This window comes from Streptomyces sp. NPDC048352, assembly GCF_040651895.1.
Taxonomy (GTDB): Bacteria; Actinomycetota; Actinomycetes; order Streptomycetales; family Streptomycetaceae; genus Streptomyces.
Genome location: NZ_JBEZKZ010000043.1, coordinates 1 through 57,019 on the forward strand (window position 1 = coordinate 1; position 57,019 = coordinate 57,019).

Here is a 57,019-nt window from a genome sequence, read left to right on the forward strand (position 1 = left end):
CTGCGCGGCGCGGGTCGGAGGCCGGCGTCCCGTCTCGCGGCGCCGGGTCAGGAATGCGCGCCGCGTCCCGCGTCGGGGGGAGCGCCGGGCTGCGGGTGCGGCCCCGGGCCCTCCGGGCGCTTGTAGCCCGATTCGCGCTCGGCCCGGACCTCCTCCGCATGGCTGGAGGTGGTGGAGCCGAAGTTCCCGTAGCCCTGCATCTCGTGCGGCCTGAGCCCGCCGTCGGGGAACTCCACCGGGTCCCGCTCCTCGCGGACCTCGTGGACCGCTCCACCGGCGGGCAGGTGCGGCTGGCTCTCGGGCTCGGGCGGCGGGGGCTCCTGCGCCCGCACCCGCTGGCCCAGCTTGAAGCCGGCGAGCACGAAGCCGGCGATGACGATGCCGACGAGGAAGAACCACGCGATGTCGGTCAGGATCGCGTCCACGCTCAGGATCATGTCCATAGGTCCCATTTTCCCGCTTTAGCTGCCTTTTCACGCCGCGCAGCGGAAAGAATCCGCACGAATCGCCGCCCTCCGCCCCCACCCCACAGCCCCCTCCACCCCGCGCACCCCGCGCACCACCCCTACGCCGAACGAATGAGCGCCCTGCTGCCGCCGCCTCCCCCGGCGGGAGCGGGCGGTGGGGCGCCCGCTCCGCTTCCCCGCCGGGGGCGGTGGGCCCCGGCGGGACCGGACCGTTGCCCGCCGGGTCCCTCAGCGCAGCGGACCGTCGGAGTCCCGCAGTCCCCGGGCGTCCCGGCCGCCGAGCACCCCGAGGATCTCCGCGCAGATGGCCAGCGCCGTCTCCGCCGGGGTCTTCGCGCCCAGGTCCAGCCCGATCGGCCCGTGCACCCGCGCCAGCCGGCTCTCTCCCACCCCGGCGGCCACCAGGCCCTCACGGCGCCGCGCCGTGGTCCGCCGCGAGCCGAGCGCGCCGACGTACGGGATCTCCAGGGACAGGGCGCTGCGCAGGGTCGGCACGTCGAAGTCCGGCTCGTGGCTCAGCATCACCAGGCAGGCGGCGTCCCTGTGCGCGGTCAGTTCCTTCTCGGCCTGCGCCGCGGTCTCCACCGTGACCGACTCCCAGCCGAGCAGCGCCGACTGCGCGCCGATCACCCCGGCCAGCTCCCCGGCCCCGCCGATCACCACGTACGGGGCCGACGGGTACGCCTCGACGAGCACCAGCCCGGAGCCCCCGTACAGGGCGTCCCGCCCGGGCCGGCGGGTCCCCAGCAGCTCCCCGGCCCGCCGCCGGGCGTCGTCGGACGGCTCGTCCCCGGCCCGTACGACCTCGCTGACGGCGCCGTCCGCGCCCTCGCTGAGCCGGGTCACGAGCGCCACTCCGGCGCCGGTGGCGAGCAGCTCCCACCACGCGGCCGGAACCGTCGCGAGGGGCTGGAGCAGCACCTCGGCCTGCCCGCCGCAGGTCAGCTTCGCGTCCACGGCCTCGCCGGCCCCGACCGACACCTCGCACACCCGCGCGGTCTCCCCGGCCCCCAGGGCGGCGGCCTCCGCGACCAGCTCGGCGTCGAACACCCCGCGGTACAGGGCCCCCACGCACTCCCCGCGGGCGTCCACGAGCACCGCCCCGGCCGGGTCCCGCGGCCCGAACCCCTGCTCGGTCACCGGCCGGGCCAGGTACGCCACCCGTCCCTCGGCCGCCCACTGCCGCGCCGTCTCCGCAAGCTCACGCATCCTCGTCGCCCCATCCTCTTGCGCTCCCTCGCCGCAAAGCGCCTGGTCAACGGCACGAAGCGGCCTCGGCAACCACCCTACGCACGCCCCCGACCCGCCACCCACCCCCCGAACCCACCAACCCCGGCCGGTCCCCCTCGTACGGACCACCGGAACCGCTCCACGAGTGGCCGGTCCGGCGGTGCCAAGGAGAATCGAGGGAACGGGGTGAAGGGAAACGACCGACCGTGCACACCCTGAAACGCACCTTCGACTCCCTCTCCGTGCGCAACTTCCGGCTGTTCTTCCTCGGCCAGCTCCTCTCGGTGACCTGCACCTGGATGATGGTGATCGCGCAGGACTGGCTGGTGCTGGAGCTGTCCGGGAACTCGGGCACGGCCCTGGGCGTCGTGACGGCCCTCCAGTTCACGCCGGTGCTCCTGCTCACCCTGTACGGGGGCAGGCTGGCCGACCGCCACAGCAAGCGCCGCATCCTGGTGCTCGCCAACCTGGCGTCGGGGGTCCTCGCCCTCGTACTGGGACTGTGGGTGCTCCTCGGCGAGGTCCGCCTGGGGCACATCTGGCTCTTCGCCTTCGCCCTCGGCGTGGTCAACTCCGTGGAGGCGCCCACCCGCATCGCCTTCGTGGGGGAGATGGTGGGCAGCGAGCTGCTGCCCAACGCGTCGGCGCTGAGCGGGGCGTACTTCAACGCGGCGCGGGTCGCGGGCCCCGCGGCCGCCGGCCTCCTCATCGCCCGCCTCGGCGTCGGGCCGGTGATCCTGATCAACGCGTGCAGCTACCTGGGCGCGGTGGCGGGCCTCGCGCTGATGCGGCCGGCGGAACTCCACGGCCCGCCCTCCCGTCCGGCGAACCCCCGCATCGCGGACGGCATCCGCTACGTCACCCGGCGCCCGGACCTGGTCCTGCCCCTGGCCCTGATCGGCGTACTGGGCCTGGCCGGCTTCAACTTCCAGCTGACGCTGCCCCTCCTGGCGAAGACCGAGTTCCACACCGGCTCCGCCGCCTTCGGAGTGCTGAGCAGCTCCCTGGCGGCGGGCTCCCTGCTGGCGGCGTTCGCCACCTCGTCCCGCCGCGCCCGTCCCACGACCGCCGTCGTCACGGGCTCCGCCCTTGCCTTCGGCGCCACGGAAACCCTCACGGGCCTGGCCCCGACCCTGCCGACGGCCTGCCTGCTCCTGACCCTGACGGGCTTCGCGATGATGTACTTCGCCCAGGCGGCCAACCACCGCATCCAGCTCGGCTCGGACCCCGCCTACCGGGGCCGGGTGATGGCCCTCTACATGCTGATCTTCCAGGGCACGACCCCCCTGGGCGCCCTCCTGACGGGCTGGCTGGCCGAACACTGGGGCCCCCGCTGGTCCCTCACCACAGGCGGCCTCATCTCCCTCACGGCCACAGCCCTCACCCTGACGACAACCCCCCGCACCAGGACCCCCCACCCCTGACCCCGGGAACTTCTCCGGCCTCTGCGTTCTCGGCGTGCTCCTGTGGGTCATGTACGGGTTGCAGCAGCCCGCCATGGGCAGAGCCGAAGGGCGGACGTGCTGCTGGGAGGAGAACGCCACCCCCGAATGGACCGCGGGCGTGCTGGGTCTGCGGGTACCGGAACCGGCCACCGACCGGCGGGCCGGGCTCCACTCGAACGCGCAGTACGACGCCGTGCTGCTGGCCTTCACCGTGACGACGCCGGAGGCGGACCGCTTCCTGCGGCCGCTTCGGCGTGAGGGCACTCAGATGGTTGCGAACCGGCACCCCGAAGCCCCGGGCCACACCCGCAGCGACGGCTTCACCCACCTCGGCCTTCCCGTACGTCTGGGCCGGCAGCGACGCGCCCATCGACAAGCCCCCGGCCTGACCGGCCGCGGTCGCCCGGCTGCCCCGCTGGACGTCCGATCAGTCCCAGTCGGACGGCGGCTGCTTGACCCTGCCGCCTGTGTGCCGAACGGCAGGGCGGACACGCAAGCTGCCGAACAGGCTCGCCGCCGCCGCACGGCAGTTGGCTGCGCATACGCGAAGACCCCGTCTCAGCTGAGGCGCTGATGGCGGGGTCTTTGGGCACTTCCTGCGAAGTGCCCCCGGCAGGATTCGAACCTGCGCACACGGCTCCGGAGGCCGTTGCTCTATCCCCTGAGCTACGGGGGCGTGTCGTTCGCGTTGCGGCGACGGGTTGAACACTACCAGCTCCCGCGGGGTGATCAGGAACGGATTTGGGCGGGAGGGGGAGGTCGGTCGCCCGGAGGGGGTGGAAGTGGCAAAAACCCGGACGCGGGGGCTTAGGGCGACCTACTCTCGAGTTGTGCCAGGCGCCTCGGGCCGGGTGCTTGTTGTCGACGACAACAAGGTCATCCGGCAGCTGATCAAGGTCAATCTCGAGCTGGAGGGCTTCGAGGTCGTGACCGCGAGCGATGGTGCCGAGTGTCTGGACGTCGTGCACCGCGTGTCTCCCGATGCCATCACCCTTGATGTGGTCATGCCCCGGCTGGACGGGTTCGGGGCTGCCGCGCGGTTGCGGGCCGATCCGCGGACGCGGCACGTGCCCGTCGCCATCGTCAGCGCCTGCACGCAGCACGAGGTCGAGACGGCGATCGCCGCCGGCGTGGACGCGTTCGTCGCCAAGCCGTTCGAGCCCACCGAGCTGGTCCGCGTCGTACGCCGCCTCGTCGAGTGCAAGGGCGCCCCCGCAGGACGGGCCGGGAGGGCCGGGAGGGGGGCCTGAGCGCCTCCCTGTTCACATGGCGAAACCCGATGCATGGGGAAGGGGCTTCTCCCCTAGGCTGGGTTCCGTGATCCCCGCCGACCTCTCTCACGCCGTCGTACGTGCCGTGCGCCGCGCCGTCGAGGACGGGGAGCTGGCCGGGGACGTGCCCGAGCGGGTGGTGGTCGAGCGGACCCGCCCCGGGGGAGCGGGGGAGTACGCCAGCCCCGTCGCCCTCCAGGTGGCGAAGAGCGCCCGGCGGGAGCCCCGTGAGGTCGCCCGGGTGCTCGCGGGCCGGCTGCTCGCCGACGAGTCCGGGATCGAGAGCGTGGAGATCACCGGCCCCGGGTTCCTGAACTTCACCCTCGCTCCCGTCTCCGCCGCCGCGCTCGTACGCCAGATCCGGGCGCGGGGCGACAGGTACGGGTACGCACCCGGCGCCGACCTCCGCGGGAGCGTCGTCCGGCCGGCCGTGCGCAGGATCGAGGAGAGCCAGGGGATCGCGGGTGCACCCGCGCCGCGCGTCGCGCCCGTCGCCCGCCGCGACGGCGACGTCGTCGCGGCGTACGGGGCGGACGCCGCCGCCTGGGCCATGCTCTGCGTACCCGCCCGCGAGACCCCCTCCTTCACGCCCGGCCTGCTCGTCCAGGACGAGTCCAGCGAGTTCTTCCGGGTGCGGTACGCCCACGCCCGCGCCCGGGCCCTGAGGACCAACGCCGCCGGGCTCGGGTTCCGGGCCGAGCCCGGGGACGCCGCGGACGGGCGCGCCCTGCTGCGCGTGCTCGCCGAGTACCCCCTCGTCCTGGAGGCCGCCGCGCACCACCAGGCGCCCGAGCGGCTCACCCGGCACCTCGTCGCCGTCGCCGACGCGCTCCTCGACTTCCAGCACCTGGTCCTGCCCCAGGGAGACGAGAAACCCTCGGCCGCCCACCGCGCCCGGCTGGCCCTCGCCGAAGCCGCCGGAACGGTGCTGGCAGGCGGCCTGGCCCTGCTCGGCATGGACGCCCCCGACTTCCTGTGACTGAGACCCCCGAAGAGAGATTCCGATGAGCCGTTCCGCGCACCCCGCCGGGCCCCGCCACGCCGACGTCCTGCCCGAGGGCCACTACGCCCCGCCGCCCGCCGACCTGAACGCGCTCGACGAGAAGGTGTGGTCCCGGACCGTCACGCGCGACGACGACGGTGTGGTGTGCGTCGGCGGCATCGAAGTGACGCGGCTCGCCGAGGAGTTCGGGACCCCCGCCTACTTCCTCGACGAAGCGGACTTCCGGGCCCGCTGCCGCGCCTGGGCGCACGCCTTCGGCAAGGACGCCGACGTGTTCTACGCGGGGAAGGCGTTCCTCTCCAAGGCCGTCGTGAAGTGGCTGAAGGAAGAAGGGCTGAATCTCGACGTCTGCTCCGGCGGGGAGCTGGCGACCGCCCTCGCCGCCGGGATGCCCCCCGCGCGGATCGCCTTCCACGGCAACAACAAGTCCGAGGCCGAGATCCGCCGCGCCGTCCAGGCGGGTGTGGGCCGCATCGTGCTCGACTCCTACCAGGAGATCGCCCGCGTCGCGCACATCGCCCGTGAGCTGGGCGTGCGCCAGCCCGTGCAGATCCGCGTGACGGTGGGCGTCGAGGCGCACACCCACGAGTTCATCGCCACGGCGCACGAGGACCAGAAGTTCGGGATCGCGGTCGCCGACGGCTCCGCCGCCGAGGCCGTGCGGCGGGCGCTCGGGCACGACAGCCTGGAGCTGCTCGGCGTCCACTCCCACATCGGCTCCCAGATCTTCGACATGGCCGGCTTCGAGGTGTCCGCCAAGCGGGTGGTCCGGCTGCTGGCCGCCGTGCGCGACGAGCACGGCGTCGAGCTCCCCGAGATCGACCTCGGCGGCGGGCTCGGCATCGCCTACACCTCGTCCGACGACCCGCGCGAGCCCCACGAGATCGCCAAGGCGCTCACCGAGATCGTGGCGCGGGAGTGCGAGAGCGCGGGCCTGCGCCCGCCGCGGATCTCCGTCGAGCCCGGCCGGGCCATCGTCGGCCCGACGGCCTTCACCCTCTACGAGGTCGGCACCATCAAGCCGCTGGAGGGGCTGCGGACGTACGTCTCCGTCGACGGCGGCATGTCCGACAACATCCGGACGGCCCTGTACGACGCCGAGTACTCCGTCACGCTGGTCTCCCGCGTCTCCGACGCCGAGCCGATGCTCGTCCGCGTCGTCGGCAAGCACTGCGAGAGCGGTGACATCGTCGTGAAGGACGCCTTCCTGCCCGCCGACCTGGCGCCGGGCGACCTCCTCGCCGTGCCGGCCACGGGCGCGTACTGCCGCTCCATGGCCAGCAACTACAACCACGCCCTGCGCCCGCCCGTCGTCGCCGTGCGCGACGGGCAGGCACGGGTGATCGTCCGGCGCGAGACGGAAGAAGATCTCCTGTCCCTCGACCTCGGATGATCCCCATGTTTCTGGGGAAGGCCCCCGGGCCCCCAAAATAGACGTCTCAGTGCACGTCTCACTCAATGGACCGAGGATGGAAACTTCTGTCCATTGAGTGAGACTGGGTCATACCTGACGCGCAAACCGCGCGCCGGGGAGCGAAGAAAGATCGAAAGGCGTAGGTCGAATGATGCGTACGCGTCCGCTGAAGGTGGCGCTGCTGGGCTGTGGAGTGGTCGGCTCAGAGGTGGCGCGCATCATGACGACGCACGCCGACGATCTGGCAGCCAGGATCGGCGCGCCCGTCGAACTCGCCGGCGTGGCCGTGCGCCGTCCCTCCAAGGTGCGCGAGGGCATCGACCCCTCGCTGGTCACCACGGACGCGACCGCCCTCCTCAAACGGGGCGACATCGACGTGGCCATCGAGGTCATCGGCGGGATCGAGCCCGCCCGCACCCTGATCACCACCGCCTTCGAGCACGGCATCTCCGTCGTCTCCGCCAACAAGGCGCTGGTCGCGCAGGACGGCGCCGCCCTGCACGCCGCGGCGGAGCAGCACGGGCTGGACCTGTACTACGAGGCCGCCGTCGCCGGCGCCATCCCGCTGGTCCGCCCGATGCGCGAGTCCCTCGCGGGCGACAAGATCAACCGGGTGATGGGCATCGTCAACGGCACCACGAACTTCATCCTCGACAAGATGGACTCGACCGGCGCCGGCTACCAGGAGGCGCTCGACGAGGCCACCGCCCTCGGGTACGCGGAAGCCGACCCCACCGCCGACGTCGAGGGCTACGACGCCGCCGCCAAGGCCGCGATCCTGGCCGGCATCGCCTTCCACACCCGGGTCCGCTTCGACGACGTCTACCGCGAGGGCATGACCGAGGTCAGCGCCGCGGACTTCGCCTCCGCCAAGCGCATGGGCTGCACCATCAAGCTCCTGGCGATCCTGGAGCGCGCGGCGGACGGCGAGTCCGTCACCGCCCGCGTGCACCCGGCGATGATCCCGCTCAGCCACCCGCTCGCCTCCGTACGCGAGGCGTACAACGCCGTCTTCGTGGAAGCCGAGGCCGCCGGGCGGCTGATGTTCTACGGGCCCGGCGCGGGCGGCTCTCCGACCGCCTCCGCGGTCCTCGGCGACCTCGTCGCCGTCTGCCGCAACAAGCTCGCCGAGGCAACGGGGCCCGGCGAGTCGGCGTACACCCAGCTGCCGGTCAGCCCCATGGGGGACGTCGTCACGCGCTACCACATCAGCCTCGATGTGGCGGACAAGCCGGGTGTCCTCGCCCAGGTGGCGACGACCTTCGCGGAGCACGGGGTCTCCATCGACACCGTCCGCCAGCAAGGACACCAGGACGGGGCCGGCAATGGGGCCTCCCTCGTCGTCGTCACCCACCGCGCACCCGACGCCGCCCTCTCCGGGACCGTCGAGGCGCTGCGGAAGCTGGACACCGTCCGCGGTGTGGCCAGCATCATGCGTGTTGAAGGGGAGTAAGGACCCATGAGCAGCAATCGCACCCACCAGTGGCGCGGCATCATCGAGGAGTACCGCGACCGGCTTCCGGTGACGGACACCACGCCGGTCGTCACGCTCCGCGAGGGCGGCACTCCCCTCGTCCCCGCCCAGGTGCTCTCCGAGCGCACCGGCTGCGAGGTGCACCTGAAGGTCGAGGGCGCGAACCCCACCGGCTCCTTCAAGGACCGGGGCATGACCATGGCCATCACCAAGGCCAAGGAGGAGGGCGCCAAGGCCGTCATCTGCGCCTCCACCGGCAACACCTCGGCCTCCGCCGCCGCCTACGCGGTGCGCGCCGGCATGGTGTCCGCCGTCCTCGTGCCGCGGGGCAAGATCGCGCTCGGCAAGATGGGCCAGGCCCTCGTGCACGGCGCCAAGATCCTCCAGGTCGACGGCAACTTCGACGACTGCCTGGACCTGGCCCGCGCGCTGTCCGACAACTACCCGGTGGCCCTGGTCAATTCGGTCAACCCGGTACGCATCGAGGGCCAGAAGACGGCCGCGTTCGAGATCGTCGATGCGCTCGGCGACGCCCCCGACATCCACGTGCTGCCCGTCGGCAACGCCGGCAACATCACCGCGTACTGGAAGGGCTTCAAGGAGTACAAGGCCGACGGCCTGGCCTCCCGTACGCCGCGGGTGTGGGGTTTCCAGGCTTCCGGCGCCGCGCCGATCGTGCGCGGCGAGGTCGTCAAGGAGCCGCACACCATCGCCACCGCGATCCGCATCGGCAACCCGGCCTCCTGGGACTACGCGCTCGCCGCGCGCGACGAGTCGGGCGGCCTGATCGACGAGGTGACGGACCGCCAGATCCTGGCCGCCTACCGCCTGTTGGCGGCGCAGGAGGGCGTGTTCGTCGAGCCCGCCTCGGCCGCGTCGGTCGCCGGTCTGCTGAAGGCCGCGGACGCCGGCCTGGTCGACCCGGGCCAGACGATCGTGTGCACCGTCACGGGCAACGGCCTCAAGGACCCGGACTGGGCCGTCGCCGGCGCTCCGCAGCCGGTCACCGTCCCGGTGGACGCCGAGGCCGCGGCCGTCCGCCTCGGCCTGGTCTGACCCCAGGGCCCCAGGGCCCCAGGGCCTCAGGGGCCTCTGGGCCACGCAGCCCCAGGGCCTCAGGACCCCCGGGCCCCGGCCCGGGGCCCCCGCCCCGTTGCCGGATTCCGCAGGTATCCGGAATCCGGCAACCGGGCCGTACGGCACCGGAAGGCCCGCGATCCGGGCGACGGACGCGACACGCGTCGTGCGCCTCCTGTGCGCCCTATGTCGCGGGAGAACCTTCCTTCGATACGCTGTACTTACATCCGCCACCGCGCATATGACCGCGGTGCTGCCCCAAGGGCCTTCGGGTGTCGTACGTTCTCCAGTACATTCGCAGCGAAGATCCCGCACAGCAGCCGGATCCCGCACAGTCACAAGGAGTGTCATCGACCGATGGCAGGTCCAGCGTTCCGCGCCGCCGCCGTACGGGTGCGCGTCCCCGCCAGCAGCGCCAACCTCGGCCCCGGCTTCGACGCCCTCGGCCTGGCCCTGGGGCTCTACGACGACGTCGTCGTCCGCGTAGCCGACTCCGGCCTGGACATCGACATCGCGGGCGAGGGCGCCGACACCCTGCCGCGGGACGAGAGCCACCTCCTCGTACGCTCCATGCGCACCGCCTTCGACCTGCTGGGCGGGCAGCCGCGCGGCCTCGAGGTCGTCTGCGCCAACCGCATCCCGCACGGCCGGGGCCTCGGCTCCTCCTCCGCCGCGATCTGCGCGGGCATCGTCGCCGCCCGCGCCGTGACCATAGGCGGTGAGGCCAAGCTCGACGACTCGGCGCTGCTGGAGCTCGCCACCGAGATCGAGGGCCACCCCGACAACGTCGCCGCCTGCCTGCTCGGCGGCTTCACCCTGGCCTGGATGGAGGGGGGCAGCGCCAAGGCGATCCGGATGGACCCGGCGGATTCCATCGTTCCGGTGGTCTTCGTCCCCTCGAAGCCGGTCCTGACCGAGACCGCCCGGGGGCTGCTGCCGCGCACCGTCCCGCACGTGGACGCGGCCGTGAACGCGGGCCGCGCTGGCCTGCTCGTGGAGGCCCTGACCAGGCGTCCCGAGTTCCTGCTGCCCGCCACCGAGGACCGGCTGCACCAGGAGTACCGGGCCCCGGCGATGCCGGAGAGCGTGGCACTCGTCAACCGACTGCGGGCGGACGGCTTCCCCGCGGTCATCTCCGGCGCGGGCCCCACGGTCCTCGCGCTGGTCGACAACGGCGCGGCCGACAAGGTCGCGCAGCTCGCGGGCGAGGGATGGGCGGCCAACCGGCTCGCCCTCGACGCCGCGGGCGCGAGCGTCCTTCCGCTGGGCGCCCAGGGCGGTCAGCCCGTGTCCTAGCGACACGGCCCCTCCGGGACGGGCGGCCGGGCAGGCCGTCCGCCCCGGGCGGGGCGATTGCCGGTGATTGAGAGGGGGAATGTCTGTTGGATCCGGTAGTGTTAATCTCAAGTGCGCATCCGAAGCCGCCATGGCTCGGTGCTCAGTGTCCCCATTCGGGACCACATTTCTTCCGGGAGCCTCCCCGACTGCTTTGATCACTGGCAGCAGTTTCGGGCACGCTCCGGAATCGGCGTGACATTCCCACGCTTCCAGCTCGGGGGCTTCTCGCCGGAACCATGCACGTTTCTCTCCGCCGTATCTCTACCGGCGGACCACCGCCCCGGCACGGTCCACACCTAGGGCCGTTGTCGGACAGCACAACCGGTCGCCGAGCCAGACAGGCCGACGTCCGCTCCAGGGAAGGACCCTTCGTGAGCGACACCACCGATCTGATGGGCGCTGCCGACACCAACGTCGACACCAGTGCCCCCGCCGCGGGCGCCGCCCCCAAGCGCCGCCGCTCCGGTACCGGCCTCGAGGGCATGGTCCTGGCCGAGCTGCAGCAGGTCGCGTCGGGCCTCGGAATCAGGGGCACCGCGCGGATGCGCAAGAGCCAGCTGATCGAGGTCATCAAGGAGGCGCAGGGCGGCAGCGCCCCCAAGGCCGCCGCCGCGGCCCCCGCCGCCGACGCCGCCGAGGCCAAGCCGAAGCGCCGCGCCACCAGCAAGGCCCGCACGGGTGAGGCCGCCGCCGCGGCGCCCGCGGAGAAGCCCGCCGTGCAGGCGCAGATCGAGATCCCGGGCCAGCCGGCCAGCGATGACGCCCCGATCGGCGAGCGCCGCCGCCGCCGGGCCACCGCCCCCACCGGCAGCCCCGAGTCCTCGGCCACCGCCGCCGTGCAGGTCGAGCAGAAGACCGAGACCGCCCCGGCCGCGCAGCCCGAGGCCAAGGCCGAGGCCGCCACCGCCGTCTCCGCACAGCCCCAGGGCCAGGTGCAGGAGGCCGAGGGCCGTACCCGCCGCGACCGCCGTGACCGCGGCGAGCGCGGCGAGCGCGGTGACCGTCAGCAGGGCCGTCGCGACCGCGGCGCCAAGGCCGATGAGCAGGGCCAGCAGCAGGGCGGCCAGGGCGGCCAGGGTCAGCAGCAGGGCGGCGGCCGCCAGGACCGCGCCGACCGCCAGGACCGCGCCGACCGCCAGCAGCAGGGCGGCCGTGGCCAGGGCCGTCAGGATCGTCAGGACAACGGCCCGCAGGACGACTTCGACGGCGAGGACGGCCGTCGCGGCCGTCGCGGCCGCTACCGCGACCGCCGCGGCCGTCGCGGCCGTGACGAGTTCGCGCCGAACGAGCCGCAGGTCGCCGACGACGACGTGCTGATCCCCGTCGCGGGCATCCTCGACATCCTCGACAACTACGCGTTCATCCGGACCTCCGGCTACCTGCCCGGCCCGAACGACGTGTACGTCTCCCTCGCCCAGGTCCGCAAGGCCGGCCTGCGCAAGGGCGACCACACCACCGGTGCGGTCCGCCAGCCCAAGGACGGCGAGCGCCGCGAGAAGTTCAACGCGCTCGTGCGCCTGGACTCCGTCAACGGCATGGCGCCCGAATCCGGCCGCGGCCGCCCGGAGTTCCAGAAGCTGACCCCGCTCTACCCGCAGGACCGGCTCCGTCTGGAGACCGACCCGGGCGTGCTGACCACCCGCATCATCGACCTCGTGTCGCCGATCGGAAAGGGTCAGCGAGGCCTGATCGTGGCCCCGCCGAAGACCGGCAAGACCATGATCATGCAGGCGATCGCCAACGCGATCACCACCAACAACCCCGAGTGCCACCTGATGGTCGTCCTGGTCGACGAGCGTCCGGAAGAGGTCACCGACATGCAGCGGTCGGTCAAGGGCGAGGTCATCTCCTCGACCTTCGACCGCCCGGCCGAGGACCACACCACCGTCGCCGAGCTGGCCATCGAGCGCGCCAAGCGCCTCGTCGAGCTGGGTCACGACGTGGTCGTCCTGCTGGACTCCATTACCCGTCTGGGACGCGCGTACAACCTCGCCGCCCCCGCCTCCGGCCGCATCCTGTCCGGTGGTGTCGACTCGACCGCGCTGTACCCGCCGAAGCGCTTCTTCGGTGCCGCGCGCAACATCGAGGACGGCGGATCGCTGACCATCCTGGCCACCGCGCTGGTCGACACCGGCTCGCGCATGGACGAGGTGATCTTCGAGGAGTTCAAGGGCACCGGCAACATGGAGCTCAAGCTCGACCGCAAGCTCGCCGACAAGCGCATCTTCCCGGCCGTCGACGTCGACCCGTCGGGCACCCGCAAGGAGGAGATCCTCCTCAACAGCGAGGAGCTCGCCATCGTCTGGAAGCTGCGCCGGGTGCTGCACGCGCTCGACTCGCAGCAGGCGATCGAGCTGCTGCTCGACAAGATGAAGCAGACGAAGTCGAACGCCGAGTTCCTGATGCAGATCGCCAAGACGACCCCGGCCGGCAAGAACGACGACTGACCGGGTCGCCTGACGCAGCCGCCCCCGCCGCATCCGCGGCGGGGGCGGCTTCGTTGTGCGGCCGTGTGGTGCGACCTTCGCCACACTCCCGCCACCCGCACCCCTCCCTACGCGGCTCCGGTTCCGGCTCTCGAACCCCAGGCCCACCAGGGGTCGCACCGCTTCCACGCCACCCGGGCCGGTCCACCCCCGGCGTACGAGCGGCACCGGGGGGCGTGGAACCCTGGAACGCGCTCGTCCGTCTGAGTGAGGGAAGACGGGCAACGGAGCCAGGACTGAGGAGAGCATGAGCGAGGACAGCAGGGGCCGCGGCCGACGTGCCGCGGGCAGGCGCCGACGGAAACCCCGCCAGCGCCGCAAGGCCCTCACCCTTGCCGCGTGGACCGCCGCCGGCGTGGTCCTGCTGGGCGGAGGCGGCCTCGGCTGGTTCTACTTCAAGCTCAACGGCAACCTGCACAGCGTCGACATCGACCAGGCCCTCGGCAAGGACCGCCCGGCCGACGTCGACAACGGCTCCATGGACATCCTCGTCCTCGGCTCCGACTCCCGCGACGGCGCCAACAGCGAGTACGGCCAGGACGACGGCGGCTCGGCCCGCTCCGACACCGCGATGATCGTGCACCTCTACGAGGGCCACCAGAAGGCTGCCATCGTCTCGATCCCGCGCGACGCGATGGTCCCGCGGCCCGCCTGCGCCACCGGCAAGGGCAAGACCGACCCCGGCCGGCGGAAGGCGCAGTTCAACGAGGCCTTCACGGTCGGCGGCCCCGCCTGCGCGGTCAAGACCGTGGAGCAGCTGGCGGGGATCCGCATGGACCACTACATCGAGGTCGACTTCACCGGCTTCAAGAAGATCGTCGACAACCTCGGCGGGGTCCAGCTCACGACCACCAAGCCGATCAAGGACGACGGCAGCCACCTGGACCTGCCGGCCGGCCCGCACAAGCTGAACGGCGAGCAGTCCCTGGGCCTCGTCCGCACCCGCAAGAGCGTCGGCGACGGCGGCGACCTGGGCCGGATCCAGCTCCAGCAGGCCTTCATCAAGGCGCTGATCAAGCAGGTCAAGGGGATCGGGGTGTTCGACAACCCGAAGAAGCTGTTCGGCCTCGCCGACTCGGCCACCAAGGCGATCACCACCGACAAGGCGCTCGGCGACGTGAAGTCCCTGATGGGCTTCGCCCAGGGCCTCCAGGGGATCAGCGCCGAGAACATGCACATGATCACCCTGCCCGTGGGGCCGGACCCGGAGGACAAGGACCGGGTGGTCCCGCTGGCCAACGGGTCGAAGCTGGTCTGGGACTCCCTGCTGGCCGACCGGCCGATCCCGGCCGAGGCCACCGAGAAGTCGGCCGGTGACAAGAGCAGCGCGGGCTCCATCGTCCAGTGACCCGGCCGCCCGGGCCGGGCGGGACCCCGCAGGAATAGACGGGCGCCCCCCTCCGTTGAGGGGAGCGTTCCCGGAATTTTGACAGGCGGCCCGGTCCTGGCAGACTGGTCTGTCGGCCCCGGTTCACGCAGTGCGCAATTCGGCCCCTGCGACCCGGCGCCCTCCCGAAACTAGGAGACACCTTGAAGCGCGATGTTCACCCCGAGTACGTCGAGACCCAGGTCAGCTGCACCTGTGGCGCGTCGTTCACCACCCGCAGCACCCTGACCGAGGGCACCATCCGTGCCGAGGTCTGCTCCGAGTGCCACCCGTTCTACACGGGCAAGCAGAAGATCCTCGACACCGGTGGCCGCGTGGCCCGCTTCGAGGCCCGCTTCGGCAAGGGTGCGGCCAAGAAGTAGCGCGACCCAGGCGCCGGTCACCGGCCGCCCCCTGACCACGCGGGGGCGGCCGGACCGGCGCCTTTGTCGTCGTGTCGCCAGCCCAGCCCATTTTTGACTTTCACCACAGGAGCACCCGATGTTCGAAGCGGTCGAGGATCTGGTCGGCGAACACGCCGACCTCGAGAAGAAGCTCGCCGACCCTTCGGTCCACTCCGATCAGGCCAACGCCCGCAAGCTGAACAAGCGCTACGCGGAGCTGACCCCGATCGTCGCGACCTTCCGTGCGTGGAAGCAGTCGGCCGAGGACATCGAGACGGCCAAGGAGCTGGCGGCCGACGACCCCGACTTCGCCGCCGAGGTCAAGGAGATGAGCGCCCAGCGCGAAGAGCTCACCGAGAAGCTCCGCCTGCTGCTCGTCCCGCGCGACCCCAGCGACGACAAGGACGTGCTCCTGGAGATCAAGGCGGGCGCCGGCGGCGACGAGTCCGCCCTGTTCGCCGGTGACCTGCTGCGCATGTACCTGCGCTACGCCGAGCGCGTGGGCTGGAAGACCGAGATCATCGACTCCACCGAGTCCGAGCTCGGCGGCTACAAGGACGTCCAGGTCTCCGTCCGCACCAAGGGCGGCAACGGCGCCACCGAGCCCGGCCAGGGCGTGTGGGCCCGCCTGAAGTACGAGGGCGGCGTGCACCGCGTCCAGCGCGTGCCGGCCACCGAGTCCCAGGGCCGCATCCACACCTCCGCCGCCGGCGTGCTCGTGACCCCGGAGGCCGAGGAGGTCGAGGTCGAGATCAACATGAACGACCTCCGCATCGACGTGTACCGCTCCTCGGGCCCCGGCGGCCAGTCCGTCAACACCACCGACTCGGCCGTGCGCATCACGCACCTGCCGACCGGTGTGGTCGCCTCCTGCCAGAACGAGAAGAGCCAGCTCCAGAACAAGGAGCAGGCCATGCGCATCCTGCGCTCGCGCCTGCTGGCCGCCGCCCAGGAAGCCGCCGAGCAGGAGGCCTCCGACGTGCGCCGCAGCCAGGTGCGCTCCGTGGACCGCTCCGAGAAGATCCGTACGTACAACTACCCGGAAAACCGGATCTCGGACCACCGGACCGGTTTCAAGGCGTACAACTTGGACCAGGTGCTCGACGGCGAGCTCGACGCGGTCATCCAGGCCTGCGTCGACACCGACTCCGCGGCGAAGCTCGCGGCCGCGCACTGACCTTCGCATTCCCCCGTACGACAGCAGCCCGGAGGACCAGCGTGAACTTGCTGCTTGCCGAGGTGGCCCAGGCCACCCAGCGGCTGGCCGCCGCCGGCGTGCCCTCACCGCGTTTCGACGCGGAGGAGCTCGCGGCCTTCGTGCACGGCGTCAAGCGGGGGGAACTGCACCACGTCAAGGACGCGGACTTCGACGCCCGCTACTGGGAGGCCGTCGCCCGCCGCGAGGCGCGCGAGCCGCTCCAGCACATCACCGGCCGGGCCTTCTTCCGGTACCTGGAGCTCCAGGTCGGCCCCGGGGTGTTCGTGCCCCGGCCCGAGACCGAGTCGGTCGTGGACTGGGCCATACACGCCGTCCGGGCCATGGACGTGGTCGAGCCGCTGATCGTGGACCTGTGCACCGGGTCCGGCGCCATCGCCCTGGCCATGGCGCAGGAGGTGCCGCGCTCGCGCGTGCACGCCGTGGAGCTGTCCGAGGACGCGCTGCGGTGGACCCGTAAGAACGCCGAGGGCTCCCGGGTCACCGTCCACCAGGGCGACGCGCTCAGCGCGCTGCCCGAGCTGGACGGACAGGTCGACCTGGTCATCTCCAACCCGCCCTACATCCCGCTCACCGAGTGGGAGTACGTGGCCCCCGAGGCCCGCGACCACGACCCCGAGATGGCGCTGTTCTCCGGGGAGGACGGCCTCGACACCATCCGCGGCATCGAGCGCACCGCCCACCGGCTGCTGCGGCCCGGCGGCATCGTCGTCATCGAGCACGCCGACACCCAGGGCGGCCAGGTGCCGTGGATCTTCGCCGACGAGCGGGGCTGGGCCGACGCGGCCGACCACCCCGACCTGAACAACCGTCCGCGCTTCGCGACCGCCCGCAAGGCCATGCCGTGAGCCGCGCGAGCGCCCCGACCGCCACCACCCCGCTGCACGAGGAGATCCGCTGATGGCCCGGCGATACGACTGCAACGACGCGACGGACCGTAAGACGGGTCTGCGCGAAGCGGCATCCGCCGTGCGCCGCGGAGAGCTCGTCGTGCTGCCCACCGACACCCTGTACGGGATCGGCGCGGACGCCTTCAGCCCGGAGGCCGTGGGCGACCTGCTCGCCGCCAAGGGGCGCGGCCGCAACATGCCCACGCCCGTCCTCATCGGCTCCCCGAACACGCTGCACGGCCTGGTCACGGACTTCTCGGAGCAGGCGTGGGAGCTCGTCGACGCCTTCTGGCCGGGCGGCCTCACGCTCGTCGCCAAGCACCAGCCGTCGCTGGCGTGGGACCTGGGGGAGACCCGGGGGACGGTCGCCGTACGGATGCCCCTGCACCCGGTCGCGATCGAGCTGCTGACCGAGGTCGGCCCGATGGCCGTCTCCTCCGCGAACCTGTCGGGGCACCCGGCGCCGGCGGACTGCGACGCGGCGCGGGAGATGCTGGGCGACTCCGTCTCCGTGTACCTGGACGGCGGTCCGACGCCGAGCACCGAGCCGTCGTCGATCGTCGACGTCACCGGGAAGGTTCCCGTCCTGCTGCGCGCGGGGGCCCTGACCGCCGAACAGCTGCGGGAGGTCGTACCCGACCTCGAGGTGGCTCCGTGAGCCCTGAGGGGCGTGGCATAGCGAGTCAGTCGTTCCGCATACTCCACGTCAGCACCGGCAATGTGTGCCGCTCGCCCATCACCGAGCGGCTGACGCGGCACGCGCTGTCCGACCGCCTGGGCGCCCTGGGCCTCCCGGCCGCGGAACTGATCGTGGAGAGCGCCGGCACCTGGGGCCACGAGGGCGCCCCGATGGAGGCCAACGCGGCAGCCGTCCTCGCCGACTTCGGGGCCGACGCGTCCGGGTTCACCGGGCGGGAGCTGCTGGACGAGCACGTCATACGCGCGGACCTGGTGCTCACCGCCACGCGGGACCACCGGGCGCAGGTCATCTCCATGGGCCACTCGGCGGGGCTGCGCACCTTCACGCTGAAGGAGTTCACCCGGCTCGTACGGGCCATAGACCCGGCCACGCTGCCGCCGCTGGACGACGGCATGGCGGAGCGGGCGCGGGCGCTGGTACGGGCCGCGGCGGCGCTGCGGGGATGGCTGCTGGCGCCGTCCGCCGACGCCGACGAGGTGTACGACCCGTACGGGGCGCCGATCACCTTCTTCCGGTCGGTCGGCGACGAGATCAACCAGGCGCTCGACCCGGTGGTCACGGCCCTGACGGGCGTCACCGCCCCCCGCTGACCCCTCTTCGACGCCCCCGCGCACCGCGCGGTGCGGGCGCGCTGCCCGGTTCCGGGGCCGGGTACCGGGCGTGTCGGGCGCCCGCGGCCTACAGTGGCTGTACCGGTACACCCACTGCGCGGGAGTCGTGCCATGACTGTCACCACCGAGCGGGCGGCGGAGCTGCTGCGGCAGCAGGACCCGCGGATGGCCGACATCCTCGAAGGGGAGCGGCAGCGGCAGGCGGCCACCTTGCAGATGAGCGCCGCCGAGAACTTCAGCTCGCCCGCCGTGCGCGCGGCCCTGGGCTCCGTGCTCTCCAACAAGTACGCCGAGGGGTACCCCGGCGCCCGCTACCACGGCGGGTGCGAGTACGCGGACCTCGCCGAGCGGACCGCCGTGGAGCGGGCCAAGGCGCTCTTCGGCGTCGAGCACGCCAACGTGCAGCCCCATTCCGGTTCCTCCGCCGTCCTGGCCGCCTACGCGGCCCTGCTGCGGCCCGGGGACACCGTCCTGGCTATGGGACTGACGCACGGCGGACACCTCACCCACGGCTCACCGGCCAACTTCTCCGGCCGCTGGTTCGACTTCGTCGGCTACGGGGTCGACGCCGAGAGCGGGCTCGTCGACTACGAGCAGGTGCAGCAGCTCGCCCGTACGCACCGCCCCAAGGCCATCGTGTGCGGGTCGATCTCCTACCCGCGCCACCTGGAGTACTCGGCGTTCCGCGAGATCGCCGACGAGGTCGGAGCCTGCCTCATCGCGGACGCCGCGCATCCGATCGGCCTCGTCGCGGGCGGGGCGGCGCCCAGCCCGGTGCCCTACGCGGACGTGGTCTGCGCGACCACGCACAAGGTGCTGCGCGGCCCGCGCGGCGGCATGCTGCTGTGCGGCGCCGAGTTCGCGGAGCGGGTCGACCGGGCGGTGTTCCCCTTCACCCAGGGCGGCGCCCAGATGCACACCATCGCCGCGAAGGCGGTGGCCTTCGGGGAGGCGGCCGGCCCGGACTTCGCCCGGTACGCCCACCGGGTCGTCGCCAACGCCCGCGCCCTGGCCGCCGCCCTGGAACAGCGCGGGTTCGCCGTGACGACCGGCGGCACCGACACCCACCTCATCAGCGCCGACCCCGCCCCGCTGGGCGTCGACGGCCCGACGGCGCGCGGCCGGCTCGCCGCCGCGGGCATCGTCCTCGACACCTGCGCGCTGCCGTACGGGGACCAGCGCGGGATCCGCCTGGGCACCGCGGCGGTGACCACGCAGGGGATGGGGGAGCGGGAGATGGCCGTGATCGCGGACCTGTTCGCCGCCGCGCTGCGCGGGGAGGCGGCGGGTACGCGTACGGACGTGGCCGACCTGACCAGTGGATTTCCCCCGTACGGGGCCTAACCGGGACGAGCATGGCGTAGTGCAACCGGAACGGGGCCTCCGTGCGTCCTCGTCCACGGTGACATCGCGGCTAATGTGTGGGGCTGAGATGGCCGGCGATACATCTGGGGCAGCCCGTGCGTGAATATCTGCTGACGCTTTGCGTCACGGTCGCGGTGACCTACCTGCTGACCGGGCCCGTGCGGAAGTTCGCGATCGCGGCCGGCGCGATGCCGGAGATCCGTGCGCGCGACGTGCACCGCGAGCCGACTCCGCGGCTCGGCGGCATCGCGATGTTCGGCGGCATGTGCGCGGGGCTGCTGATCGCCGACCACCTGCAGAACCTCAACGGCGTCTTCGAGCGGTCGAACGAGCCGCGCGCCCTGCTGTCGGGGGCGGCCCTGATCTGGCTGGTCGGCGTCCTCGACGACAAGTTCGAGCTCGACGCACTGATCAAGCTGGGCGCCCAGATGATCGCCGCGGGCGTGATGGTGATGCAGGGCCTGACCATCCTGTGGATTCCGGTTCCCGGCATCGGGACGGTGGCGCTCACCCAGTGGCAGGGCACGCTGCTCACCGTCGCACTCGTGGTGATCACCATCAACGCGGTGAACTTCGTCGACGGCCTCGACGGCCTGGCGGCGGGCATGGTCTGCATCGCCACCGGCGCGTTCTTCCTCTACGCCTACCGGATCTGGTTCGGCTACGGCATCGAGCCGGCGGCCCCGGCCACCCTCTTCGCGGCGATCCTGATGGGCATGTGCCTGGGCTTCCTGCCGCACAACATGCACCCCGCCCGGATCTTCATGGGGGATTCCGGCTCCATGCTGATCGGCCTGGTGCTCGCCGCGTCGGCCATCTCGATCACGGGTCAGGTCGACCCCGACACGATGGCCCTTTTCGTCGGCGGCGAGCGCAACGCGACCCACGCGATGCTGCCGGTCTTCATTCCGCTGCTGCTGCCGCTGACCATCATCGCCATTCCCATGGCCGACCTGGTCCTGGCGATCGTGCGGCGCACCTGGAACGGCCAGTCGCCCTTCGCCGCGGACCGCGGCCACCTGCACCACCGGCTCCTGGAACTCGGGCATTCCCACAGTCGCGCCGTACTCATCATGTATTTCTGGTCAGGCCTGATCGCATTCGGCACGGTGGCCTATTCGGTGCATTCGGCCTCGATGTGGATCGTGCTCGCCATCGCCGCGCTGAGCGCGCTGGGCCTCGTCCTGCTCCTCGTACCCCGCTTCACCCCGCGGGCGCCGCGCTGGGCCGAGGGACTGGTCCCGCCGCGCTACCGGCACGCCGAGCGGGCGGCCGAGGCGGCCGTGCGGGAGGACGCCGGTACGGAGCCGGAGCCGGCGCGGCCCGTGGCCGCCGGGGTGTCCGGCGTCAACGGCGCGACCGCGGTAGGCCCCCGTTCGCGCCTCCCCGACCGGCGTAAGGCCGGATCGTCCCGCTGACGGCCCGAGCGCAATTCCGACATCAGCGCCCTTTACCAGACAATGAGAGGGCTTGTCCTGCACACACGGGCGCGTTAGCCCTCATGTGTGACAGTCAGCACACCGGACAGGTAAAGCTCTCATCAAATAGTTTGTGATACCGTTCACTAAACCCGGCGACAGAGCCGAAGGACCGTAGTGCGACGGTCCATTGGCCCGAGGCTCTCTCTCGGACCGGGCTTACGCTCGTCCCCGTACGAGTTCCCGTACGAGTCCGTGCCCCCACCACCACGCGGAGCAAACCGCCATGCGGTCAGATGACGTCCGATCCCTGCTGCAAACCGCCGTACCCACCGCTGTTGCCGGCGCCATCGCGGCCGTCGTCAGCGGTCTGGTCGTCGGTGGCAAGGGTGCCGTCGGATCCGTCGTCGCCACCGCGGTCGTGATCCTGTTCATGGGCCTCGGATTCATCGCCCTGCAGCGCACGGCGAAATCCCTGCCGCATCTGTTCCAGGCCATGGGCCTCATGCTCTACGCCGCGCAGATCCTGCTGCTCTTCGTCTTTCTCGCCGTGTTCAAGAACACGACGCTGTTCCACCCCCGGGCGTTCGCCATCACGCTCGTCGTCGCCACCCTGGTGTGGATCGGCGCACAGACGCGTGCTCACATGAAGGCGAAGATCCTCTACGTCGAGCCGGACTCGACCAAGGGTCGAAAGCCCGAAAACCCGGGGCCGAAGTCGTGAGGGGTAGGGCCGGGATAAGTGTGCGTTCGAGATGCTGCTATCGTCCGGTTCAAACTGCGGCACTGCGGGCGCGGGCATCTGAGCTGACGCCTGTTCCATCGCGAGGCTCGATGCCTGACTGCCGCCCCCACATCCGTTACACCAGTCCAGTGCCGAACCGCGGCTTCGCGCCGCGCCGACACAACGAGGTTGCCGTACCTATGCGCCACGCTGAAGGAGCCCGCGGTGAGTGCTGACCCGACGCAGGTCCTCGCCTTCGAGACCGACTGTCACATCTTCAGCGGATGTGGCTTCCCCGGCCCGGGCCTGCACTCGTTCCTCTTCGAGCCGCTGTGGGGCGAAGCCGGCAGCAATGCCTACTTCAACAAGCCGATGCTGCTGGCCCTCCTGGGCTCGATCATCATCGTGGCCTTCTTCTGGGCCGCCTTCGGCAAGGCGAAGATCGTCCCCGGCAAGCTCCAGATGGTGGGCGAGGCCGGCTACGACTTCGTGCGCCGCGGCATCGTCTACGAGACGCTGGGCAAGAAGGAGGGCGAGAAGTACGTCCCCTTCATGGTCTCGCTGTTCTTCTTCGTCTGGATCCTGAACGTCTGGTCGATCGTTCCGCTGGCGCAGTTCCCGGTGACCTCGATCATCGCGTACCCGGCAGTCCTCGCGGTGATCGTGTACTTCATCTGGATGTCGGTGACGTTCAAGCGCCACGGCTTCGTCGGCGGTCTGAAGAACCTGACCGGCTACGACAAGTCGCTCGGCGGGGTCCTTCCGCTGGTCATGGTCATCGAGTTCTTCTCGAACGTCCTGGTGCGCCCGTTCACCCACGCGGTCCGACTCTTCGCGAACATGTTCGCCGGTCACACCCTGCTGCTGCTCTTCACGATCGCCAGCTGGTACCTGCTGAACGGCATCGGCATCGCCTACGCCGGTGTGTCGTTCGTGATGGTGATCGTGATGACCGCCTTCGAGCTCTTCATCCAGGCCGTCCAGGCGTACGTCTTCGTCCTCCTGGCCTGCAGCTTCATCCAGGGCGCGCTCGCCGAGCACCACTGAGCCAGGCCCACCCCCAAGCCCCCTTGTCGTCCGGTGGCCAACCCCCACCGGATCCGTGAAAGAGAAGGAAGAACTGGCATGTCCCAGATCCTCGCCGCCACCGAAGGCGTCACCGGTTCGCTCAGCTCCGTCGGTTACGGTCTCGCGGCCATCGGTCCCGGCGTCGGCGTCGGCATCATCTTCGGTAACGGCACCCAGGCCCTCGCCCGCCAGCCCGAGGCCGCCGGTCTGATCCGCGCCAACCAGATCCTCGGCTTCGCCTTCTGTGAGGCGCTCGCCCTCATCGGTCTGGTCATGCCGTTCGTCTACAGCTGACGAACAGCTCCCACTAGTCCGATTAGACGAAAGGCACTGATGTGAACCTCATGGTTCTGGCGGCCGAGGAGATGGAAAACCCTCTCGTTCCGCCGATCCCCGAGCTCGTCATCGGTCTGATCGCCTTCGTCATCGTCTTCGGTTTCCTCGCGAAGAAGCTCCTCCCGAACATCAACAAGGTTCTGGACGAGCGTCGCGAGCAGATCGAGGGCGGTATCGAGAAGGCTGAGGCCGCTCAGACCGAGGCTCAGAGCGTGCTGGAGCAGTACAAGGCCCAGCTCGCCGAGGCCCGGCACGAGGCCGCGCGCCTGCGCCAGGACGCGCTGGAGCAGGGCACTGCGCTCAAGGAAGAACTGCGCGCAGAGGGCCAGCGGCAGCGTGAGGAGATCATCGCTGCCGGTCACGCCCAGATCGCGGCAGACCGCAAGGCCGCCGCTCAGGCGCTGCGTCAGGACGTGGGCAAGCTCGCCACCGACCTGGCCGGCAAGCTCGTCGGCGAGTCCCTCGAGGACGTCGCCCGTCAGAGCCGCACGATCGACCGCTTCCTCAGCGAGCTTGAGGAGAAGGCCGAGGCGGCCCGATGAACGGAGCGAGCCGCGAGGCGCTGGCCTCCGCGCGCGAGCGTCTCGACGCGCTGACGGACAACACGTCCGTCGACGCGGCGAAGCTCGCCGGTGAGCTGGCAGCCGTCACCGCGCTGCTCGACCGTGAGGTCTCGCTGCGTCGGGTCATCACGGACCCGGCGCAGTCCGGCGAGGCCAAGGCCGAGCTGGTCGGCCGGCTGCTGTCCGGCCAGGTGGGCGGGGAGACCCTCGACCTGGTGTCCGGCATGGTGCGCTCCCGCTGGTCGCAGTCCCGCGACCTGGTGGACGCGCTGGAGGTGCTGGCGGCCACCGCCGACCTCACGGCGGCCCAGCAGGGTGACGCGCTCGACAACGTCGAGGACGAGGTGTTCCGCTTCGGCCGGATCGTCGCCTCGAGCACCGGGCTGCGTTCCGCGCTGACCGACCGGGCCGCCACCGCCACCGCCAAGAGCGAGCTGCTGCGCAGCCTGCTCGGCGGCAAGGTGAACGCCGTCACCGAGCGCCTGGTGATCCGTCTCGTCACGCACCCGCGTGGACGTAGCCTGGAGGCGGGACTCGAGTCCCTCTCCAAGCTCGCCGCCGAGCGCCGTGACCGCATGGTCGCCACCGTGACCAGCGCGGTCCCGCTCAGCGACGTGCAGAAGCAGCGTCTCGGCGCGGTGCTGGCCAAGCTGTACGGCCGCCAGATGCACCTGAACCTCGACGTGGACCCCGCGGTCCTCGGCGGGATCTCGGTGCGGGTCGGCGACGAGGTCATCGACGGCACCATCGCGGACCGCCTCGCCGAGGCGTCGCGCCGCATGGCCGGCTGACCAGCCGCCACCAACAGATACAAAGCATTCCTAGCGGCCCGGTTGGGCCGTGCAGAACTTGCAGAAGATTCCTGGGGGTCACCCCCAGACCCCTAAGAAGCTTCAGGCCCAACAAGGAGAGCAGGGAACCCAGATGGCGGAGCTCACGATCCGGCCGGAGGAGATCCGGGACGCACTGGAGACCTTTGTCCAGTCGTACCAGCCGGACGCGGCCTCGCGCGAGGAGGTCGGAACGGTCAGCGTTGCCGGCGACGGCATCGCGAAGGTGGAGGGTCTGCCCTCCGCCATGGCGAACGAGCTGCTGAAGTTCGAGGACGGCACCCTCGGTCTCGCCCTCAACCTCGAGGAGCGCGAGATCGGTGCGATCGTCCTCGGCGAGTTCAGCGGTATCGAGGAGGGTCAGCCGGTGCAGCGCACCGGTGAGGTCCTCTCCGTAGGCGTCGGCGAGGGCTACCTCGGCCGCGTTGTCGACCCGCTCGGCAACCCGATCGACGGCCTCGGCGAGATCGCGACCGAAGGCCGCCGCGCCCTCGAGCTGCAGGCCCCGGGCGTCATGGTCCGCAAGTCGGTGCACGAGCCCATGCAGACCGGCTACAAGGCCGTCGACGCGATGGTGCCGATCGGCCGCGGCCAGCGTCAGCTGATCATCGGTGACCGTCAGACCGGCAAGACCGCTCTGGCCGTCGACACGATCATCAACCAGCGCGACAACTGGCGCTCGGGCGACGTGAACAAGCAGGTCCGCTGCATCTACGTCGCCATCGGCCAGAAGGGCTCGACCATCGCGTCCGTTCGCGGCGCCCTGGAAGAGGCCGGCGCGCTCGAGTACACGACGATCGTCGCCGCCCCGGCGTCCGACCCGGCCGGCTTCAAGTACCTGGCGCCGTACACCGGTTCCGCCATCGGCCAGCACTGGATGTACGCCGGCAAGCACGTCCTGATCATCTTCGACGACCTGTCGAAGCAGGCCGACGCCTACCGCGCCGTGTCGCTGCTGCTGCGCCGCCCGCCGGGCCGCGAGGCCTACCCGGGTGACGTCTTCTACCTGCACTCCCGCCTGCTGGAGCGCTGCGCGAAGCTCTCCGACGACATGGGTGCCGGCTCGATGACCGGTCTGCCGATCGTCGAGACCAAGGCCAACGACGTCTCGGCGTTCATCCCGACCAACGTCATCTCGATCACCGACGGCCAGTGCTTCCTGGAGTCCGACCTGTTCAACGCGGGCCAGCGCCCGGCGCTGAACGTCGGTATCTCGGTCTCCCGCGTCGGTGGCTCCGCCCAGCACAAGGCCATGAAGCAGGTTTCCGGCCGTCTGCGCGTGGACCTCGCCCAGTACCGCGAGCTGGAGGCGTTCGCCGCCTTCGGTTCCGACCTGGACGCCGCGTCGAAGGCTTCGCTGGAGCGCGGCAAGCGCATGGTCGAGCTGCTCAAGCAGGGCCAGTACCAGCCGATGCCCGTCGAGGAGCAGGTCGTCTCCGTCTGGGCCGGCACCACCGGCAAGATGGACGACGTCCCGGTCGAGGACATCCGCCGCTTCGAGTCGGAGCTGCTGGAGCACCTGCGCCGCGAGCGCAAGGACCTCCTCACCTCCATCGCCGACGGCGGCAAGATGTCGGACGACACGCTGGGCTCGATCGCCGACGCGATCGCCGCCTTCAAGCGCCAGTTCGAGACCTCGGACGGAAAGCTCCTGGGCGAGGACGTTCCGGCCGTCAACGTCTCCAAGTGACGACGGAAGGGACCTGACTCATGGGAGCGCAGCTCCGGGTCTACAAGCGTCGCATCCGTGCCATCACGGCGACCAAGAAGATCACCAAGGCGATGGAGATGATCGCCGCCTCGCGCATCGTGAAGGCGCAGCGCAAGGTGGCGGCGTCGATGCCGTACGCGACCGAGCTCACCCGTGCGGTGACCGCGGTGGCGACCGGTTCGAACACCAAGCACGCCCTGACCACCGAGGTCGAGGCGCCGACCCGCGCCGCGATCGTGCTCATCACGAGCGACCGCGGTCTGGCCGGCGGCTACTCCTCGAACGCCATCAAGCAGGCCGACCGGCTCACCGAGCGGCTGCGCGCTGAGGGCAAGGAGGTCGACAGCTACATCGTCGGCCGCAAGGGTGTCGCCTACTACGGCTTCCGTGAGCGCAAGGTCACGGACTCGTGGACCGGCTTCACCGACAGCCCGGCCTACGCCGACGCCAAGCGCGTCGCGGCGCCGCTGATCGAGGCCATCCAGCTGGACACGGCCGAGGGCGGCGTCGACGAGCTGCACATCGTCTACACGGAATTCGTGTCGATGATGACGCAGAACGCGGTCGACGGCCGGATGCTGCCGCTCAGCCTCGACCAGGCTGCGGAGGAGGACGGTGCGAAGGGCGAGATCCTTCCGCTGTTCGAGTTCGAGCCGTCGGCTGAGGACGTCCTCGACGCCCTTCTGCCGCGCTACGTCGAGAGCCGGATCTACAACGCGCTGCTGCAGTCGGCCGCTTCCGAGCACGCCGCCCGCCGCCGCGCGATGAAGTCGGCCACCGACAACGCCGGGGACCTCATCAAGAGCCTCTCCCGGCTTGCCAACGCGGCCCGCCAGGCCGAAATCACCCAGGAAATCAGCGAGATCGTCGGTGGCGCCAGCGCCATGGCCGACGCGACCGCGGGGAGTGACAAGTAATGACGACCTCTGTTGAGACGGCCGCCGCCACGGGCCGCGTCGCCCGGGTCATCGGCCCGGTCGTCGACGTGGAGTTCCCCGTCGACGCGATGCCCGACATCTACAACGCGCTGAAGGTCCAGGTCGCCGACCCGGCCGAGGACGGCGCGCTCAAGACGCTGACCCTGGAAGTCGCCCAGCACCTGGGTGACGGCATGGTCCGCACCATCTCGATGCAGCCCACCGACGGCCTGGTCCGCCAGGCCCCGGTGACCGACACGGGCGAGGGCATCACCGTCCCCGTCGGCGACTTCACCAAGGGCAAGGTGTTCAACACCCTGGGTGAGGTGCTCAACTACCCCGAGGCCAACGCCGAGGTGACCGAGCGCTGGCCGATCCACCGCAAGGCCCCGAGCTTCGACGAGCTCGAGTCGAAGACCGAGATGTTCGAGACCGGCGTCAAGGTCATCGACCTCCTCACCCCGTACGTCAAGGGTGGAAAGATCGGTCTGTTCGGTGGTGCCGGTGTCGGCAAGACCGTTCTGATCCAGGAAATGATCTACCGCGTCGCCAACAACCACGACGGTGTGTCGGTGTTCGCGGGTGTCGGTGAGCGTACCCGTGAGGGCAACGACCTCATCGAGGAGATGGGCGACTCCGGCGTCATCGACAAGACGGCGCTCGTCTTCGGCCAGATGGACGAGCCCCCGGGCACCCGTCTGCGCGTCGCCCTGGCCGGTCTGACCATGGCGGAGTACTTCCGCGATGTGCAGAAGCAGGACGTGCTCTTCTTCATCGACAACATCTTCCGGTACACCCAGGCCGGTTCCGAGGTGTCGACCCTGCTCGGCCGCATGCCCTCCGCGGTGGGCTACCAGCCGAACCTGGCCGACGAGATGGGTCTCCTCCAGGAGCGCATCACCTCGACCCGCGGTCACTCGATCACCTCGATGCAGGCGATCTACGTCCCCGCGGACGACCTGACCGACCCGGCGCCGGCGACCACCTTCGCCCACCTCGACGCGACGACGGTTCTCTCCCGTCCGATCTCCGAGAAGGGCATCTACCCGGCCGTCGACCCGCTGGACTCCACGTCCCGCATCCTGGACCCCCGCTACATCGCGGCGGACCACTACGCGGCCGCGATGCGCGTCAAGGGGATCCTGCAGAAGTACAAGGACCTCCAGGACATCATCGCGATCCTCGGTATCGACGAGCTGGGCGAGGAGGACAAGCTCGTCGTCCACCGTGCCCGTCGCGTCGAGCGCTTCCTGTCGCAGAACACCCACGTGGCGAAGCAGTTCACCGGTGTGGACGGTTCGGACGTTCCGCTCGACGAGTCGATCACCGCGTTCAACGCGATCTGCGACGGTGACTACGACCACTTCCCCGAGCAGGCGTTCTTCATGTGCGGTGGCATCGAGGACCTGAAGGCCAACGCCAAGGAGCTGGGCGTCTCCTGATCCGGCGCGCTCCGCGAGGAGCGCTCCCGGTTCGTCGTTTTAGACGGAGAGGGGCGGGTGCGTCCCGTCCCTCTCCGTACGCCCATTAGAATTTGACCCAACACCCGGCTGACCCGCCGGGTGGTGACCCGAGGAGCCACCTTGGCTGCTGAGCTGCACGTCGAGCTGGTCGCGGCGGACCGCAATGTATGGTCCGGCGAGGCCACCCTGGTCGTCGCCCGCACCACGTCCGGCGACATCGGCGTCATGCCCGGTCACCAGCCGCTTCTCGGTGTGCTGGAATCGGGCCCGGTGACCATCCGTACCAGCGAGGGCGGCACTGTCGTCGCCGCGGTGCACGGCGGATTCATCTCGTTCGCGGACAACAAGCTGTCCCTGCTGGCCGAGATCGCCGAGCTCGCGGACGAGATCGACGTCCAGCGGGCGGAGCGGGCACTGGAGCGCGCGAAGTCGGAGGCCGACGCGGCCGCCGAACGTCGCGCCGATGTCCGGCTGCGCGCGGTGGCGGGGCACTGAGCCCCGTACCGAATAGTTTGATACCTCAGCCGCGGTCGGGTCCGGAATTTTCCGGACCGGGTCGCGGCTGAGGCGATGTAGGTCCGCCCTCGGACCCGTCCGGGGATGGGCACGGTCGTGTGCGGTACTTCGATGAGCGAGGAGGTCGGTGAAGATGCTCCTCGCTCTGCTTGTGAGCGGCCTGGTCGTAGCCTTGGTGGTGATCGGCCTTTTCGTGTTCGGGCTGCGCCGCAGACTCATCCAGCGGTCCGGCGGGACCTTCGACTGCAGCCTGCGCTGGGGCGTGGCCGAGGAGCCCGACGTCTCCGGCAAGGGCTGGGTGTACGGGGTCGCCCGCTACAGCGGTGACCGGATCGAGTGGTTCCGGGTGTTCTCGTACTCCCCGCGGCCGCGCCGGCTGCTGGAGCGGTCCTCCATCGAGGTCCTCGCGCGCCGCGCGCCCGAGGGCGAGGAGGAGCTGGCCCTGCTGTCCGACGCCGTCGTGCTCGGCTGTTCCCACCGGGGGACCCGCCTGGAGCTGGCGATGAGCGAGGACGCGCTGACCGGGTTCCTGGCGTGGCTGGAGGCCGCGCCGCCCGGCCAACGGGTGAATGTCGCCTGAGATTCCTTACCCCGTTGGATGGGGGTCCCCCCGGACGAAGTCTGGGGGAGGGTGAATGTCGCCTGAAATTCCTCACCCCGTTGGGCGGGGGTTCCCCCGGACGAAGTCCGGGGGAGGGTGAACGTGGCCTGACCGCGGGCGTCGCGCACGGGAGAAGCCGGGGAGGCGGGGGACGGACCCGCCTCCCCGGCTTCCGTGTTCACCGGGAGGTCTGTGACCGGTCGCGCGCGGTCACCGCAGCCCGGTGTGGATGGCGTCGGCCAGTTCGCCGTTCGCGGTGTCGCCGCTGAACTCCCAGAAGAAGGCGCCCCTGAGGCCCTGGTTCTTCAGCCAGGTCATCTTGCCGGCGATGGTGGCGGGGGTGTCGTAGCTCCACCAGTTGCTGCCGCACCTGGCGTAGGCCGTGCCGGCGACGGTGCCGGTGGCCGGGCAGCTGCTCTTGAGCACCTTGTAGTCCTCGATGCCCTGCTCGTAGGCGCCGGGGGCCGGTCCGGTGGCGGTGCCGCCGGGGGCGTCCTGGGTGACGCCGGTCCAGCCGCGGCCGTAGAAGCCGATGCCGAGGTTGAGCTTGGATCCGGGGATGCCCTTGCCCTTGAGCTTGGTGATGGCGGCCTCGGAGTTGAAGCCGGCGATCGGGATGCCGGCGTAGGAGGTCAGCGGGGAGTGCGGGGCGGTCGGGCCCTTGGCGTCCCACGCGCCGAAGAAGTCGTACGTCATGACGTTGTAGAAGTCGACGTACGGGGCGGCGCCCGCGTAGTCGGCGAGGTCGAGCTTGCCGCCGTTGGAGCCGTCGGCCGAGATCGCCGCGGTGACCAGGGCGGACCCGCCGAACTTGGCGCGCAGGGCCGACATCAGGTTCTTGAAGGCGGCGGCCCCGCTGGTGTCGCAGGACAGCCCGCAGGCGTTCGGGTACTCCCAGTCGATGTCGATGCCGTCGAAGACGTCCGCCCAGCGCGGGTCCTCGACCAGGTCGTGGCAGGACTGGGCGAAGGCGGCGGGGTTGGCCGCGGCCTGGCCGAAGCCGCCGGACCAGGTCCAGCCGCCGAAGGAGTAGAGGATCTTGATGTGGGGGTACTTGGCCTTCAGCTTGCGCAGCTGGTTGAAGTTGCCGCGCAGGGGCTGGTCCCAGGTGTCGGCGACCCCGTCGACGCTCTGGTCGGCGGTGTAGGCCTTGTCGTAGTCGGCGTAGGCGTCGCCGATGGTGCACTTGCCGTTCTGCACGTTGCCGAAGGCGTAGTTGATGTGGGTGATCTTGGCCGCGGAGCCAGAGGTCACCAGGTTCTTCACGTGGTAGTTGCGCTGGTAGACGCCCCAGTCGGTGAAGTAGCCGAGCTTGACCTTGGAGCCCGGGCCCGGGTCCGGGGGCTCGGTGGCGCCGCCCGGGGTGGTCACCGACAGCTCGCCGGAGGAGGGGCCGGTCTGGTCGGCGGTGTCGCGGGCGGTGACCGCGTAGGTGTACGCGGTGCCCTTGGTCAGGCCGCTGTCGGCGAAGGTCGTGCCGGTGACGGTGGTGAGCCTGCTGCCGTTGCGGTAGACGTCGTAGTTCTTGACGCCCTTGTCGTCGGTGGCCGCCGCCCAGGACAGGGTCAGCGCGTTCTCGGTGACGCCGGTCGCGGTGGGGGTGCCGGGGGCCGAGGGCGGGTTGTCGGCGGGGGTGGTGCCGCCGTCGCAGGATCCGCCGTTGACCTTGCAGCCGGCCGGGGCGCCGGAGCCGGTTCCGTTGAAGCCGAAGCTGACGGTGGCGCCGGGGGAGAGGGTGCCGTTCCAGCCGACGTTCTTGGCCGTCCAGTGGTTGCCCGAGCCGGTGACGGTGGCGTCCCAGGCCGAGGTGACCCGGGTGCCGGCCGGGTAGTCCCACTCCACGGTCCAGCTGCTGAGGGTGGTGGTGCCGGTGTTCTTCACCGTCCACTTGCCCTCGAAGCCGGAACCCCAGTCGGAGACCTTGGTGAAGGTCGCGGTCGCCGAGGCGGCGGCCTGCGCCGGGCCGGCCAGGCCGACGAGGCCGGCGACGGGCAGGGCGAGGGCCGCCACGGTGGCGGCCAGCCTTCGGAACAGACGGTTGCGTCGTGGGGGTGCTGTGCTCAAGGGTGCTCCTCCGTAGGTCCGTGCCGGTCGTGGGGCCGACCTGGCACATGGGGGTGGGACCTGCGCCGCCCGTGAGCACGCCTCGCGCGATCTTTTGTCATGGCACGCTCACCACAGTGATGCCGTGAGACTAGAAAGGTCTGGACCAAGCGTCAAGAGGTCCAGACCTCACCTCCGCCGCCCGACCGGATCCCCAACTCCTGGGCCAGTACGGCCGCTTGCACCCGGCTGCGCAGCTCCAGCTTCCCCAGCAACCTGCTGACGTGGGTCTTCACCGTGGCCTCCGCCATCTCCAGCCGTACGGCGATCTCCGCGTTCGACAGCCCCTCGCCCAGTGCCCCCAGCACCTCCCGCTCGCGCCGCGTCAGCGACTCCACCGCCGCGGCCGCCTCTGGCCGCACCGGGGCGGCGCGTACGGCCTTCGGAGCCGCGAACTCGGCGATCAGACGGCGGGTCACCGCCGGGGCGATCAACCCCTCCCCGCGCCCGACCGTCCGCACCGCCGCGATCAGCTCCGAGGCCTCCGCGTCCTTCAGCAGGAACCCCGCGGCCCCCGCCCGCAGCGCCCCGAAGACGTACTCGTCGAGGTCGAAGGTGGTCAGCACCAGCACGTCGGCGAGCCCCCGCTCCACCACCTGGCGGGTCGCCGACACCCCGTCCAGGCGCGGCATCTGCACGTCCATGAGGACGAGATCCGGCCGCAGCTCCTCCGCGAGCCGTACCGCCTCCTCGCCGTCGGCGGCCTCTCCCACCACCTCGATGTCACCCGCACTGCGCAGGATCAGCACCAGGCCGGCCCGCACCGCCCGCTGGTCCTCCGCCACGACGACCCTGAAGGTCACGACCGCACCGCCCTCTCCTCGGCGGGCAGAGCCGCCCGCACCTGCCACACTGCGCCCGACGCGCCCGCCGCGAACGTCCCGCCCAGCAGCTCCGTGCGCTCCCGCATGCCGATCAGCCCCGCCCCGGAACCCGGGGCGCGCGGGCCCGGCCGCTGCCCGTACGGCGAGTCCACCGCCACCCTCAGCTGCCCGCCGCCGTGCCCCACCCGGACCCGGACCGTGCCCGGCACCGCGTGCTTGAGGGCGTTGGTCAGCGACTCCTGCACGATCCGGTACGCCGCCAGCTCCACCGGCGCCGGCAGCGGCGGCCCCGGAGCCCTCTCGTCCGCCAGGACGAAGTCCAGCCCGCTCGCCGAACCATTGGCGCGGGCCTGCCCCAGCAGGGCGTCCAGGCCGTCCAGGGAGGGCACCGCGACGGCTTCCTGCTCCGCCCCGGCAGCGCGCAGCAGCCCGATCAGCCGGCGCATCTCCGCCAGCCCCTGCACGCTGTTCTCCCGGATCACCCCGAGCGCCTCGCGGCTGGTGGCGGGCGCGTCGATGGACAGCGCGGCGGTGGAGTGGATGGCGATCGCCGACAGGTGGTTGGCCACCATGTCGTGCAGCTCCCGCGCCATCCGGGCGCGCTCGGCGGCCACCGCCTGCGTACGGTCCATCTCGGCCAGCAGCGCCGTCTGCTCGGCGCGCAGCCGGGCGGCCTCGGCGGCCTCCCGGTGGTTGCGCAGGGTGGCGCCGGTCAGGGCCGGGCCGAAGCTCACGATGCCGGTGATCACGCCGATGAGCAGGGCCTGCGGGGTGCGCAGCCACACCAGGGACCCGATGGTGACGGCCACGGTGATCAGACCGGTGCTGACCGGCAGCCGCCGGGCCATCGCGGGCTTGCCGTAGACCACGGCCGCGTACATCAGGTCGGTGAAGATGATGACGGAGGCGATGCTGCCCAGGGTGAACTGGTCCGCGACCACGGCGGCGGTGCCGACGGACAGGGTGACGTTCGGCGCGGAGCGGCGCAGCAGCTCCAGGGAGCCGAGCACCAGCAGCGGGACCAGCACCGCCCAGTCGGGCAGGACGTGCCGGCCGGGCGTGCTGTGCACGCCGAGCGCCCACAGCAGCAGGCCGGCGAGCACGCTGGTCACGGCGAGCAGGACGTCGTCGCGGTGCGGGCGGGGGATCTTCGGGAGCACGCCCCCATCCAACACGCTCGGCGGCGGCGCGGCGTCGCCACGGGGGCGGACACGGCGCTACATCGAAGGATGCAGCCCGCTCTCGTCACCGCAGACGACGCGGCGGGGCGCCACGGCCGGAAGGCTGGAGGCAATCCGCGAGAGGAAAGGGGGAGGGGTCATGCTCGTCGGGCTGATCATCACCTGCGAGGTCGGCTTCTGGGTGCTGCTGGCGGGCGGCCTGGCGCTGCGCTACCTCGCCGGGATGCCCAGGCTGGGAGCCGCCGTGCTGCTGTGCGAGCCGCTGCTGGAGCTGGTGCTGCTGGTCGTGTCGTTCGTCGACCTGAAGAACGGCGGCGAGCCCGGCTGGAGGCACGGCCTCGCGGCGTTCTACATCGGCTACACCGCCGGCTACGGGCACTACACCGTGAAGTGGCTCGACCGGCACGCCGCCCACCGGTTCGCCGGCGGCCCGAAGCCGCCCGGAGCCGGGTACGGCAAGGCCCGCGCGGTCCACGAGTGGAAGCTGTGGGCCCGGACCCTGGCCGGCGTCCTGGTGGCGATCGGACTGCTCCAGGCCGGCATCTGGTACGTCGGCGGTGCCGCCGACACCAGCGGGCTCCAGGCGTGGCAGTCCGCCGCCCTGCGGGTGCTCGGCATCCACGCCCTGATCGCCGCGACCTACTCGATCTGGCCGCGCAAGGCCCCGGCGGGCAAGGACGCCGAACCCGCCGGCAGCGGGCGCTAGAGGGGTCCGCTAGCGCTCCCCGCCCGGTACCCAGAGCACGTCGCCGACCTCCTTGTTGGCCGTCCTGGCCAGGATGAACAGGAGGTCGGAGAGACGGTTCAGGTAGGTGGCCGTCAGCGGGTTCATCACCTCGCCGTGCACCTCCAGCGCCGCCCACGTGGAGCGCTCCGCCCGGCGGACCACCGTGCAGGCCTGGTGCAGCAGGGCCGCGCCGGGGGTGCCGCCCGGGAGGATGAAGCTGCGGAGCTTTTCCAGCCGCTCGTTGAAGACGTCGCAGTCCGCCTCCAGCCGGTCCACGTAGAACTGCTCCACACGCAGCGGCGGGTACTCGGGATCCGCGACGACCGGGGTGCACAGGTCCGCTCCGACGTCGAAGAGGTCGTTCTGCACGCGGACCAGGACCTTCACGACCTCCTCCGGCAGCCCGCCCAGCGCGATCGCCGTCCCGATGGCGGCGTTGGCCTCGTTGGCGTCCGCGTACGCGGAGATCCGCAGGTCCGTCTTCTGCGTACGGCTCATGTCGCCCAGGGCGGTCGTGCCCTTGTCGCCGGTACGGGTGTAGATGCGCGTCAGGTTCACCATGCCGCCAGCGTAGACGGGCCCGCCCCGGGAGTTCCGGGCGGAGCCGCCCGCTTCCCGGCAGTCCGCGGAGCGCCACGGGAGGCCGGCGGCGGGTGAACTGTGAGGCTGCGCACGCCTGGTGGGCCGTACCGGTGTGATGTCCGTCATCTGAGACGTGACGCGTGTTACTTCGCGGTCACTCGGCCGCTCAACGACGCTAGTCTCCGCCGGAGAGGCTACGAGGCCGGGTCGTACTGAGAACAACGAGGGGTGTGCAGTGGCTGGGAAGCTCGCCGTCATCGGCGCGGGACTGATGGGTTCCGGGATCGCGCAGGTCTCCGCTCAGGCGGGTTGGGACGTCGTCCTGCGGGACGTCACGGACGCCGCGCTGACCCGGGGCACCGACGGCATCAAGGCCTCGTACGACAAGTTCGTCTCCAAGGGCAGGATGACCGCCGAGGACGCCGAGGCGGCCCTGGCCCGGATCACCACGACCACCGACCTCGACGCGGTCGCCGACGTGGACATCGTCGTCGAGGCCGTCTTCGAGAAGCTCGAGGTCAAGCACGAGATCTTCCGCGCCCTCGACAAGATCGTGCGCGAGGACGCCGTCCTGGCCTCCAACACCTCCGCCATCCCGATCACCAAGATCGCGGCCGTGACGGAGCACCCCGAGCGCGTCGTCGGCGCCCACTTCTTCTCGCCCGTCCCGATGATGCAGCTCTGCGAGCTGGTCCGCGGTTACAAGACGAGCGACGAGACCCTCGCCACCACCCGCGCCTTCGCCGAGTCCGTCGGCAAGACCTGCATCGTCGTCAACCGCGACGTCGCCGGCTTCGTCACCACGCGCCTGATCTCCGCGCTGGTCGTGGAAGCCGCGAAGCTGTACGAATCGGGCGTGGCCACCGCCGAGGACATCGACACCGCCTGCAAGCTGGGCTTCGGCCACGCCATGGGCCCGCTGGCCACCGCCGACCTGACCGGCGTCGACATCCTGCTGCACGCCACCAGCAACATCTACACCGAGTGCCAGGACGAGAAGTTCGCGCCGCCGGAGCTGATGCGCCGCATGGTCGACGCCGGCGACATCGGCCGCAAGAGCGGCCAGGGGTTCTACAAGCACTGAGCACGACCGTTCGAATCCCCGCACCCTACGGGGTGAATTAGGTATCGGTTCGCTCACGGTCGGCAACTTCACCGCCCGCGCGGCAGTCAGTTGCAGTGAGAGTTGCCGACCACGGACCAATCGGACCACACGTACGCAGTAAAGCCGGGGAGCAGACATGCACATCAGGGGCGACCACGCCGAACTCGCTGTCGGGGGCCGCCTCGACGTGCGCAGCGCGGCGGACGCCCGTACGGTCCTGCACACCGCCCTCGACGACGGCCACGGCGACCTCGTGCTCGACCTGACCGGACTCGACTCCTGGGACGCGACGGGACTCGGCGTCATCATGGGCGCGCACCGGCGGGCCGGCCGCACCGGGCGGCGCCTGGTCCTGCGCGGGGTGCCCGACCGGATGCAGCGGCTGCTCGTCGCGACCCGGCTGCACCGCATCCTCGCGATCGAGGGCGGACTGGAAGCGGAGACCCTGCCCCGGGTGTGAGCGGGGGCGGCGAAAAGGGGCTGCGGCCCCGGTGCGCCCTCCGCTTACATGGGCCCATGGTGTCCACCGACAGACTGCTCGCCTTCGCGGCCATGTCCTTCCTGCTGATCGTGATCCCCGGCCCCAGCGTGCTCTTCGTCGTCGGCCGGGCGCTGGCACAGGGCCGCCGGGCCGCACTGACCACGGTGGCCGGGAACACCCTCGGAGGCTACGTACTGGTCGCGGCCGTGGCCCTGGGCGTCGGGACCGTCGTCGAGCGCTCCGTCCTCGTCTTCACCACCCTGAAGCTGGTCGGCGCCGCCTACCTCGTGTACCTGGGCGTCAAGGCCCTCCGCGGCCGCGGATCCCTGCACGCCGCCGTCGCGGAGGCGGCCCCCCGGGCGCACGGCGGCCTGCGGACCCTGGGGGAGGGCTTCGTGGTCGGCGTGGCCAACCCCAAGACCCTCGTCTTCTTCGCCGCGGTGCTGCCCCAGTTCGCCGACCGGGAGCGGGGGCACGTCGTGCTCCAGATGCTCCTGCTCGGCCTGGTCTTCAACCTCATCGCCGTCGTGTCCGACAGCGCGTGGGGACTCGCCGCCGCCACCACCCGCGACTGGTTCGCCGGATCGCCGCGCAGGCTCTCCCTCGTCGGCGGGGCCGGCGGGCTCGCGATGATCGGCCTCGGTGTGACCGTGGCCGTGACCGGCCGCAAGGATTAGGGTCGGCCGGGGGATCGGCAGGAATCGTAACGGTCCGGTGGTGAAGGCACCCCTGCGGTTCCGGCCGGACCTGCCACGATCTAAAGTTCGGGCGGAAACCGGACCGGTGGCGACAACGACGTGAGCGGGCGCCGGGCACAACGAAGACGGCGAAGACGGCGGCGGCGCGCGACGCGATCGGGGGACTTGGTCATGGACCGTACACAGGGGCAGCCCGGCCAGGACGAACAGGCCGCGGGCCGGTCCCCGTCCGGGGCGCCGGCGGCCCAGCCCCCGGCACCGGCCCGCGTGGTGACCCTGACCACCGGCGAGTTCACCCTCACCGTCAACCCCGTCGACGGCAGCGAGATCGAGACCCTGCGGCCCGGCGCCCGCGAGGACGCGGCACGCCGCCCCGCCAAGCGCGACGCCGCCGCGCGGGCCGACCGTGCCGCCGCCGCGCGTCCGCCCGCACTGCCGGGGCCGCCCGTCCCCGCCCTGCCGCTCCTGGAGCGCGCCGAGGAGCGGGAGCGGCTGGTACGGCTGCTGGGGCGCGGCCGCTCCGTACGGCTGACCGGACCCGCCGGATCCGGCCGCTCCGCCCTCCTCGACGCGGTCGCCGCCGCCTGCGCCGACCTCGCGCCCGACGGCGTCGTACGGCTCAACGGCCACGGTCAGCAGCAGCCCGCCGAGCTGCTCCACACCCTCTACGCCACCGTGTACGAGACCCGCGACGAGCGTCCCGACCGCACGCGGCTCCTCGAGTCGGTGGCGGAGATCGGCGCGATCGTCATCCTCGACGACCTGGAACTGGGCGGCGCGGCCCTGGACGAGCTGCTGCGCGCCACCCCCGAATGCGCCTACCTGTTCGCCGCCACCCCCGACGCCGCGGCCGCGTCCGACGACCCCCACCTGGAGGAGGTCCGCCTCGGCGGGCTCGGGCGGGCCGGCTGCGTACGGCTGCTCGAAGCCGGCGCCGGCAGGACGCTGACCGCCGAGGAGACGGCCTGGGCGGAGGACCTGCGGTTCGCCTCCGAGGGCCTGCCACTGCGCTTCGTCCAGGCCGCCGCGCTGCTGCGCCAGCGCGACGAGCTGAACCGCACCGCGGCCGACGACGAGGACGAGGAGCCCGGGGTCTTCGAGGAGCGCCCCCGCGACCCGGCCCACGTGCCGCTGCCCACCCTGGCGCAGGCCGCGGCCCCCGCCGAGCTGCTGGCCTCCCGCACGAGCGAGTCGGCCCGGGCTGCCCTGCGCATCGCCTGCGCGCTCGGCGGGGAACTCCCGCACCACGCCCACCTGCCCGCGCTGGTCGGGGACACGCACGCCGACGCCGCCGTCGCGGAACTGCTGGGCTGCGGGCTGATCACCCCCGTCGGGCCGCGCTACCGGCTCGCGGAGGGGGTCGCGCGGCAGCTGGAGGAGGCCGGGTACGGGGAGAGCGCCGCCGAGGAGGCCCGGACCGCCGCCCGGCACTACGCCTGGTGGACCGGGCACGCCTCGGTGACCCCGGAGCGGGTCGCGGCGGAGGCGGACGCGGTGCTGGCCGCGCTGGCCGGCGCCGACGTGGTGGCCGCCGTACTCCTGGCCCGCACGGCCGCCCCGGCCCTCGCGGCGGCGCCGTACTGGGAGGCGTGGGAGCGGGTGCTGCGCTCGGGTGCGGAGGCCGCGCGGAAGGCGGGGGAGGTCGCCGAGCAGGCGTACTTCCACCACGAGCTGGGCGTGCTCGCGCTGTGCGAGGGGCGCCTGGAGCGGGCACGGGCCGAGCTGGAGGCCTCGATCGGGCTGCGGGGGGCGCTCGCCGACAAGCGGGGGACCGTCGCCGGGCGGCGGGCGCTGGCGCTCGTCACCGACCGGGAGGCGCTGGGGGCGGAGACCTCGCCGCCGCTGCGGCTGGAGCCCCCGCCGGCCCTGCCGGCTGCGGCTGCGGCTGTGGCTGTGGCTGCGGCTCCGACTCCGGCTCGCGGGGGGTCGGAGGCCGTCACCCAGGTGACCCCGGTGATCGGGAAGCCGGCGGCCGGGCCCCCGGCGTCCCTCTCCCAGATGTACGCGGACGCGTTCCGGCCGGCTCCGGGGCCCGCGCCCCTGCCCCTGGCCGGCCGTCCGGGGCCCGGTCCGGCCCAGCGGCGCAAGACGGTGCTGCTGGCCGCCGCCGGGGCGCTGACGGTGGTGGCGCTCGGCACGGTCGTCGGCCTGGCGCTGACCGCGGGGGACGAGGCGGAGCAGCCGGCGGCGCCCGCCGTGTCCTCGACCCCGGACGCGCCGGCGGTGGCCCCGCCGCAGGTTCCGAGCAGCGGCGGAGACGATCCGGCGCCGGATCCGGCCGCGCCGGCGGCCCCGGCCGACCCGGCCCGGGGCGGGGGCGGGGATGGGACCGCCACCCACCCGACGCCCCCGCCGGCCCGCACACCGGGCCCGCACCAGCCGCAGCCGACCCCGCCGGCGCCGAAGCCGACCCCGCCGACCCCGAAGCCGGACCCCGATCCGGAGCCCCCGGTCACGTCACCGCCGGCCTCGCCGAGCCCGGAGCCGAGCACGTCGGTGCCGACCACCCCGACGACCTCGTCGCAGGCCCAGTCCCCGACGGCGGCCCAGTCCCCGACGACGATCTGACGCCGCTCCGACGCCCACGGCCGGGCGTCCCCGCGGGGAGGGGCAGGCCCCGCGCAGCGGACGCGTACGACAACGGTCCCCCGAGCCGGAGTTCGGGGGACCGGGGCGGCGACGAGCCGTTCGAAGGGATCAGAACAGGCGGAGCTTGTCGTCCTCGATGCCGCGCAGGGCGTCGTAGTCGAGGACCACGCAGTCCATCCCCCGGTCGTGCGCCAGCACCCGCGCCTGCGGCTTGATCTCCTGCGCCGCGAACACGCCCCGCACCGGCGACAGGTGCGGGTCGCGGTTCAGCAGCTCCAGGTACCGGGTCAGCTGCTCGACGCCGTCGATCTCCCCGCGCCGCTTGATCTCCACCGCCACCGTCGCGCCGGAGGCGTCCCGGCACAGGATGTCGACCGGCCCGATCGCCGTCATGTACTCGCGCCGGATCAGCGTGTAGCCCTCGCCCAGCGTGTCGATGCGGTCGGCGAGCAGCTCCTGGAGGTGCGCCTCGACGCCGTCCTTGATGAGGCCCGGGTCGGTGCCCAGCTCGTGGGAGGAGTCGTGGAGGACTTCCTCCATGGTGATGATGAGCTTCTCGCCCGCCTTGTTGACCACGGTCCAGACGTTCGCCTCGTCCCCGCTCCCCTCCTTGAGGGTGCACGGAGGCGACATCCAGTTGAGCGGTTTGTACGCCCGGTCGTCCGCGTGGATCGAGACACTGCCGTCGGCCTTCACGAGGATCAGACGGGGTGCCGAGGGCAGATGGGCGGTGAGCCGGCCCGCGTAGTCGACGGAGCAGCGGGCAATGACGAGACGCATGGTCGGCAACGCTACTCGACCGACGGGCCTCCACGCGATTCGCCCCTGAAAGCCCCGTTCGCCGATGGCGCGTTGTATGCGCATTCTCCTGGTGCGGCACCCGGTGGGCGCCTACCGTGGTGAGCGGGAGGTTGTCGAGCGTGCACGCTGCGTCGCCGCCTCCCTCCCTGCCCGTAGGACTCCGCCAGCCCAAACTGCCGGGGTCACGAGAGGAGAACCCATGTCGCTCGACGTCTCACCGGCCCTACTCGAACAGGCCGAGCGAGGCGAGGTCGACGAAGCCGCCTTCGTCGACTGCGTCCGGACCTCCCTGCCCTTCGCATGGGAGATGATCAGCTCGTTGGTGGCCCAGCTGGAGGTTGAGGGCGGAGAGTTCGCCGACAACCAGACGCCGCCGCCGGACGAGCAGGCGCGCGGGCAGCTGCTGCGCGCGCTCGCGAGTGACGCGATACGCGGTGCGCTGCAGCGGCACTTCGGGGTGCGCCTGGCATTCCAGAACTGTCACCGGCTGGCGGTGTTCCCGCTGGATTCCTCGGTGGACGACCGGCTGGCCAAGTTCACGTCGATCCGCGGCCAGCTGCTCAACCAGTCCCCGGAACTTCGGGACTGCTAGCAGGACCGGTACTGCGCTGCCGCTCCGTGTCGCGGGAGGTGCGACTGACACAGGAGCGGCAGCCCCAGGCCCCGTCCGGGGTCACACCAGCAGGGGAAGGACCTCCGCGCCGAGGCGTTTGACGTTGTCCTCCGTGGCGGCGAGGTCGCCCGAGCCCTCCGTCAGCAGGGCGAAGCGGGTGATGCCCGTCCGCTCCGCGGTCGCCGCCAGCCTGTCCGCGGCCACTGCGGGGCTCCCCACCGGGTGCAGCGAGCACAGCAGTTCCGTGTAGGCGTGCGGGTCGCGCATCGCGCGTCGTCGGCCGTCCACCGTCACGTGGGCGTCCAGGCCCTGGCGGAACCAGCCCGGCATCGCCTTCAGCAGGGTCTCGCGGGCGTCGGCCGTGCGGTCGGCCAGCTGGCAGACCCCGGCCGACACGTGCCCCGCCGCACGCACCAGCTCGGGCGGGTGGCCGTGCTCCAGGGCGGTACGCCGCCACAGCGCGACCTGCTCGGCCTTCTCCTCGTCCCCGCAGTGCATGCCCAGCAGCATCGGCAGTCCGCGCTCCGCGGCCAGCCGCACCGACGCCGGGGAGGTGCAGGCGACGATCACTTCCGGCCCTGTCCCGTCGCCGTCCAGCGCGTGGGCCGGACTCGGTACGACGGGCACCTCGCGGAAGGCGTGCCGCGCGCCGGCCGCCCCCACCCGGGGCTCGGCCAGCCAGCGCCGGAGCAGGTCCAGGTCCTCGGGGAACCCCTCCTCGTACGCCTCCAGCCCGGCCCCGAACACCTCCAGGTCGACCCACGGCCCGCCGCGCCCCACCCCGAGGGTGAACCGGCCGCCGGAGGTGACGTGCAGCAGGGCCGCCTGCTCCCCGAGGGCCACCGGATGCGTGTTCGGCAGCACGCTGACCGCCGTGCCCACCCGCAGCCGCCGGGTCCGGCCGAGCAGCAGGGCCGCCAGGGTCACCGCCGACGGGCAGACCCCGTACGGGACGAAGTGGTGCTCGGCGAGCCAGACGGAGTCCAGCCCCGCCTCCTCGGCCACCTCGGCGGTCCGCACCGCCCGGTGCAGCGCCTCCCCCTGCCCCTGGCCCGGGAACTGGGCCGCCAGTACAAACGCTCCTACGCGCATCATCGCCCTTAGCCTCCTCGCGGCTGACGCGGCCTCCCCAGGTGGACCGACTCGTTGATGGCATCAACGTCTGCTGGCAACAACGTCTGACACGTGCCAAAGGCACGGCCTGACAGGAAAGTTATTGAGATTGTCGGGCCAGTTCCCACGGGAGGCGGGCCTCCACCAGCCACCCTGCGGGTACCCGGGTTCGCTGCGCGTAGTCTGGGAGAAAGTCACCGTCCCCCGCCCCTTCGTGAGGTATACGTGTCACCGCGCCACAACCGCCCCCGGGGCGGCGAGACTCCGGACGAACGACCCGGCGCCGGCTTCGACCGGTTCGGGCTGGAGCGCACCGAGGAGTACCTGGGCGAAGAGTGGAAGGTCCGGCAGGTCGCGGGGGCCGCCGCGGCGGGCAAGCGCTACCGCTGCCCGGGCTGCGACCAGGAGATCCCCTCGGGCACCCCGCACGTGGTGGCCTGGCCCGAGTACGGCGGAGTGGACGACCGGCGGCACTGGCACAAGGCCTGCTGGAACGCGAAGGACCGCCGCACCTCCAAGGTGCAGCGGTCCCGCAACGCGCCCCGCTACTAGGCGGCTGTGGGAGGTCAGACGTCGCGGCGGCGGACCACGGCGTACGAGGCGGCCACCGCTCCCGCCGTGAGCGCGACCAGCAGCAGCAGCTGGGCCGTCGCGCTGGGGGCTGCCTGCCCCTCCATGTCGACGCCCTGCAGCCCGAAGAGCTGGATCAGGCCCACCGGGGCGTTGTAGCGCAGCACCAGCCCGCCGACACCCGAGGTGGCCGGCCAGGCGGTCAGTATCGCCCCGAGCACCGGCGGCATGGTCACCACGCCGAGCATGACCGCGATCCCGCCCGCCGAGTGCCGTACGAGCGCCCCGACCGCGAGCGCGAGGAGGCCCAGCAGGGTCACGTACAGGGAGCCGGCCAGCGCGCCCGCCCACTCGCGCGAGCCGTGCGCCCCGGCGGCGGGCCCGCCGTGCAGCAGGGCGGCCCAGAGGCCGACGAACGCCACCGAGCACAGCGTGACGGCGAACGCGACCGCGCCGAACACCAGGTACTTCGCGGTGAGCACGCGCAGCCGCTCGGGCGCGGCGGTGAAGGTGGTGCGGATCAGGCCGGTGCCGTACTCGGAGGAGATCGTCAGCACGCCGAGCACGATCACGCTCACCTGGCCGGCCATCAGGCCGAAGAGGGCGGGACCGGTGAAGGGGATGTTCTCGTAGTCGCGGGCCGAGGTCTGCAGGACGGCGACCATGCCGACGCCGACGACCAGGACCACGAGGGAGCCCAGCGTCCACAGGGTGGAGCGCACCGAGGTCAGCTTGGTCCACTCCGAGGCCACGGCGTGCCCCAGGTGCGGCCGCGGCGTGGGCAGCGGCGAGCTGTACGTCCCCGGCTGTTCCGCGCTCACCGGGGGCGGGCCGGCGGGGGTGGGGGTCATCGGGGGTCCTCGGGGATGGTCGTGGCCGCGCCCGCGAGGTCGGCCGGCGCGGTGTCGGAGCGGTCGTCGGGGGTGGCCCGGGCGAGGTCCGCCGCGCTGCCCGGCATCAGGAAGGGCCTCCCGGACCCGGGCGGCGGAGGAGCGTAGAAACTCGCGGCGGCCTCGGCGGGGACGGCGGCCGCCTCCTCCGCCTCCTCCCACTCCGGCACGGTCAGCGGCTCGGGCTCCCACAGCTCGGCGCGGGGGTCCTCGGTGGAGGTGTACTCGACGGACGACTGGGTCATCCGCATGTAGGCCTCCTCCAGCGAGGCCCGGTGCGGGGACAGCTCCCAAAGCCGCACGCCGGCCTCGTGCGCGACGTCGCTGACGCGGGGCAGCTCCAGCCCGGTGACGCGCAGCGCCCCGTCCGGCTCCTGGAGGACCCGGCCGCCGGCCTTCGTCAGCGCGGTGCCCAGGGTCCGGCGCCCCGCGGGGTCCCCGCCGGCGGCGCGCACCCGCGCGAATCCGGCCGAATTGTGCGTGATGAAGTCCTGGGTGCTCATGTCGGCCAGCAGCCGGCCCCGGCCGATCACGATCAGGTGGTCGGCGGTCAGCGCCATCTCGCTCATCAGGTGCGAGGAGACGAAGACGGTGCGGCCCTCGGAGGCCAGCCGCCGCATGAGGTTGCGGACCCAGAGGATGCCCTCGGGGTCGAGGCCGTTGACCGGCTCGTCGAAGAGCAGCACCTGCGGGTCGCCGAGCAGGGCGGCCGCGATGCCGAGCCGCTGGCCCATGCCGAGCGAGAAGCCCTTCGCACGCTGGCGGGCGGCGTCCTTGAGGCCGACGACGCCGAGGACCTCGTCCACCCGCTTCTCGGGGATCCCCGAGAGCTGGGCGATGGCCAGCAGGTGCGTACGGGCCTTGCGGCCGCCGTGCACGGCCTTCGCGTCGAGCAGGGCGCCGACGTGCCGCTGGGCGTTCGGCAGCTCCCGGAAGGGGAGGCCGTTGATGGTGACGCGGCCCGAGGTGGGCCGGTCCAGGCCGAGGATCATGCGCATGGTGGTGGACTTGCCGGAGCCGTTGGGCCCCAGGAAGCCCGTGACGTGACCCGGCTTGACCTGGAAGGACAACCGGTCGACGGCGGTCTTGGCGCCGAAGCGCTTGGTCAGGCCGACTGCCTCGATCATCCTTCTGCCCCTTGCCCGCCGGGACGGCTCTCGCCCGCGTACGCCTTAAGAGGATATCGAGGCCCCCGCGGTTCCCTCCCGGGCCGGATCCCTGAGCTGCCCCTGAGATCCGACCCGGGGATGTCCCGTAGTACGCGGGGCGTCCGTCTCACGACGGACCCGTCAGGCGTCCCGCTTCACCAGCGTGAGGTATCCGCCGGCCACCGCGGCCAGCGACCACAGCGCCATGATCCCGAGTCCGCCCCACGGGCCGTAGGGCACGTCCTGGCCGTCCGCGGAGGCGGACACGGTCTGCATGATCGCGGATCCGGCCTGGCTGGGCAGGTAGGAGGCGATCTTGCGGGTGGCGTCGACCACGCTGAGGACGATGGGCAGGATCAGGACGAACGTGATCAGGAGCGAGATCGATGCGGCCGAGTTCCGCAGCATCATCGACGCGCCGATGGCGAACGCGGCGAGCAGTGCCAGGTACAGGCCGACGCCGGTCACCGCGCGCAGGACGTTCTCCCCGCCCAGCCCGGTGCCGTGGTCGCCGAGGAGGGCCTGGCCGAGGAAGAAGGACAGGAAGCCGGTGGCCAGGCCGACCACCAGGGCCAGGGCGGTCGCCACGGTCAGCTTGCCCAGCAGCAGGGCGCCGCGGCGGGGCACGGCCGCGAGGGAGGTGCGGATCATGCCGGTGCCGTACTCGCTGCCGACCACCATCGCGCCGAAGACGAGCACCGCCAGCTGGCCCAGGAGCATGCCGGAGAAGCTCATCTGCGTGGCGTCGAAGGTGACCCGTGCCGTCTGCGGCATGTCGTCGAAGGTCGCGTTGACGACCGCGCACAGCCCGGCGCCGATGGCGACGGTGACCAGCAGGGCGGTCGCGAGGGTCCAGCTGGTGGAGGCGACGGTACGGATCTTGGTCCACTCGGACCGGAGGACTGCGGCGTAGGCCATGGTCACTCGCCGCCCTTGCGGCCGGTCTCGACGCCCGTGCCCCACGCGGGACCCGCCGGCGCGGGTACGGGCGCGCCGGGGGCGCCGGGGGCGTGGGCGTGGTACTCGACGGAGTCCGCCGTCATGCGCATGAACGCTTCCTCCAGTGACGCCCGTTGCGGGCTGAGTTCGTGCAGCACGATCCGGTGCTGCGCGGCCAGTTCGCCGAGCCGCTCGGGCCCGACCCCGTCGATCTCCAGTACGCCGGTGGCGGGCACGCTGATCGCGTCGATCCCGGCCTCGTGCAGCACGTCCTTGAGCCGTTCCTGCTGCGGTGAGCGCAGCCGTACGTAACTGCGGGAGTTCTGCTGGATGAAATCGGCCATCGACAAGTCGGCGAGGAGCTTTCCCCGTCCGATGACGATCAAATGGTCCGCGGTCAGGGCCATTTCACTCATCAAGTGGGAGGACACGAAGATCGTTCTTCCTTCCGAGGCCAGGCCCTTCATGAGATTGCGGATCCAGAGAATTCCCTCCGGGTCCAGACCATTGACCGGTTCGTCGAACATCAGGATCTCCGGATCACCCAGCAGCGCGGCGGCGATTCCCAGCCGCTGGCCCATTCCGAGCGAAAATCCTTTCGACTTCTTCCCCGCCACCGCCGTCAGACCGACCAGATCCAGCACTTCGTCCACCCGCCGCCGCGGGATCCGGTTCGACTGGGCCAGGCAGAGAAGGTTGTTGTAGGCGCTGCGCCCGCCGTGCATCGCCTTCGCGTCGAGCAGCGCCCCGATGTGCTTCAGCGGTTCCGGCAGCTCCCGGTAGTGCTTCCCGTTGATGCGGACCGTCCCGCTGGTGGGCCTGTCGAGGTCGAGCATCATGCGCATGGTCGTCGACTTGCCCGCCCCGTTGGGGCCGAGGAAGCCGGTCACCATCCCCGGTCTGACCCGGAAGTCGAGATGGTCCACTGCGGTCTTCGCGCCGAATCGTTTCGTGAGGCCCTCGAGCTCGATCATGCGGCCACGCTAGAACGGCCAGGGGCCGTACGCCACCTCAACAAGGCGGTGTACGGCCCCTGATGTGCCGGATCCGCTGCCCGTGCGCGGACCGCGGCGTACGCGCGGGCGTACTAGCGGCTCTGCTGCGCCGGGACGCCGCGGCTCACCGGCTCGTCGTCGATCGGGGAGCCGGCGGCCGCCACGGCCGCGCCCGTCAGCGTCGCCAGCATCTCGCGGACGTTCGTCAGCTGGGCGTTGATGGAGTCGCGGCGGTTGGTCAGCGCCGCCAGCTCGCGCTCGGACTCGCTGCGGATGCGGTCCGCCTTGGCGTTGGCGTCGGCGACGATGTCCTCGGCCTGACGCTGCGCGGTCTCCACCGTCTGGCGGGCGCGGCGCTCGGCGTCCGTACGGAGCTTCTCGGCCTCCAGGCGCAGCTGTTCGGCGCGGTGCTCGATCTCGGCGAGGCGCTTCTCCGCCTTCTGCTGACGCGAGGCCAGGTCGCGCTCGGACTGCTCGCGGCGCTTGGCCAGGTTGGTCTCGAAGTCCGCGGCGGCCTGGGCGGCCTTGGCGCGGGTCTCCTCGAACAGGGCGTCGGCCTCCTCGCGCTTGGAGGCCGCGTCCTTCTGGGCCTCGGCGCGCAGGGTGGCGGCGTCCCCCTTGGCCTTCTCGACGATGCGGACGCCCTCGTCCTCCGCCTTCGACTTGCGGTCGGCCGCGAACGACTCGGCGTCGTTGCGGACCTGCTGGGCAGCGGACTCGGCCAGCTCACGGTGCTGCTCGGCCGCGCGACGGGCCTCCTCGCGCAGGTCCTTCGCCTCCTCCTCGGCCAGCCGCAGGATCTTCTCGACCCGGGCGCCGAGACCGGCGTACGACGGCTCCGCGTCGCTCACCTGGGCCTGGGCGTTCTGCGTCTCGAGGTGCAGCTCCTCGATCCGCTTTTCCAGAGAGTTGATACGTCCAAGGGCGCTGTCGCGGTCGGAGACCAGCTTGGTAATGCGGTCGTCCACCTGACCGCGGTCGTAACCACGCCGCACGAGCTCGAAGCCGAAGGGGGAGGAAGTGTCGCTCATGGGGTTCCTGTCGAATGAGACCGATGAGGTGCTACGTGAGGTGTTAAGGGGAATCCTAGGCGCCCGGGCGGCGTGTCATCGAGTCAATCCGGGTTTGCCCTGGACAATGACACCCCTTTTGAGTGGCAAGGCGACGGAATGCTTGTCACTCCTTCGCCTGACCTCCCTCAGAAGCACACATCCTGTGTTCTGACTACCCCTCTGACGCCTTACCACCCGAACGAGTGGAACCCGCTGTTGCGCCGGCCTTCACGCCCCCCGCGCCCTGACCACCCACAACGGGCTTTCCGCCACCCGAAGGTGCCTCGAATGATTCCAACGCCTCAAGAACGTCCTGGACACGGGAGATCTCCGCCTGAATGTCCTCGCGCCTGCGCACCAGCACCTCGAGCTCACGACGGCCCTCCTCGACCAGTCGCTCCGCCTCCGCCTTCGCCTCCGCGAGGGCGCTCTCGGCCTGCCGGGCCAGCTCCGCCTTCTTCTGCTCGGCCTCCTTCAGCAGCGTCTCGGCCTTGCGCACGGCCGCGATGCGGACCTTGCTCGCCTCGCTGCTCGCGTCCGACACCAGCGCCTTGGCCTTCGCCTCCGCCTCCGCGCTCTGCTCGGTCGCCGCACGGACCAGCTTGTCCACGCGCTCGCCGGCCGACTTCATCTGCTCGGCCGACTCCCGGCGGGCGCGCTCGTGCAGCTCCTCCACCTCGGACTCGACGCGGGCCCGCAGCTCCTCCGCCCGCTCCCTTATGGCGGCCGCGTCCGTACGCGCCCCCACCAGCAGCTCGTCCGCGTCCGTACGGGCCTTCTCCACCGTGGAGTTGCCCTCGACGGTCGCCTCCGACGTGATGCGCGCCGCCTCCTTGCGGGCGGCGTCGACCATCGCGTCGGCCTGCTCCTCGGCCGCCGTGGTGGCGGCCAGCGCCTGCCGGGCCGCCTCCGACGTGAGCTTGTCGGCCTCGGCCGCGGCCTCCGTGATGAGCCGGTCCACCTGCTCCGCGGCCTCGGTACGGCGCTTGTTGGCCTCCTCGCGGGCCTCGTCCAGCAGCCGCTCGGACTCCGTACGGGCCTCCGTGCGGGTGCGCTCCGCCTCGGTGGCCGCCTCCGCCTTGACCCGTTCCGCCTCGGACCGGGTGCGCGTCGCGTGCTCCTGCGCCGAGGCCAGCGCCTCGGCCGCCTCCGCGCGCAGCCGCTCCGCCTCGGCGGCCGCCTCGCCGACCGTGCGCTCGTTGTCCCGGCGGGTCTGCTCGGTGAGCTTGTCCGCCTCGGACGCCGCCTCGGTGATGAGCCGGTCCGCCTGCTCCGCGGCCTCGGTGCGCAGCCGGTTGCCCTCGGCGCGCGCCTCGTCCAGCGTCTGCTCGGCGTCCCGCTCGGCCGTGGCCAGCGTCTCGTTCGCCGCGGCCGTGACGCGCTCCGCCTCGGCGGTCGCCTCGCCGATGATCCGGCCGCCCTCCGCACGGGCCTCGTCCAGGGTCCGCGCCGCCTCCGCGACGAGCCGGTCGGCCTCGGCCGCGGCCTCGCCGACCGTACGCTCGTTGGCCGCGCGGGTCTCCTCGATGAGCCGGTCGCCCTCCGCGCGGGAGTCCACCAGGATCCGCGCCGAGTCCCGCTCGGCGGCGGCCAGGGTGTCGGCCGCCTGCGCCTTCAGGGCCTCCGCACGCGCCCGGCCCTCCTCCAGGACCCGCGCCGCCTCGGCCGTCAGCCGCTCGGCCTCCGCCACCGCCTCGCCGACCGTGGCGGCGTTCGCCGCACGGGTCTCCTCGGTGAGGCGCTCCGCCTCGGACGCCGCCTCGGTGATGAGCCGGTCCGCCTGCTCCGCGGCCTCGCTGCGCAGCCGGTTGGCCTCCGCGCGCGCCTCGTCCAGGGTGCCCGCGGCCTCGGCCCGGGCGGCTTCCGCCGCCTCGGCGGCCTCCGCGGTGAGCCGCTCGGCCTCCGCCTGGGCGTCGCCGACGGTGGCGGCGTTCGCGGCCAGGGTCTCCTCCGTGAGCCGCTCGGCCTCCGCCTGCGCCTCGGCCACGATCCGGGAGCCCTCGGCGCGCGAGGCCTCCAGGGACTCCGCCGCCTCGCCGCGGATCCGGTTCGCGTCCTCCCGGGCGTCCGCCCGGGTCCGCGCCGCGTCGCGCTCGGACGCCGCCAGGGCGTCCGTCGCCTCCGTGCGCACCCGCTGCGCGTACTCGGCCGTGTCGGCCCGCAGCTGCTCGGCCTCGGCGATCGCGTCGCCGACGGTCCGTGCCGCGAGTTCCTTCGCCGCGTCCGTCTCGACGCGGGCCTCGCTGCGCACGCGTGCCGCGTCCTCGGCCGCGCGGTCGCGCTCCGCGTGGGCGTCGGCGCGGACCCGGTCCGCCTCCTCCTCCGCCTCGGTGCGCGTACGCTCCGCCGCGTGCTCGGCCGCGCTGCGCAGCCCGGCGATCTCCTCCTCGGCCTGCTCGTGCAGCCCGGCCACGGCGTCCCGTACCTGCTGGGCGGTGGCCTCCGCCGCCGCGACCAGCTCCGCCGCCCGGCGCTCCGCCTCCTCGGTGAGGCGGGCCGCCTCGGCCTGCGCCTCCTCCGAGCGCTTGCGGGCCTGCGCCAGCAGCTCCTCGTTCTGCTCACGGGCCTGCGCCCGCTCGTTGCCGGCCTCCGTCCGGGCCGCCGACAGGGTCTCCTCGGCCTCCCGGCGGCGCCGCGCGGCCTCCTCCTGGGCGGCGGCCAGCGCCTCCGCGGCCTCCGCGGCGACCCGTTCGGCCGCCGCCTTCGCCTCGGCGCGCAGCCGGTCCGCGGTCTCCTGCGCCTCGGTGCGCACCCGCTCCGACTCGGCCTCCGCCTCGGCGCGCATCCGTACGGAGACCAGCTCGGCCTCCGCGCGGACCCGGCCCGCGTCCTGCGCGGCCTCGGAGCGCAGCTGCTCGGCCTCCGCCTCGGACTGGGCCTGGAGGGTGCGGATCCGCTCCGCCGACTCGGCGCGCAGCCGGTCGTTCTCCTCGGTGGTCTCCTTGCGGATGTTCTCCGCCGCCAGGCGGGACTCGCGCAGCGTCTGCTCGGCCGACGCCAGCCGGGCCTCGGCGTCCGACTGCAGCCGGGCCAGCTCGGCTTCGGCCTCCGCACGCCTGGCCGCCAGGGCCTGTTCGGTCTCCTCGCGGCGCGCCCGTACGGCGGCGTCCGTCTCGGCGGTCAGGGCCTCGGCCTGCTCCTGCGCCTCCGCCCGCAGCCGTTCGGCCTCCGCGCGGGTGCGCTCCAGGGTCTCCTCGGCCTGCCGGCGCAGGGTGGTGGCCCGCTCGACGGCCTCGGCGCGGACCCGCTCGCTCTCCGCGCCGGCCCCGGCGCGCAGTTCGTCCGCGTCCGACTTGGCCTTGCCCAGCAGCTCCTCGGCGGTGCGGGCCGCCTCCTCGATCTGCTGCACCGCCTCGCGGCGGGCCTCCCCGCGGATCCGCTCGCCCTCGGCGACGGCCTCCGCGCGCAGCTGCTCCGCCTCGCCGCGCAGCCGCCGCGCCTCCTCCTGGAGTTCGACCGTGCGGGCCCGGTACTCCTCGGTGTCGTCCTTCGCGGCGCCCTTGAGCTCGGCGGCCGTGGCCGCCGCCTGGGCGCGCAGCCGCTCGGCCTCGGCCTCCGCCTCGCGGCGGATCCGCTCGGCCTCCTCGGAGGCGGCGCGGGTCGTCGCCCGGGCGTCCTCCGAAGCCTTGTTCAGCACGTCCTCGGCGGTGCGGGCCGCCTTCGCCAGCTGCGCCGCCGTGTCCTCGGCGGCGGCCGTACGGGCCTGCTCGCCGGCTTCCGTACGCAGCCGCTCCGCCTCGGCGCGGGCATCGGCCAGCGCGTGCTCGGCCTCGGCCTTGAGGGCCTCGGCCTCCTTCGTGGCCTCGCCGACCAGCCGGGCGACCTGCTCCTTCGCGGTGCGGGTGCGCTGGTCGTTGACGGACTCCGCCGAGGCGAGCTGCCGGGCGGCGCTCTCCTTGGCCTCCGCGAGCAGCTTCTCCGCCTCCGCGCGGGCCGCGCGCAGGGCTCCGTCGGCCTCCTGCACCCGCGCCTCGGCCACCCGGCCGAGGTCCATGGTCTGCTGCCGGGTCTGCTCGGCCTCGGCGGTGGTGGTGGTGCGCAGCCGCTCGGCGTGCTCGGTGGCCTCCTGGGCCTGCGCGGACGCGGCGGCCAGCAGCCGTTCGGCCTCCTTGCGGGCGCGCAGCAGCGCCTGCTCGGCCTCGGCGCGCGCGGCCTCGGCGTCGGCGGCGAGCCGGCGGCGGGCCTCCTCGGCGGTCCGGGCGGCCTCGGCGCGGGCGGCGTTCAGCGCCTGCTCGGCCTCGGCGCGGGACTCCTCCAGGAGCCGGCGGGCCTGGGCCTCCGTACGGGCGCGCAGCTGCTCGGCCCAGGCGACGTTCTCGTTGACGTGCGCCTCGACCGTCTGGCGGCGCTCGTTGAGCTCCTGGTCCAGGCGCTGGCGGCGGTTGACGGCCTCGGCGTGCAGCTCGGCTTGGAGCCGCGCCTGGTGCTCGGCGTGCTCCTGGAGGATCCGCTGGGTCTGCGCCCGGGCGTCGCGCAGCTCGCGCTCGGCGTCGGACCGCATCTGGTCGGCCTGCACCTGGGCGTTGCGCAGCAGCTGCTCCGCCTGATATCCCATGTCCGCGCCGTCGTAGGCGGGCCGGGAGGCGAGCGCGCGGCGCACCTCATGCAGTTTGGCGCGCAGCACCTCGACCTGGTACCCGAGGTCCTCGGCGTGCTGGACGGCCTTCCCGCGCTCCTTCTTCAGCCGCTCCATCTCGGCTTCGAAGCGCGAGAGATGGTCGGCTTCGGCCTGATGGCTCTCCTGGCTTTCGTAGCCCCGCACAGCGCGGTCCCATCCGTCCCCTGGTCGCAAGCTCACTCCCAAATGAGCATCGCTCGCCCGCTGAACGACGCCCCCGGGGAATGGTGTCAGATGTCGGGGCAGGGCTTGCAGGCCCCGACCCCGTTCCGCACCGAACCCCGGCCGAGCCATGGCCACTCTACCGGCCGGGGAATGGGGACATCAGTGCGCTGTGGCCGGGCCGCCTCCGTCCGGGCGGCTGGACGGGCACGGCGCACCCCGGCCGGCGGTGCGCCGTGCCCCCAATCCCCGGGCGCGTCAGTGGGCGGCGGTCGACTGCTCGGGGTTGCTCGTGACCAGCTCGGTGAGGACCCCGTGGCAGTCCTTGGGGTGCAGGAAGGTGATCCGGGAGCCCATGGAGCCGATGCGGGGCTCGTCGTAGAGGACGCGGACGCCCTTGCCGCGGATGGCCTCGGCGTCGCCGTCGACGTCCGCCGTGCCGAAGGCGATGTGGTGCACGCCCTCGCCGTTCTTGGCCAGCCACTTGCCCACCGCGGAGTCCTCGCGGGTGGGCTCCAGGAGCTGGAGGTAGGAGGCGCCGCCGTCGGAGGTCTCGTTGATCTTGAGCATGGCCTCGCGGACGCCCTGCTCCTCGTTGACCTCGGAGTGGAAGACCTCGAACCCGTACGTGGCACGGTAGAACTCGACGGTCTTGTCCAGGTCGAAGCAGGCGATCCCGATGTGGTCGATTCTTGTCAGCATGGGACCAGTGCACCGCCGAGGAGGGTCGTCACGCAACGTGCCAGCGATCACACCGACTGCCCGGTGACTGGGCGGGTACCGCTCAGTACATTCGGGTAAACCCTCGTTCACTCCTCATCCTCAAGGGGCTGTGCCTCATGTCCGGAACGAACAACACCACCTCAGTGATCGTCGCCGGGGCCCGCACGCCCATGGGGCGGCTGCTCGGCTCGCTGAAGTCCTTCTCGGGCGCCGACCTCGGCGGCTTCGCCATCAAGTCCGCCCTGGAGCGGGCCGGGATCTCCGGCGACCAGGTCCAGTACGTGATCATGGGCCAGGTGCTCCAGGCCGGCGCGGGCCAGATCCCCGCCCGCCAGGCCGCGGTCAAGGCCGGCATCCCCATGAACGTGCCGGCGCTGACCATCAACAAGGTGTGCCTGTCCGGCCTCGACGCGATCGCGCTGGCCGACCAGCTCATCCGCGCCGGCGAGTTCGACATCGTGGTCGCGGGCGGCCAGGAGTCGATGACGAACGCCCCGCACCTGCTGCCGAAGTCCCGTGAGGGCTACAAGTACGGCGCGATCGAGATGCTCGACGCGATGGCCTACGACGGCCTCACCGACGCCTTCGAGAACATCGCGATGGGCGAGTCCACGGAGAAGCACAACACCCGCCTGGGCATCGAGCGCGCCCCGCAGGACGAGTTCGCCGCCGCCTCCCACCAGCGGGCCGCCGCCGCGCAGAAGAACGGCGTCTTCGAGGCCGAGATCACCCCGGTCGAGATCCCGCAGCGCAAGGGCGAGCCGGTGGTCTTCGCCGCCGACGAGGGCATCCGCCCCGAGACCACGGCCGAGTCGCTGGGCAAGCTGCGCCCGGCGTTCGCCAAGGACGGCACCATCACCGCCGGCACCTCCTCGCAGATCTCGGACGGCGCCGCCGCCGTCGTCGTGATGAGCAAGGCGAAGGCCGAGGAGCTGGGCCTGGAGTGGCTGGCCGAGATCGGCGCCCACGGCAACGTGGCCGGCCCCGACAACTCGCTCCAGTCGCAGCCCTCGAACGCCATCCTGCACGCCCTGAAGAAGGACGGCCTGGAGGTCTCCGACCTGGACCTCATCGAGATCAACGAGGCCTTCGCGGCGGTCGCCGTGCAGTCAATGAAGGACCTCGGCGTGACCCCGGAAAAGGTGAACGTCAACGGCGGCGCGATCGCCCTGGGCCACCCCATCGGCATGTCCGGCGCCCGCGTGGTGCTGCACCTGGCGCTGGAGCTCAAGCGCCGCGGCGGCGGGACCGGTGCGGCGGCCCTGTGCGGCGGCGGCGGCCAGGGCGACGCCCTCGTGATCCGCGTCCCGAAGGCGTAGGCGCGCGCATGGCGACGGTGGACGTCCCCACGCTGGTGGCACAGGCCCGCGAGGGCCGGCCGCGGGCCGTGGCCCGGCTGATCTCACTGGTCGAGGGGGCGTCCCCGCACCTGCGCGAGGTGATGGCCGCCCTGGCCCCGCTGACCGGCGGCGCGTACGTGGTCGGGCTGACCGGCTCCCCGGGGGTCGGCAAGTCGACCTCGACCTCGGCCCTGGTCTCCGCCTACCGCAGCGCCGGCAAGCGCGTCGGCGTGCTCGCGGTGGACCCGTCCTCGCCCTTCTCGGGCGGGGCGCTGCTCGGCGACCGGGTCCGGATGTCGGACCACGCCTCCGATCCCGGGGTCTACATCCGCTCCATGGCCACCCGAGGGCACCTGGGCGGGCTCGCCTGGGCGGCGCCGCAGGCGATCCGGGTGCTGGACGCGGCCGGCTGCGACGTGATCCTGGTCGAGACGGTCGGGGTCGGGCAGTCCGAGGTGGAGATCGCCTCGCAGGCGGACACCTCGGTGGTGCTGCTGGCTCCGGGCATGGGCGACGGGATCCAGGCCGCGAAGGCCGGGATCCTCGAGATCGGCGACGTGTACGTGGTGAACAAGGCCGACCGGGACGGTGCGGACGCCACCGCCCGGGAGCTGAACCACATGCTGGGCCTGGGCGAGAGCCGGGGCCCCGGCGACTGGCGGCCGCCGATCGTCAAGACGGTCGCGGCCCGCGGGCAGGGCATCGACGAGCTCGTCGAGGCGCTGGAGAAGCACCGGGCGTGGATGGACGAGCGCGGGGTGCTGGCCGAGCGCCGGGCCGCGCGGGCGGCCCGGGAGGTGGAGACCATCGCGATCACCGAGCTGCGGGGGCGCCTGGCCGACCTCCGCGGGGACGCGCACCTGAGCGCGCTGGCGGCCCGGGTGGCCGCCGGTGAGCTCGACCCGTACGCGGCCGCGGACGCGCTGCTGGAGAGCCTGACGGAGGGCTGACCGGCGGCCCGGCCCCGACGGCCGGCCGGACACGGGAAAGGGCGGGGAGCCTCGGCTCCCCGCCCTTTCCTCGTCGTCGCGGTGCGCTCAGATCTTGCCGCGGTTGCCGCGCAGGTGCTCCGCGACGGGGCGCAGCGACTCCCGCAGCGCCTGCAGGGCCTCCGGGGGCAGCAGGTCGATGAAGTGCTCGCGCACGGACGCCACGTGGTGCGGGGCGACCTTGCGCATGGTCTCCATGCCCTCGTCCGTGAGGACCGCGTACAGGCCGCGGCGGTCGGACTCGCAGTTCACCCGGCGGACCAGGCCCGCGCTCTCCATGCGGGTGATCTGGTGGGAGAGCCGGCTCTTGGACTGGAGCGTGGCGGTGGCCAGGTCGCTCATGCGCATCCGCAGGCCTTCCGACTCCGAGAGGTTCACGAGGATCTCGTAGTCGTTGTTGGTGAGTCCGAAGGGCTGGAGATCCTTTTCCAACTGGTGCATCAGCAGTCTGCTGACGTCCAGGTGGGTGCGCCAGGCGCACTGTTCGGCGTCGGTTAGCCAGCGGGTGGCCGTCTCGGTCTCCATCGTCTCCATGAAAGAACTCTACCTAAGAAGTTGAATTACGTACAAAAATAGGAAGATCGGTCCGGGCGGGACCGGCCGGGGTGCCTCACAGTCCGAAGCGCCGCTGGAGATCACCCAGCTGCCCGGGCATCCGCGGCACGCCCAGCTGCCCCAGCGGACCCTGGCCCGCCCCCGGGACGCCCTGGGCGTTGCCCGTGGCCGCCCCGGCGCCCACCGCGCCGACCGCCTGCTCGGCCATCAGCAGCTCCGTCGACTGCAGCAGCACCGTGCCCGCGCCGACGAACTCGAACTGGTGCTCCTCGCCCGAGGTGCCGCCGATGCCGGTCAGCGAGCGCAGCCCGCCCATC

The 57,019-nt window shown here is 72.1% G+C and carries 52 protein-coding genes and 1 tRNA gene (1 of these 53 cut by a window edge); 35 read left to right on the forward strand and 18 right to left on the reverse strand.

What is annotated here, in order from left to right:
• Positions 1–47 precede the first annotated feature (47 nt).
• Both AB0D45_RS21765 and AB0D45_RS21770 read right to left on the reverse strand, forming a co-directional pair.
• Positions 48–443 carry a DUF6479 family protein gene (locus AB0D45_RS21765; protein WP_362461528.1) on the reverse strand — a complete coding sequence of 132 codons (396 nt, stop codon included), beginning with the start codon at positions 441–443 and terminating at the stop codon, positions 48–50.
• Between the two features lie 252 nt (positions 444–695).
• Complete coding sequence (locus tag AB0D45_RS21770; protein ID WP_361609563.1) at positions 696–1,676, reverse strand: XdhC family protein; 981 nt, start codon at positions 1,674–1,676, stop codon at positions 696–698.
• Positions 1,677–1,903: 227 nt separating this feature from the next.
• Between AB0D45_RS21770 and AB0D45_RS21775 the strand changes: the two genes are divergently transcribed.
• Positions 1,904–3,121, forward strand: coding sequence for an MFS transporter (locus tag AB0D45_RS21775; protein WP_362461531.1), 1,218 nt, complete (start codon positions 1,904–1,906; stop codon positions 3,119–3,121).
• 625 nt (positions 3,122–3,746) lie between these two features.
• Here the strand turns inward: AB0D45_RS21775 and AB0D45_RS21780 are convergent.
• Positions 3,747–3,818 (reverse strand) — tRNA-Arg (locus AB0D45_RS21780).
• 106 nt (positions 3,819–3,924) lie between these two features.
• Here AB0D45_RS21780 and AB0D45_RS21785 point away from each other — a divergent pair.
• The 25 genes from AB0D45_RS21785 to AB0D45_RS21905 all read left to right on the forward strand — a co-directional run bounded on the left by AB0D45_RS21785 (position 3,925) and on the right by AB0D45_RS21905 (position 29,883).
• On the forward strand, positions 3,925–4,392 hold the full coding sequence (locus AB0D45_RS21785) for a response regulator (RefSeq protein WP_362461534.1): 468 nt from the start codon (positions 3,925–3,927) through the stop codon (positions 4,390–4,392).
• Positions 4,393–4,459: 67 nt separating this feature from the next.
• Complete coding sequence (gene nrtL / locus AB0D45_RS21790) at positions 4,460–5,392, forward strand: ArgS-related anticodon-binding protein NrtL (RefSeq protein WP_362461537.1); 933 nt, start codon at positions 4,460–4,462, stop codon at positions 5,390–5,392.
• A 25-nt stretch (positions 5,393–5,417) separates the two neighbouring features.
• Positions 5,418–6,809 carry a diaminopimelate decarboxylase gene (gene lysA / locus AB0D45_RS21795; protein ID WP_362461540.1) on the forward strand — a complete coding sequence of 464 codons (1,392 nt, stop codon included), beginning with the start codon at positions 5,418–5,420 and terminating at the stop codon, positions 6,807–6,809.
• Between the two features lie 169 nt (positions 6,810–6,978).
• A complete protein-coding gene (locus tag AB0D45_RS21800; RefSeq protein ID WP_361609553.1) occupies positions 6,979–8,283 on the forward strand; it encodes a homoserine dehydrogenase in 1,305 nt (434 codons plus the stop codon).
• A 6-nt stretch (positions 8,284–8,289) separates the two neighbouring features.
• Positions 8,290–9,360 carry a threonine synthase gene (gene thrC, locus AB0D45_RS21805; RefSeq protein ID WP_362461544.1) on the forward strand — a complete coding sequence of 357 codons (1,071 nt, stop codon included), beginning with the start codon at positions 8,290–8,292 and terminating at the stop codon, positions 9,358–9,360.
• A gap of 378 nt (positions 9,361–9,738) precedes the next feature.
• On the forward strand, positions 9,739–10,677 hold the full coding sequence (gene thrB / locus AB0D45_RS21810; RefSeq protein ID WP_362461547.1) for a homoserine kinase: 939 nt from the start codon (positions 9,739–9,741) through the stop codon (positions 10,675–10,677).
• A 413-nt stretch (positions 10,678–11,090) separates the two neighbouring features.
• Positions 11,091–13,166, forward strand: a complete 2,076-nt coding sequence (gene rho, locus AB0D45_RS21815; protein WP_362461550.1) for a transcription termination factor Rho — start codon at positions 11,091–11,093, stop codon at positions 13,164–13,166.
• Positions 13,167–13,452: 286 nt separating this feature from the next.
• Positions 13,453–14,553: an LCP family protein gene (locus tag AB0D45_RS21820; RefSeq protein WP_361598879.1), complete on the forward strand. Its 1,101-nt coding sequence runs from the start codon at positions 13,453–13,455 to the stop codon at positions 14,551–14,553.
• Between the two features lie 182 nt (positions 14,554–14,735).
• Positions 14,736–14,954 (forward strand): 50S ribosomal protein L31, encoded by a 219-nt coding sequence (gene rpmE, locus AB0D45_RS21825; RefSeq protein ID WP_007266580.1) that lies wholly within the window; start codon positions 14,736–14,738, stop codon positions 14,952–14,954.
• A gap of 118 nt (positions 14,955–15,072) precedes the next feature.
• Positions 15,073–16,152, forward strand: coding sequence for a peptide chain release factor 1 (prfA, locus tag AB0D45_RS21830; RefSeq protein ID WP_362461554.1), 1,080 nt, complete (start codon positions 15,073–15,075; stop codon positions 16,150–16,152).
• 41 nt (positions 16,153–16,193) lie between these two features.
• Complete coding sequence (prmC, locus tag AB0D45_RS21835) at positions 16,194–17,039, forward strand: peptide chain release factor N(5)-glutamine methyltransferase (protein WP_202199703.1); 846 nt, start codon at positions 16,194–16,196, stop codon at positions 17,037–17,039.
• Positions 17,040–17,091: 52 nt separating this feature from the next.
• On the forward strand, positions 17,092–17,739 hold the full coding sequence (locus tag AB0D45_RS21840; protein ID WP_361598887.1) for an L-threonylcarbamoyladenylate synthase: 648 nt from the start codon (positions 17,092–17,094) through the stop codon (positions 17,737–17,739).
• Positions 17,736–18,371, forward strand: a complete 636-nt coding sequence (locus AB0D45_RS21845; protein ID WP_361598890.1) for a protein-tyrosine-phosphatase — start codon at positions 17,736–17,738, stop codon at positions 18,369–18,371. The genes AB0D45_RS21840 and AB0D45_RS21845 overlap by 4 nt, the downstream gene beginning before the upstream one ends.
• Before the next feature lie 132 nt (positions 18,372–18,503).
• Positions 18,504–19,736: a serine hydroxymethyltransferase gene (gene glyA / locus AB0D45_RS21850; RefSeq protein WP_361598893.1), complete on the forward strand. Its 1,233-nt coding sequence runs from the start codon at positions 18,504–18,506 to the stop codon at positions 19,734–19,736.
• Positions 19,737–19,840: 104 nt separating this feature from the next.
• Positions 19,841–21,175, forward strand: a complete 1,335-nt coding sequence (locus tag AB0D45_RS21855; protein WP_361598985.1) for an MraY family glycosyltransferase — start codon at positions 19,841–19,843, stop codon at positions 21,173–21,175.
• Between the two features lie 286 nt (positions 21,176–21,461).
• Positions 21,462–21,899, forward strand: coding sequence for a hypothetical protein (locus AB0D45_RS21860; RefSeq protein ID WP_362461559.1), 438 nt, complete (start codon positions 21,462–21,464; stop codon positions 21,897–21,899).
• 225 nt (positions 21,900–22,124) lie between these two features.
• Positions 22,125–22,946, forward strand: coding sequence for a F0F1 ATP synthase subunit A (gene atpB / locus AB0D45_RS21865; protein WP_362461562.1), 822 nt, complete (start codon positions 22,125–22,127; stop codon positions 22,944–22,946).
• A 78-nt stretch (positions 22,947–23,024) separates the two neighbouring features.
• Positions 23,025–23,261 (forward strand): ATP synthase subunit C, encoded by a 237-nt coding sequence (locus tag AB0D45_RS21870; RefSeq protein WP_008738174.1) that lies wholly within the window; start codon positions 23,025–23,027, stop codon positions 23,259–23,261.
• Positions 23,262–23,302: 41 nt separating this feature from the next.
• Positions 23,303–23,845 (forward strand): F0F1 ATP synthase subunit B, encoded by a 543-nt coding sequence (locus AB0D45_RS21875; RefSeq protein WP_362461565.1) that lies wholly within the window; start codon positions 23,303–23,305, stop codon positions 23,843–23,845.
• Entirely contained in the window at positions 23,842–24,657 is an 816-nt protein-coding gene (locus AB0D45_RS21880; protein WP_362461567.1) for a F0F1 ATP synthase subunit delta, read from the forward strand. Before AB0D45_RS21875 ends, AB0D45_RS21880 begins: the two co-directional genes overlap by 4 nt.
• 133 nt (positions 24,658–24,790) lie before the next feature.
• Positions 24,791–26,386 carry a F0F1 ATP synthase subunit alpha gene (atpA, locus tag AB0D45_RS21885; protein ID WP_079429789.1) on the forward strand — a complete coding sequence of 532 codons (1,596 nt, stop codon included), beginning with the start codon at positions 24,791–24,793 and terminating at the stop codon, positions 26,384–26,386.
• A 20-nt stretch (positions 26,387–26,406) separates the two neighbouring features.
• Positions 26,407–27,324, forward strand: coding sequence for a F0F1 ATP synthase subunit gamma (locus AB0D45_RS21890; RefSeq protein WP_361598906.1), 918 nt, complete (start codon positions 26,407–26,409; stop codon positions 27,322–27,324).
• Positions 27,324–28,766, forward strand: a complete 1,443-nt coding sequence (atpD, locus tag AB0D45_RS21895; protein WP_361598909.1) for a F0F1 ATP synthase subunit beta — start codon at positions 27,324–27,326, stop codon at positions 28,764–28,766. Before AB0D45_RS21890 ends, atpD begins: the two co-directional genes overlap by 1 nt.
• 141 nt (positions 28,767–28,907) lie before the next feature.
• Entirely contained in the window at positions 28,908–29,282 is a 375-nt protein-coding gene (locus tag AB0D45_RS21900) for a F0F1 ATP synthase subunit epsilon (RefSeq protein WP_007266595.1), read from the forward strand.
• 154 nt (positions 29,283–29,436) lie between these two features.
• Positions 29,437–29,883, forward strand: a complete 447-nt coding sequence (locus AB0D45_RS21905; protein ID WP_361598912.1) for a DUF2550 domain-containing protein — start codon at positions 29,437–29,439, stop codon at positions 29,881–29,883.
• A gap of 231 nt (positions 29,884–30,114) precedes the next feature.
• Here the strand turns inward: AB0D45_RS21905 and AB0D45_RS21910 are convergent, their stop codons facing one another.
• The 3 genes from AB0D45_RS21910 to AB0D45_RS21920 form a co-directional block, all read right to left on the reverse strand.
• On the reverse strand, positions 30,115–31,938 hold the full coding sequence (locus tag AB0D45_RS21910; protein WP_362461609.1) for a glycoside hydrolase family 18 chitinase: 1,824 nt from the start codon (positions 31,936–31,938) through the stop codon (positions 30,115–30,117).
• Positions 31,939–32,120: 182 nt separating this feature from the next.
• Complete coding sequence (locus AB0D45_RS21915) at positions 32,121–32,810, reverse strand: response regulator transcription factor (protein ID WP_361598915.1); 690 nt, start codon at positions 32,808–32,810, stop codon at positions 32,121–32,123.
• The gene (locus AB0D45_RS21920; protein ID WP_362461572.1) at positions 32,807–33,991 is read right to left on the reverse strand and encodes a histidine kinase; all 1,185 of its coding nucleotides are present in this window, start codon (positions 33,989–33,991) and stop codon (positions 32,807–32,809) included. Before AB0D45_RS21920 ends, AB0D45_RS21915 begins: the two co-directional genes overlap by 4 nt.
• Positions 33,992–34,151: 160 nt before the next feature.
• On the opposite strand from AB0D45_RS21920, the gene AB0D45_RS21925 reads away from it, so the two are divergent.
• Complete coding sequence (locus tag AB0D45_RS21925; RefSeq protein ID WP_361598921.1) at positions 34,152–34,718, forward strand: hypothetical protein; 567 nt, start codon at positions 34,152–34,154, stop codon at positions 34,716–34,718.
• Between the two features lie 9 nt (positions 34,719–34,727).
• Here AB0D45_RS21925 and AB0D45_RS21930 read toward each other — a convergent pair whose 3' ends face one another.
• Positions 34,728–35,300 carry a cob(I)yrinic acid a,c-diamide adenosyltransferase gene (locus AB0D45_RS21930; RefSeq protein WP_362461576.1) on the reverse strand — a complete coding sequence of 191 codons (573 nt, stop codon included), beginning with the start codon at positions 35,298–35,300 and terminating at the stop codon, positions 34,728–34,730.
• Between the two features lie 256 nt (positions 35,301–35,556).
• Here AB0D45_RS21930 and AB0D45_RS21935 point away from each other — a divergent pair, with 256 nt between their 5' ends.
• The 4 genes from AB0D45_RS21935 (at position 35,557) to AB0D45_RS21950 (ending at position 40,173) form a co-directional block, all read left to right on the forward strand.
• Positions 35,557–36,405 carry a 3-hydroxyacyl-CoA dehydrogenase family protein gene (locus tag AB0D45_RS21935; protein WP_361598927.1) on the forward strand — a complete coding sequence of 283 codons (849 nt, stop codon included), beginning with the start codon at positions 35,557–35,559 and terminating at the stop codon, positions 36,403–36,405.
• A 157-nt stretch (positions 36,406–36,562) separates the two neighbouring features.
• Positions 36,563–36,886: an STAS domain-containing protein gene (locus AB0D45_RS21940; RefSeq protein WP_267032613.1), complete on the forward strand. Its 324-nt coding sequence runs from the start codon at positions 36,563–36,565 to the stop codon at positions 36,884–36,886.
• Between the two features lie 56 nt (positions 36,887–36,942).
• Positions 36,943–37,584: a LysE family translocator gene (locus tag AB0D45_RS21945; RefSeq protein WP_362461580.1), complete on the forward strand. Its 642-nt coding sequence runs from the start codon at positions 36,943–36,945 to the stop codon at positions 37,582–37,584.
• 192 nt (positions 37,585–37,776) lie between these two features.
• Complete coding sequence (locus tag AB0D45_RS21950; protein WP_362461582.1) at positions 37,777–40,173, forward strand: ATP-binding protein; 2,397 nt, start codon at positions 37,777–37,779, stop codon at positions 40,171–40,173.
• Between the two features lie 129 nt (positions 40,174–40,302).
• Here AB0D45_RS21950 and nucS read toward each other — a convergent pair whose 3' ends face one another.
• Positions 40,303–40,974, reverse strand: coding sequence for an endonuclease NucS (nucS, locus tag AB0D45_RS21955; protein WP_361598937.1), 672 nt, complete (start codon positions 40,972–40,974; stop codon positions 40,303–40,305).
• A 220-nt stretch (positions 40,975–41,194) separates the two neighbouring features.
• Between nucS and AB0D45_RS21960 the strand changes: the two genes are divergently transcribed.
• Positions 41,195–41,587 carry an SCO5389 family protein gene (locus AB0D45_RS21960; RefSeq protein WP_361598940.1) on the forward strand — a complete coding sequence of 131 codons (393 nt, stop codon included), beginning with the start codon at positions 41,195–41,197 and terminating at the stop codon, positions 41,585–41,587.
• 81 nt (positions 41,588–41,668) lie between these two features.
• Here the strand turns inward: AB0D45_RS21960 and AB0D45_RS21965 are convergent, their stop codons facing one another.
• Positions 41,669–42,700: an LLM class flavin-dependent oxidoreductase gene (locus tag AB0D45_RS21965; RefSeq protein WP_361598994.1), complete on the reverse strand. Its 1,032-nt coding sequence runs from the start codon at positions 42,698–42,700 to the stop codon at positions 41,669–41,671.
• A 246-nt stretch (positions 42,701–42,946) separates the two neighbouring features.
• Between AB0D45_RS21965 and AB0D45_RS21970 the strand changes: the two genes are divergently transcribed.
• Positions 42,947–43,273, forward strand: coding sequence for an ATP/GTP-binding protein (locus tag AB0D45_RS21970; protein ID WP_361598943.1), 327 nt, complete (start codon positions 42,947–42,949; stop codon positions 43,271–43,273).
• Between the two features lie 14 nt (positions 43,274–43,287).
• On the opposite strand, the gene AB0D45_RS21975 is transcribed toward AB0D45_RS21970, so the two are convergent.
• The 7 genes from AB0D45_RS21975 to mce form a co-directional block, all read right to left on the reverse strand.
• Positions 43,288–44,142: an ABC transporter permease gene (locus AB0D45_RS21975; protein ID WP_362461586.1), complete on the reverse strand. Its 855-nt coding sequence runs from the start codon at positions 44,140–44,142 to the stop codon at positions 43,288–43,290.
• Positions 44,139–45,308 (reverse strand): ABC transporter ATP-binding protein, encoded by a 1,170-nt coding sequence (locus AB0D45_RS21980; protein WP_362461589.1) that lies wholly within the window; start codon positions 45,306–45,308, stop codon positions 44,139–44,141. The genes AB0D45_RS21975 and AB0D45_RS21980 overlap by 4 nt, the downstream gene beginning before the upstream one ends.
• A 162-nt stretch (positions 45,309–45,470) precedes the next feature.
• Positions 45,471–46,247: an ABC transporter permease subunit gene (locus AB0D45_RS21985; RefSeq protein ID WP_362461592.1), complete on the reverse strand. Its 777-nt coding sequence runs from the start codon at positions 46,245–46,247 to the stop codon at positions 45,471–45,473.
• A gap of 2 nt (positions 46,248–46,249) precedes the next feature.
• Entirely contained in the window at positions 46,250–47,242 is a 993-nt protein-coding gene (locus AB0D45_RS21990; RefSeq protein ID WP_361598955.1) for an ATP-binding cassette domain-containing protein, read from the reverse strand.
• A 113-nt stretch (positions 47,243–47,355) separates the two neighbouring features.
• Entirely contained in the window at positions 47,356–48,294 is a 939-nt protein-coding gene (locus AB0D45_RS21995; RefSeq protein WP_361598958.1) for a cellulose-binding protein, read from the reverse strand.
• Between the two features lie 193 nt (positions 48,295–48,487).
• Positions 48,488–53,077: a polarized growth protein Scy gene (gene scy / locus AB0D45_RS22000; protein WP_362461596.1), complete on the reverse strand. Its 4,590-nt coding sequence runs from the start codon at positions 53,075–53,077 to the stop codon at positions 48,488–48,490.
• Between the two features lie 276 nt (positions 53,078–53,353).
• Positions 53,354–53,797, reverse strand: coding sequence for a methylmalonyl-CoA epimerase (gene mce, locus AB0D45_RS22005; RefSeq protein ID WP_361598964.1), 444 nt, complete (start codon positions 53,795–53,797; stop codon positions 53,354–53,356).
• A 137-nt stretch (positions 53,798–53,934) separates the two neighbouring features.
• On the opposite strand from mce, the gene AB0D45_RS22010 reads away from it, so the two are divergent.
• Complete coding sequence (locus AB0D45_RS22010; RefSeq protein ID WP_361598967.1) at positions 53,935–55,137, forward strand: acetyl-CoA C-acetyltransferase; 1,203 nt, start codon at positions 53,935–53,937, stop codon at positions 55,135–55,137.
• Positions 55,138–55,145: 8 nt separating this feature from the next.
• Entirely contained in the window at positions 55,146–56,108 is a 963-nt protein-coding gene (meaB, locus tag AB0D45_RS22015; RefSeq protein ID WP_362461599.1) for a methylmalonyl Co-A mutase-associated GTPase MeaB, read from the forward strand.
• A gap of 87 nt (positions 56,109–56,195) precedes the next feature.
• Here meaB and AB0D45_RS22020 read toward each other — a convergent pair whose 3' ends face one another.
• Both AB0D45_RS22020 and AB0D45_RS22025 read right to left on the reverse strand, forming a co-directional pair.
• Positions 56,196–56,672: a MarR family transcriptional regulator gene (locus AB0D45_RS22020; protein WP_361598997.1), complete on the reverse strand. Its 477-nt coding sequence runs from the start codon at positions 56,670–56,672 to the stop codon at positions 56,196–56,198.
• Between the two features lie 85 nt (positions 56,673–56,757).
• Positions 56,758–57,019, reverse strand: partial view of an AIM24 family protein gene (locus AB0D45_RS22025; RefSeq protein ID WP_361599000.1) — the 3' end only. It continues 542 nt past the right edge of the window; only the last 262 of its 804 coding nucleotides appear in the window; the start codon falls outside the window, past its right edge — the gene reads right to left on this strand; the stop codon is at positions 56,758–56,760.

Excerpts from the sequence above, each read along its gene's own strand:
- AB0D45_RS21765 (WP_362461528.1), bottom strand. The coding sequence starts at position 443 with ATGGACATGATCCTGAGCGTGGACGCGATCCTGACCGACATCGCGTGG.
- AB0D45_RS21770 (WP_361609563.1), bottom strand. The coding sequence starts at position 1,676 with ATGCGTGAGCTTGCGGAGACGGCGCGGCAGTGGGCGGCCGAGGGACGG.
- lysA (WP_362461540.1), top strand. The coding sequence starts at position 5,418 with ATGAGCCGTTCCGCGCACCCCGCCGGGCCCCGCCACGCCGACGTCCTG.
- AB0D45_RS21800 (WP_361609553.1), top strand. The coding sequence starts at position 6,979 with ATGATGCGTACGCGTCCGCTGAAGGTGGCGCTGCTGGGCTGTGGAGTG.
- thrC (WP_362461544.1), top strand. The coding sequence starts at position 8,290 with ATGAGCAGCAATCGCACCCACCAGTGGCGCGGCATCATCGAGGAGTAC.
- thrB (WP_362461547.1), top strand. The coding sequence starts at position 9,739 with ATGGCAGGTCCAGCGTTCCGCGCCGCCGCCGTACGGGTGCGCGTCCCC.
- AB0D45_RS21820 (WP_361598879.1), top strand. The coding sequence starts at position 13,453 with ATGAGCGAGGACAGCAGGGGCCGCGGCCGACGTGCCGCGGGCAGGCGC.
- prfA (WP_362461554.1), top strand. The coding sequence starts at position 15,073 with ATGTTCGAAGCGGTCGAGGATCTGGTCGGCGAACACGCCGACCTCGAG.
- AB0D45_RS21840 (WP_361598887.1), top strand. The coding sequence starts at position 17,092 with ATGGCCCGGCGATACGACTGCAACGACGCGACGGACCGTAAGACGGGT.
- glyA (WP_361598893.1), top strand. The coding sequence starts at position 18,504 with ATGACTGTCACCACCGAGCGGGCGGCGGAGCTGCTGCGGCAGCAGGAC.
- AB0D45_RS21860 (WP_362461559.1), top strand. The coding sequence starts at position 21,462 with ATGCGGTCAGATGACGTCCGATCCCTGCTGCAAACCGCCGTACCCACC.
- AB0D45_RS21870 (WP_008738174.1), top strand. The coding sequence starts at position 23,025 with ATGTCCCAGATCCTCGCCGCCACCGAAGGCGTCACCGGTTCGCTCAGC.
- AB0D45_RS21880 (WP_362461567.1), top strand. The coding sequence starts at position 23,842 with ATGAACGGAGCGAGCCGCGAGGCGCTGGCCTCCGCGCGCGAGCGTCTC.
- atpA (WP_079429789.1), top strand. The coding sequence starts at position 24,791 with ATGGCGGAGCTCACGATCCGGCCGGAGGAGATCCGGGACGCACTGGAG.
- AB0D45_RS21890 (WP_361598906.1), top strand. The coding sequence starts at position 26,407 with ATGGGAGCGCAGCTCCGGGTCTACAAGCGTCGCATCCGTGCCATCACG.
- atpD (WP_361598909.1), top strand. The coding sequence starts at position 27,324 with ATGACGACCTCTGTTGAGACGGCCGCCGCCACGGGCCGCGTCGCCCGG.
- AB0D45_RS21905 (WP_361598912.1), top strand. The coding sequence starts at position 29,437 with ATGCTCCTCGCTCTGCTTGTGAGCGGCCTGGTCGTAGCCTTGGTGGTG.
- AB0D45_RS21925 (WP_361598921.1), top strand. The coding sequence starts at position 34,152 with ATGCTCGTCGGGCTGATCATCACCTGCGAGGTCGGCTTCTGGGTGCTG.
- AB0D45_RS21930 (WP_362461576.1), bottom strand. The coding sequence starts at position 35,300 with ATGGTGAACCTGACGCGCATCTACACCCGTACCGGCGACAAGGGCACG.
- AB0D45_RS21940 (WP_267032613.1), top strand. The coding sequence starts at position 36,563 with ATGCACATCAGGGGCGACCACGCCGAACTCGCTGTCGGGGGCCGCCTC.
- AB0D45_RS21945 (WP_362461580.1), top strand. The coding sequence starts at position 36,943 with ATGGTGTCCACCGACAGACTGCTCGCCTTCGCGGCCATGTCCTTCCTG.
- AB0D45_RS21950 (WP_362461582.1), top strand. The coding sequence starts at position 37,777 with ATGGACCGTACACAGGGGCAGCCCGGCCAGGACGAACAGGCCGCGGGC.
- nucS (WP_361598937.1), bottom strand. The coding sequence starts at position 40,974 with ATGCGTCTCGTCATTGCCCGCTGCTCCGTCGACTACGCGGGCCGGCTC.
- AB0D45_RS21960 (WP_361598940.1), top strand. The coding sequence starts at position 41,195 with ATGTCGCTCGACGTCTCACCGGCCCTACTCGAACAGGCCGAGCGAGGC.
- AB0D45_RS21965 (WP_361598994.1), bottom strand. The coding sequence starts at position 42,700 with ATGCGCGTAGGAGCGTTTGTACTGGCGGCCCAGTTCCCGGGCCAGGGG.
- AB0D45_RS21975 (WP_362461586.1), bottom strand. The coding sequence starts at position 44,142 with ATGACCCCCACCCCCGCCGGCCCGCCCCCGGTGAGCGCGGAACAGCCG.
- AB0D45_RS21980 (WP_362461589.1), bottom strand. The coding sequence starts at position 45,308 with ATGATCGAGGCAGTCGGCCTGACCAAGCGCTTCGGCGCCAAGACCGCC.
- AB0D45_RS21985 (WP_362461592.1), bottom strand. The coding sequence starts at position 46,247 with ATGGCCTACGCCGCAGTCCTCCGGTCCGAGTGGACCAAGATCCGTACC.
- AB0D45_RS21990 (WP_361598955.1), bottom strand. The coding sequence starts at position 47,242 with ATGATCGAGCTCGAGGGCCTCACGAAACGATTCGGCGCGAAGACCGCA.
- AB0D45_RS21995 (WP_361598958.1), bottom strand. The coding sequence starts at position 48,294 with ATGAGCGACACTTCCTCCCCCTTCGGCTTCGAGCTCGTGCGGCGTGGT.
- mce (WP_361598964.1), bottom strand. The coding sequence starts at position 53,797 with ATGCTGACAAGAATCGACCACATCGGGATCGCCTGCTTCGACCTGGAC.
- AB0D45_RS22010 (WP_361598967.1), top strand. The coding sequence starts at position 53,935 with ATGTCCGGAACGAACAACACCACCTCAGTGATCGTCGCCGGGGCCCGC.
- meaB (WP_362461599.1), top strand. The coding sequence starts at position 55,146 with ATGGCGACGGTGGACGTCCCCACGCTGGTGGCACAGGCCCGCGAGGGC.
- AB0D45_RS22020 (WP_361598997.1), bottom strand. The coding sequence starts at position 56,672 with ATGGAGACCGAGACGGCCACCCGCTGGCTAACCGACGCCGAACAGTGC.